Below are 57671 nucleotides of genomic sequence, written 5' to 3' on the forward strand. Positions count from 1 at the left end.
AACATCGGATCCAGCGAGGTGCCGAGTAGGATGTTCAGGCCGTTCCAGATCAATATCATGATGGTCAGCGATGCGCCGATCAGCGAGAATCTGCGGTGCCGGTGGTGGGGATGTTGGCGTTGGCCGCGATGACGGCGTCGCTGCCGCCGCGGGGATCGGATACATTCATGATGTTCTCGTCAGTCATGGTTCCATCTTCCCGTGAGCGGCGCGAAAACGCCAGCATTGCAGGCTATTGCGCCTTGTGAGAAACCTCACCGGCCGGCGCACCGGTTGCGGACAGACCTTGCGCGTTGTGGACGAAGATGCGGTTCCAGTAGGCGAGCATGTCCTCGCGGCTCATGGCCAGGTAGATGCCCATGGCCAGCACGGCCACGTCCTCCTTGAGCAGGTCCTTGAGCTCGATGGTGTCGCTGAGTTCCGGCCAGCGCTGGAGCACGGCGAGCATGCCGCCCACGGTGAACTCCACCATGAGATCGGTTTTGAGGCTGATGTGCTCGGGGTTGAGCTGAAGCATGCTGAGCATTTGCAGACGGGCGAAATCACGCAGGGATTCGGTCAGATCCAGCGTGCTGTGCGGGCCGGCGAGCAGGGCCAGACGGTCGAGGCGCTGGCGTTGAGCGGGGTCGGCGAGCAGCGCGGTGATGCGTTCGCGCCACTGCTCCTCGGGATTGCCGTTCGGATCCGGGGCCTGGGGAAGCGGGATGGCCTCCACCTGATGCAGGATGGCGGAATCGGCCAGTTCGGGCAGGCCGGAGAAGTGGTAGTAGAAAGAATTGCGGTTCACGCCGGCCTCGCGCACCACGTCCGTGACGGTGATCTTGCGGTAGTCGCGGTCGGCCAGCAGCTCCCAGAAGGCGTTTTCAAGGCGTTCCTTGGCCGGGAGCACTTCGGAATCATGGCGTGGGCGTGGCATCGCTCCTCCTTTTTCGCTGGTTGCGTTGGGCATGCCGGACATGCTGTCTAGATAATTTATTGTACAGTATACCCAATTACGGGGCGTGTGCTGGCGCGGATTACGGAGAGCGCGCTGACGCGGACGCGAAAGGCCCTACTTGGTCGGAAGACTGCGGTCGTCGTTGCCGTCGGGCGCGTCACCGTCGGTCGTCGCCGCAGGTTCGGAATCGGCCGAACCGGGCTCTTCGGCCTTCTGCGCCGCGGGTCCAGCCGTCGTCGCGCGCTTGCGTTTGGCGGTGGACGCCTTGAACAGAATCGCCAACGCCTCGGTCAGATGCCGGCGGTCCTCGGGCGTAAGTCCCACGTACGCGCCCAGCATGGAGGGGATCGCGGCGGGAAGGTTGCCCATCAGATCGCTCAGACTGGTGGCGCCGTTCGCGTGCAGCACACGGAACAGCGCGTCCACGGCGCGTTCGCGCTGCTCCGGGGTCAGCGCCGCGATCCAATGGTTGAGCTGCTCGTTGAACAGTTGCGAGCTGGAGCTCAGATCCGGCTCGGTCACGAACCGGTCGCCGTCCACCAGCCAGGTGTACGCCGAATGCTGCATGATGCCGTCGGAATCGGACGAGACCACGCGGCAAGGCTCAGGCGTCTCGAAAATCATGCCCACGATCGACGAATCCGGTACGATCTTCGTCACCTTCGGCTGCACGGCCTGATACGCCGGACTGGTCACGATCTCCGGTGGGAAGCCGGGGCCGTCCAGCGAGTAGATGTGCTCGATGCGCCGCTGCACCTTGGGTTCGGCGTTCATGGCCGAGTAGATCGCCAGATTGCCGCCCTTGGAATGGCCCACCAGAATGATCGGCCCCTGCCACAGGCGCGCCACCGTATCCAGATAGGCGCTCGCCGCGCGCTGGGCCGGCACCGGGTATTGGAAGGACATGTTGAAGTCCTCCTTCCAGCCGATCAGCGAATCATCGGTGCCGCGGAAGGAGATGACGAGCGTGCCTTTATGCGTGGGATTGCGGCGATTGCGGCCGTCCGGCAACTGGAAGGTGGCCGCCGCGAACTGCGTCTGCTCGCCCCGGTTGACATGCTCGACCACCGCGCCAAGCCGTACGTCCGCGAATCGAGGGGAGACCGCGCACGCCTCGAACAGGCGGTGGGTCAGGCTTGGATCGATGACCGAAACGACTTGTGGTTCGTGTGGTTTGTCGTCCGCGTCGGTGGTGAGCGAGCGGTGCAGTTCCTGGTTCGCGTCAGCGAGACTCACCGACTCCAGCGCCGGATGCCACAGCGCCCTGAACCAGATGAGCGGGTGACGGGGCTCGAACGCGCGGATACGGGCCGCGAAGGAGCCTCCGGCGGATTGCGGCTGCGACTCGTCCAGCATCAGCGTGGGGCAGATCGCGGCCACGTCCTCGTAGATGAGCGTGCCGAAGATCAGCGCGTCCACCTCGTTGAGCGGCAGCTCGGCGAACGTTCGCGTCTCGGTACGCGCGTATTCGGTGATGTCGCCCATCCCGCTGCCCTCCTTTGGTGTGTTTCGGCTCGTTTCGACGCCCCTGCCGGTCCTGCGCCGGTTGCATATGTAAGAAAAATTCTACGATTCCGCCGCTCGCGGCTTCCCGACGATGCTCCCACGGCGAACATCCCCGCCCGTTTTCCCGCCACAATTCGTGCCGATGTGGGGTATGGACGAGATGGCGCTCGCTGAGCTAGATCGGGCATTTGCGGCGCTATAGGTCGAAGCGGGAGAGGTCCACGCCTTCCAGGTTGAGGAGAGTGGCCTTGATGTCGAGCCGGCCGCCGTAACCGCCGAAGGAACGGCCGGAGCCGACCACGCGGTGGCAGGGGACGATGATGGTGATGGGGTTGCGCTTCACCGCGCCACCCACGGCCTGCGCCGCCATGCGGCCGCCGCCGCGTCGTTCCGCCAGTTCGGTGGCGATGTCGCCGTAGCTGACCGTCTGGCCGTACGGGATTTCGGCGATGAGGTCCCACACCTCATGCTGGAACGGCGTGCCCTGTGCGTGGAGCGGGGGAGCGGAGCCGAAATCGGGGCGCTCGCCGGTGAAGTAGGCTTTGAGCCAGGCGCTGGTCTGACGGAAGATTTCGCGGGCACCGTCGGGTGCACGTCGTTCTGTTGCGGTGATGGCAACGGTATCCTGCGCATCGTCCGTGATAGTCGCGCCATCGGGATTGCTGGCGACCGTAGCGTCGACGATCGCGGCTTCATAATCGTCGTCGTTCCGGCTTCTCGCCCACCACCAGTCCTCCAGACACAGTTCGGTCAGCGCCGTGCCGTCGGACGCCATGCGCATACGGCCGATCGGTGTGACGACCGTGGCGGAATACGAGGGCTGCGCCGGCCGTGCGGATTGGGGCATGACACCATTATGCGTCGGCATAACCGTCGAGCGACGGCAACGCGGACGATTGATTCGGCTTGCCGTAGACCTTAGAGCAAAATCCTGTGCCGCAAACGCAGGATTCACGGCGGCAATCCAGGACGGCTACAGTGGAGTCATGGGCAATCTGCTTGAATACGTGCGCACCGAGTTCCGCACCTTCGCGGACAAGCCGTTCTCCGCAGTGGACTCGCTGGTCCTGTCCGATTTCTCCTACGTCCATCCGCCCATGGCCGTCGTGCCGGCATTCGACGCGGCCAAAACCGTGGCTACCGTGCCCCTGGGCGCGATGCTGCGCGCCGAGGACTACTCTGACATGTTCTGCGCCGGCTCGGAATCGGTGAACCGCGAACGGCTTGACCTGCTCCGTGCGCTCGCCGAATCGCCGCGATGGCGCGGCCTGGCCATCGGCGAATCCGCCGAGCACACCGATCCGGCCAGCGAAACGCAATTCGCCGCCATGACTTTCGACCTGACCGACTGTGCCGGCTACGGGTCGCGCAACCCCACCCTATACGTGGCGTTCCGCGGCACCGAAGGCACACTTGTCGGCTGGAAGGAGGACTTCAATATGGCCGTCACCTTCCCCGTGCCCGCGCAACGGTTGGCCGCCGACTATCTCCGATCGATCGCCGCGCGCAGTGCCGGGCCATTCGGCGGCAATCCCGCGCAACTCATGGTGGGCGGTCACTCCAAAGGCGGCAACCTCGCCACCTACGCCACGATGATGCTGGAACAGCACGGCGAAACCGGCCGCGTCTCGCGCATCTTTTCGCATGACGGGCCGGGATTCCCGGCTGCGGTCGTGCAGTCGGACGACTACCGGGGCGTCGAGGGGCGAATCGACAAGACCGTGCCGGAATCGTCGATCATCGGCATGCTGCTGGACTCCGGCGCCCAGCGGACCGTCGTACGATCGGATGCAGTGAGCATCCTGCAACATATGTGCGGCACCTGGCAGATCGCGGATGGCGAGTTCGAGACCGTGCCCGAGCTTACGCGCGGCGCGCAGCTCATCGACCGGACCATCAGCGGATGGCTGGACCGCATTCCCGAGGAACGCAGGCGCATCGTGGTGGACGAGGTGTATGGCATCTTCGCTGCGGCCGGGTACGGCCAATTCGCGGACCTGGCGCAGCACTGGGCCGAGGCGTTGCCGAAGATCGTGGCGGCGGCCCGCGAGACCGATCCCGAGGCCCGTGCGGTCATCGCGAGCGTGCTCAAGGCGATTCCGCAGTCAGCCGCCAGGTCGCTGAAGGACGAGCGCTGAAAGTGAGCGGTCGTCCCTGCTTCGGCGGCCTCTGCCTTGGCGGGGCTCATGGTCAGGCAAATACGACGAAACGGACCGGCGGCGCTGAAGTGCGCTACCGACCCGTTTCTGTGAAAGCTTATGCGAGGCTATGTATGCCTATATGTATCGCTCGGTCGCTTGGTCGCTGAGGTAAGGATCAGGCCTCGACGAACTTGAGGAAGGCGTCGGCCTCGGCGGCGAGCTTGGCCTTGTCCTCGTCGGAGAGGGCCAGCTTGCCGGTGCCCCAGGCCTCCGGAGCCAGGGCCACGCCCACCTGCTCGGACTCGGGCAGCAGCTCGGCCTTGTTGAAGCCCAGCACCTCGTTCAGCTTGGCGCGGGTGCCGGCACCGGCGGACTGGCCGGCCACGGCGGAGATGGCGATCTTCTTGCCGGCCAGCACGGAGGCGGACTCGGCCGGGAACGGCTCCAGCGGGCGGGACAGCCAGTCGAGCAGGTTCTTCAGCACGCCCGGGTAGCTGTAGTTGTACTCCGGGGAGAAGATCCACACGCCATCGGCCTCGGCGACGGCCTTGCGGGCCTCGGCGACGGCGACCGGCGGGGTCGGGAACTCCTCGTCCTGGCTGAAGAACGGCACGTCGGAGTAATCCAGGAAGCTCACCTCGGCACGGTCGCCGATGAGGGCCTTGGCCTCGTCGGCCAGCTGGTCGTTGAAGCCGTACTTGTGCAGGCTGCCCACGATGAACAGAAGCTTGGTCATGATGTTTCCCTTCGTTTCATTGACTGCCGGATGCCGTCCGGCGACGCGGTCGACGTGCTGCGCCCGAGGCGGCATTCGTATCACCTTCAGTATTGTGCGATTGTGCCGCGGACACGCTTCACCTTGGGTGAAGAATGGCGGAATTCTGCGGTATCGAATGGGTGGTACTGTGTCGTTTGGTTGATACAGGTTCTGGCTGATACAGGGTGATGCCGGGCGGTGGACCCGTGCGCCGGCTGCGGTACTGCGGCGTTTCGGAATGCCGACCCTGTCGGAAAGGATGCGATGATGGCTTCCGTCGATGGTAGCGCGACCGGTTCGATCGTGCTTGCTGGTGCTGATGCAGGTGCCGAGATGGGTACTGATTCGGGTGTGGATTGCAGGGCATGCGCCAGAACGGATGTCAGCGGTTCCGACGGCATCGTGGCGCGGTTCACCGGGCTGATCCGTTCCGGCGAATTGCCGTCGGGCGCCGAAATGCCGTCGATCCGCGGTCTTGCCGCCGAGCTTGGCGTGGCTCCGGGGACCGTGCGGCGGGCGTACGGCGAGTTGGAATCGCAAGGGTTGATCGTCACGAGTGCTGGTCGTCCGTCCCGTGTGGCGGAACAGGAGGAGGCGCCGTGCGAGGTGCTGGCCGCCGTGCAGGTGCTCGTGGCCGCGGCGCATCGGCAGGGCGTGAGTCGGCGTGAGGTACAGGACGTGATCGGCGCGATGTGGGATATGCCGGCGCCCGAATTGTGAGATTATGGAACGCGGATTGGAATGGATTGGGGCGAGTTGGAGGCCGTCGGACGGGTGTCCGTGGTGCGGTATGTTGCTCGCGACACTCCGATGTGCGGGTTGATTTGCGATTGAAATGTGACTCGATTCAGGTGGCTTGAGGTGATTTGCGTCTGATGGCGAAAATCCAAAAACCGCGGAATTTCAACGAGACACGCCGTAAGATGCATTTTTTCGCAAAAGCGCGTATCTTATTCACCTGTTGCTTCTCGCAAGCGACATGCGGACATAGCTTAGTTGGTAAAGCGCAACCTTGCCAAGGTTGAGACCGCGGGTTCGAGTCCCGTTGTCCGCTCTCAGAAGGCCGGCCACTCGGCCGGATGACCTAGACCCGGGCGGTTGGCGCAGAGGTAGCGCACTTCCCTGACACGGAAGGGGTCACAAGTTCGAATCTTGTATCGCCCACTCACATGCGGCCGGCAGGCGACTGCCGGTTTTGTTATGTGCCCTTGGGCGATTGGCGCAGCGGCTAGCGCACTTCGTTCACACCGAAGGGGTCGTAGGTTCGATTCCTACATCGCCCACCCTTCATCTCCCGCCTGATATGGCGGGATTTTTTGTTATCGGACGAAACGGGGGAGTGCCCGCGTCGATTTCTGGGCATATCCCTACCAATTGTTCTGTGCATACACGTACCACAAACGGATTTCTGGGCATATACGTATCACGAAAACCAGGGAAACGGGGCCTTCGTGGTACGTGCATGCACAGAATCGGGAATGGCGGTCGATTCATGGTAGGTATATGCCCAGAAACGGCAGTGGTACAGACGGAATCCCTGTGATTTCTCACAATCCCCGGCGTTTGAGAGCGGCGACGATCTGCACGTAGAACTCGCGTACATCGAATCCGGGGATGTTCTCGCGATTGAGGTCGATCATGTCCGCATGCGAGATGCCGCGCGTGCCGTTCGGCTCCAGCCAGGTGAACCGTTCGCCCCAGGGGAACGACGGTTGGGCCACGAGCCCGTCGTTCGGTCCGTCGAACCACTTGACCAGCGGGTACGTGAAGTTCAGCGGGAACTTGCCGGTGGTGGCGTGCGCCAGTTTCGATCCGACGCTTTGGCAGACGATGCCGGCGAAGGGATCGGAATCCGCCGGCCCGGCAGCTGGTCCGTACGCTGGTACGGGGAATTGCGGGCGCGGCGATTGCGGCGTCCGAATCCCGGCGTCGCGTGGCACGGCATCACCGCCGGCGTTGCTTCCGCGCGTGCCGTTCAATTCCGCCCGGTCGCCGATTTCGGCATTCAGCCGCGTGCAGCCGGCCTGAGTCAGGTCATGCACCGCGGCCATGAAGTCGGGCTTGGCGTCGCCCAATCGTGCCGCCGCGGCGTTGTACGTGGCCGCGACCTTGTGCTGGACAGGCAACGGGATGTTGGTCAGCAGATAATCGGCGAACCCGCAGCCGCGATGCGGTGTGTTGATGGTGGTAAGCGAGGCCACGAACGGAGTCGCCCCGCAGCGGGCGATGGCGTAACGCATGTCAAGCCCGCCCTTGGAGTGCGCGATGACGTTCACCTTGCCGCATCCGGTCGTCTCCACGATATGCCGGATGCGCGCGGTCAGCTCGCGGGCGGAATCCGGCACGGACGCAGCCGACTGATGTTCGCCGTAATAGATCGTGGCGCCGTTGCGCTGGAGTTCCGCCGGGATACGGCCCCAGTAGTTGAGCAGTGCGGTATCGCGGAAGAACACGCCATGCACCAGCAGGACCGGGTATCGCGTGGCGCAGATGCGCTCGGACGCCCGCGCGCGGTCCAGCTGTTCCTTGGCGGTCTCGAACCGCACCTCCTCGCCGACCGTGTGGATGATGAGTCGCAGCGCGATGAGGTTTGCGATGGGTATCCAGCCGCACAGTATGCCGATCACGCGGATTTTGAGGCCGAGCTGTACCGACGTGACGTATACGGTGATGATGCCGATCCAGAAGATGATGAATTCGATGACGATTACGGCCATGAGTCCCGCACTCCAGACTGGCCACGCCGCACCCCACGAAGCCGGCCACGATACGGCGAGCATGGTGATGAGCGTCGTCACGAGCCCGAGGGTGGCTAGGAGCGTGGTCCACCAGAACAATCTCAGCATGCCGACGCCGAACCTGCATGCGGCGATACGACTGGTTACACGTCCCACTGTTCCCCCTACGTTGACAGCCCTGTCAATCCCAGTCTATTCACCGTGACGTTGCGGTGGTGCGGTACGTAGGTGAACTTTGCGGGAATACCGGTGTGCGGGTCGGCTAGGGTGATGGGTATGGCTGCGTTTACCGATGTGATCTTCGATTTCTGCGATGTGCTGGTCGATTGGAAACCCCGCGTACCGCTGGAGGGACAGGTTCCGGCCGAGGTCATCGACCGGCTGTTCGACCGCGCTGATCCGTACGGTTTCTGGCATTACGACGAGCTGTCCGATCTGGGCTGGAGTGAGAAGCGGATTCTGGCCGATTATGCCGTGCATCATGGGCTTGACGACTTCGGCAATGGCGAGGGTGACAGCGGTGATGGTACGGCGGCGGATGTCGCCGCCTTGCGGGCGTTCCGTCGCTACTTTGAACGGCAACGTTTGGCCCTGTTCGGCATGCTGCCCGGCATGCCCGAACTCCTGCGTGACTTGGACGCGGCCGGGGTGCGTTGTTGGGGTCTGACCAACTTCACCGTCAAATACGTGGATGCCGCGCGCGAGATGTTCCCCGCGTTGCGACTGCTCAAGGATGTGGTGGTCTCCAGCGCCGAACGCATTCATAAGCCGGATCCGGAGATTTTCCGCCGCGCCATTGCCCGATTCGGCGTGGAGCCCGCGCATACGGCCTTCGTGGACGACAAGCTGTGGAACGCTGAAGCCGGGACCGCGGCGGGCCTGACCGGCATCCGTTTCACCGACGCCGCGTCGTTGCGGGCGCGGCTGTTGGACTGAGCGCGGCTTTTCGTCGCCGGAGCATTGCCGCGGTGGCTGGGACATGAAAAAGCCCATACCGGGCTGCAGGCAAAGCGGTAAACCTGGCACAGGCTTAATGAAAGGCTCTGTTAAACCAAGATTGACATGGCTCTTATTCTTGGCTCCCCTTGTCAGGGGAGCTGGCGGCGAAGCCGACTGAGGGGTAGTCAGGCATGGATTCATGCCGCTCTTGGTTTAACAGAGCCTAATGAAAGGGCGATCAATCGCAGGCGACTGCCGCCTCACGGCAGCTGCAGCGGCTTGTCCTCCTCGCGCGGATGGGACTTGCGCCACCAGCGCTGTACGAAATACGCGGCGTAGCACACCACGATGAACACGAGCTCGGCCCCCAGCGCGAACCGCTGTTCCTTGTCGAAGAAGACCAGCAGGAACGAGGCGGTGCACAGGATGAACGCCGCCCACGAGGTCCACGGGTAGCCCGGCGTCTTGTACTTGAGCTCGTCCGCGGAATGTCCGGACGCGATCCAGCGCTTGCGGAACACGATCTGGCAGTACGCGATCGCAATCCACACCACCACCGCGGACAAGCCGGAAAGCGCCACCAGCACCAGGTACACGGTCGAGGCGGCGATCACCGAACTCAGCAACGCCAGCAGACCGCCGGCCATCGCGGCGCACAGGGCCAGCATCGGCACGCCATGACGGTTCGTCTTGGCGAACCAGCGCGGGATCATGCCCTCGTTGCCCATCGACCACACCATGCGCGTGGAGGCGTACAGGCCGGAATTCGAGGCGGACAGCACGGCCGTGAGCACCACGAAGTTCATGATGTCCGCCGCGTACGGGATGCCGATGGAGCTGAACACGAGCACGAACGGGCTTTCGCCCACGCCCGCCTGACGCCACGGAATCAGGGCGCTCATCACCACGATGGAGCCGATGAAGAACAGCACCAGACGCCACAGCGTGGTGTGGATGGCCTTCGGCACGGCGGTCTCGGGGTCGCGCGTCTCGCCGGCGGTCACGCCGATGAGCTCGGTGCCGGAGAACGCGAAGTTGACGGTCAGGATCGTGGCGAACACCGGCATGAAGCCGTTCGGGAAGATGCCGTCCTTGGTGAGGTTGCCGAACAGCGGGGCATGGTCGTAGCCCTTCATCGGCAGTACGCCGAAGATCGCCAGCAGACCGATGCCGATGAACGCGCAGATGGCGAACACCTTGATGGAGGCGAACCAGAACTCTGCCTCCGCGAAGAACCGCACGGACAGCGCGTTGAGCGTGAAGATCAGTATGATGCAGGCCGCGCTCCATATCCAGGTGGGCGTATGCGGGAACCACCGTTGCATGAGCAGACCGGCCGCCGTGAATTCGGAGCCAAGCGCCACCGTCCAGGTGAGCCAGTACTGGATGGCAATCACGAATCCGGTGCCGGGGCCGATGAACTTCTCGGCGTAGACGTGGAACGAGCCGGTCACCGGCATGGCCACGGACAGTTCGCCGAGCGTCAGCATCACGAGGTACACGATGACCGCGCCGATGCCGTACGCCAGGATCGTGCCGATCGGGCCCGCCTGCTGGATGGTGTAGCCGGAGCTCAGAAACAGGCCGGTGCCGATCACGCCGCCCAGCGAGATCATCTGCAGGTGGCGCGACTCCATGCCGCGCTTGAGGTTCGTGTGCAGCGCATGCTTGGTGTGGTCTTTGCCATCGGTTTCGCGGTTGGTTCCGGTAACGGTCGCGGGTTCGCCGGTGCTCGACGCGGCGGGAATCGATGACGATGCCGCTGCGGGCTGTGACGGCGACTGCGCCGCCATATCAAGGTCGGGTTGGCTCATGCTGCTCTCTCTGACATGCGTGTTCCATGGCGGCCGCTTCAAGACGGCCCGGAACAGTATACCGGCACGGGGCTACGCGGCCAGACGGCTCCGTACGGCTTCGGTGATGGTCACGCCGCCCAGAATCGCCATGATGCCGGCGGATACCAGGCTCAGGATTCGGCGCGAACGGCCGGACTTGAGTCTGCCGGCGAAGAACGCGGCCATGCATGCCAGCGTGATGAGCACGGCCATGCTTTCGACGAAGTGAATAAGGCCCAGCGAGACGCCCATCTGCAGATGATCCACGCCGGGCACCAGGAACTGCGGGATCACGGCGATGTAGAAGACGCCGATCTTCGGATTGAACAGGTCGGTGAGGAATCCGCGCACGAACGAGGAAACGATGGGGAAGCGGGATCCGGCGGCTTCGGTTGGTGCGAGTTGCGGTTGCTGCGTTTGTGATTGCTCGGCTTTGTGTTCGTCCTTCGGCTTGCGGACCAGGCTGACCGCAAGGTACAGCAGATACAGTCCACCGAGTAGTCGGATGGCGTCGTAGGCGACGGGCAGAGCGTTGATGATGGCGGCAAGGCCCACCGCGGCGGCCACCGCCCACGCCAGCACGCCGAACGAGATGCCGCACGCCGCCGCGATGCCGCGCCTGCGTGTGGTGTTGATGGTCTCGTTGACCACCATCATCATGTCAAGTCCCGGCAGCAACGCCATCGACCCCGCCACCAACGTGAACCCCAGCAATGCCTGCACATACGTCATGATGCGATGCCTCCTTCACTTCCGCGACTGCTTTTCCGCCCCATTGAACCCGCCTTTCATTGGCGACATGTTACGGATGGTGATGCAGTTAAGTCATGTTGACGTCATTTTGATTTCGTTTATATTCGGAATAGAATACAAATGACATACATATTTTGGAGGTGGGTCATGGTTACGTCAACGTACCGGGTGGATGCGGATTTGAAGAAGCAGGCGGCCGAGCTGTACGAATCGATGGGCATGAGCCTGAACACCGCTATCAACGTGTTCCTGCGACAGTCGGTCAAGGAGCAGCGCATGCCGTTCCAACCGAGCGCCGCGCCTGTAGCTCCGGCATTGCCCGAAGCGGGTACGGTTGCGGCGAATGGAGTAGTGTATCAGGGTCTGGACGATCGAGGGTATCCGATTGTTTCTATTCCCGGCAGAATGATTGCCGAGCCAAAACGTGACGCGGACGGTACGCCGGTGCTGCCGCAATCATGGAAAGACTGAATCATCATGTCTGACCGTCCTGTTCTGAAACCCGTGCCAGAGATTTTGCGCACGTTCGATGTGTACCGCATGCCAGTCAGGTTCGAGGAGGACAAGACCCGTTCGCGCAACCACTATGTCACGTGCATCGTCATCGACGTGGATGGTGATGGTGGCGTAGCGGTGAAGCTGACCAGCAATCCGAAGTGGGAAGGTGCCGGTGACGTTCAACTGCTTGATTGGGAGCAAGCTGGTTTGACGCACGTTACCACCGCTCGCTGTGCGCAGCTGGTTCGTTTCAAACGCAAGGATTTGCAAGGATATACGGGAACGCTGAGCAGGGAAGACGCCATCAGGCTGGTGGGCGCGCTGAGCAGCGTGCCTCCTGATGGATCTATCTGGCTGTGATTCGGTCCGTTGAGGGCTGGCTTTGAAAGAAGCCGGGGACGATCTGAATCTGCATCCTGTTTAGTGTCGGACAAACCTGAAGAAAGCTTGGGAACTTTCATTGGGTTTTATGAAATTGGCCGATACTCCATGGTCTGCGCGTTAGGGTTACGCGCTTGGAATCCGTGGGGGAGGATGGCATGCAGAACTCCGTATGGATGAAGACGGTGATGGAGTGGTCGTTGGTCCGTGGCGCTGGGTGCGTAGCCACCGTCTCTGCGTTACCGTCACCGCCGGATTGGTGGCGCTGAACCTCGTGGTCTGGCTCGTGGCCGCCATGGCCGGCTTCGCGTTCCCGCTGCGCCTGAACACCAGCATGGCCGAATTCAGCTTCGGCAAACTCGTCGCCACCCTGTTCCTGGCCCGTGGCGTGCTGCAGCTCGTCATCGACGCGGTGCTATGGATCGTCATGCTGTCCATCGCCGAAACGCGATTGGGGCGTCGCCTCACCATCATCACCGCGTTCGTCTGTGCCGTCATCGGCATCTTCGTCGGACTCGCCCTGTGCTCGGCGATCGGCTGGATATTCCAGGATTCCAGCTTCGTTGCGCGGATGGGATTCACGCTGAGCCCGTTGGCACTGCCGGTCGGCGCGATGATGGCGGCCAGCGCACGGTGCAGCCATCTGTGGCGTCACCGCACGGACAGCCCTAACGGCATCATGGAGTTTCTCATCGCGCGCATGGCCGAACGTCTGCGCGACGACGGTCAGGCCGATCCGGAGCATGCCGTGGAGTTCATGAGTCTGTCCGCCGCGCCGCTGGCCGGCATGAATCCCGAGCGGGACAACCGGAGCGGCGATGGCGATGCCGGCGCGGGCGTTGGCGGTGCCGCGGATGCCGGAAACGCAGCTGCGCCGGACGAGGGCGTGCAGGTGCTTCAGCACGCGCTGCAGATCGTGGCTGACTGGATGGAGCCGGCCTACGGATTCCACTCGCTGTTCAACTTCAAGCGCAAGTTCCAGCCCGCCGAGGTGCCCGTGTACGTGTGCTATCCCGATCCGGCCGCGCTGCCGACCATCGGGCTGGCGGTGGTGCGTGCCTACGTGCCGTCCGTCACGCCCGCCGAAGTGACCGGCATGCTCAAGACGTTGCGCGCGTAGCCTCGCCCGTGATAACGACTGTCCCCCAAGACGATGGGAGAGTATCGCCTTGGGGGGACAGTCATTATCACATCACTGAGTCGGTCAATCAGGCCTTGGTCGGATCCTTCTGAAGGAAGAGGAAGACGAGGGCCACGACCAGCAGAATCGCGATGGACAGCACGCCGAGCGATGCGTTGCCGGTCAGGGACGTGGTGGTGGCCACGAGGAACGTGCCGAGGATGGAAGCCGTCTTGCCGAAGATATCGTAGAAGCCGTAGTACTCGTTGGCGTGCTCCTTGGGGATGATCTTGCCGTAGTACGAGCGGGAAAGCGCCTGGATGCCGCCCTGGAACATGCCCACCAGAATCGCGAGGATCCAGAACTCGAGCGCGGACTTCAGGAAGAACGTGGCGAAGAACACGATGCCCATGTACGCCGCGACGGCCACCGTGATCATCGGCTTGCAGCCGAACCGGCCGGCCAGCCGACCGTACAGGATCGCGCACGGGAACGCCACGAACTGCGTGACCAGCAGGGCCACCACGAGCTGCGTGGAGTCGATGCCAAGCTGCGTGCCGTAGGACGTGCTCATCGAGATCACCGTGTTCACCGCGTCGATGTAGAAGAAGAACGCCACCATGAACATCCACAGCGGCTTGTTCTTCACGATCTTGCCGAATGTGGAGCCCAGCTCACGGAATGTGCCGCGGATCGCCTCGCGCGCGTGGTCGCGGGTGGCGCGGTAGTGCACCTGACGGTAGCTGGTGATGAGCGGAATGGTGAACGCCACCCACCACACGGCGGTGATGACGAACGAGGCGCGCGTGCAGGCCACCGTGGACCAGCCGAACAGCGCCGGGCCGCCGAAGATCAGTGCGATGCAGACGATGAACGGCACGGTGGAACCCACGTAGCCCCAGCCGTAGCCGTGCGAGGAGACCTTGTCCATGCGCTCGTTGGTGGTGGTGTCGATGAGCATCGAATCGTAGAACGTGAGCGAGCCGTTGAGACCGATGGTGGCCAGCACGTAGACGATGAGGAACGGCAGCCAGGTCAGCGGCAGCGCCATCGCGCAGCACATCACCACGCCCGTGCCGAAGAAGCCCAGGAAGAACTTGATCTTCATGCCCTGCACGTCGGCGATGGAGCCGAGCAACGGCATCAGCAGGGCGATGACGAGCGAGGCGATGGTCTGCGCGTACCCCCATGCGGACACGATGTTGCCGTCCGCGGGCATCAGCGACTTCGCGTAGATCGGGATGACCGCGGTGGACAGCAATACGAACGCGGAATTGCCCACGTCGTAGACGATCCACTTTTTCTCGTGTGCGGACAGTTTGCCGTTTGCGCCGTTCTGCGGCGGCGTTGCGATGCTGGCAGCGCTCATAATGCTCCTCGGATTCGTTGACTGCATTCCATCGTAAAAGCCGAGGATATGGGCGAAGTGCCGTTTAAGTTGAACGGAGCGTGAACAATATTGGGGCCGAGCCGTGAAGCGGGAAGCCCAGTGGGCTTCCCGTAAGCGAGGTAAACGACGCCCCTGTGGAGAAGACTCCCCTCAGTCACCTACGGTGACAGCTCCCCTCAAAGAGGGGAGCCGAGGTGATAATCGCTACTGCAGCAGGGCGGCGGCCTCGTCGTAGTCGGGGCATTGGGGCACGCCGTTGACGCTGTGCGCGATCGCCACGGACGTCGCGGCATTGGCCACCTTCACCGATTCCGCCAGATCACGCCCCTCGGCCAGCATGGCGCACATCGCGCCGGTGTGGCAGCCACCGGCCGAACGGGTGTGTACGGCCTTGGTGGGGAATCCCTCGATATGCGTGGTCTCGCCGCCTGGTTCGCGCACCCATGCGCCGCGAGAGCCCACACGCACCACCAGCGGGGCACGCAGCGTGGAGCCCAAACCGTCGCACAGCTGGTGCATGAAGTCGTCCAGTCCGCCGCCGATGGTCACCTTGCTGTCGTCGATCGGTGCGCCGAGGCGTTCGGCCAACGTCATGGCCTCCTGGCGGTTGCAGGACCAGATCGGGCGTGCGAGCACCAGATCCTCGAGCATGTGGTCGTTGACCAGCCGCAGTGTGTTGGTGGGGTTGATGACCAGCGTGTAGTCGCGCTTGGCCGGGTCGGTGCCGGCCTTGAGCAGGAAGCCGTCCACGCCGGTGGCCGTGTGGTCCATCAGCGTGTTGCCGCTGATGTGCACCACGTCGTTGGCCTGCGGCTCCAGCATCGCGAAGGTGTCCGCATCGCCGTGCGCCTCGGCGCCGTAGGAGGCGATGAAGGTCTTCTTGTGCGAATCGGTGGGCTCCTCGGCGCTCAGCACCACGCGGAAGCCGGAGTCCTCGTCCAGACGGTCCTGACCGATGTGCGTGATGCCGTTGTCCTGGAAGGACTGGCGGATGAAGTGCGCCCACAGGCCGTTGCCCAGGATGCCGGCATGCTCGGCCGGAACGCCCATGCGGCTGGCGGCCTCAAGCACGCGGTAGCTGCCGCCGATGGAGGGCTTGGGATGGTCGGCCACGGCGAATCCGCCTTGCGGTGGCACCTCGTCCACGTTCATCATGATGTCCACCCAGACCTGTCCCAAGGAAATCACGCTGGGCTGGTGGGTACCGATTCCACGCCGCAGATTCAACATCGCAGCCTCCTTCGTTGGAAAATCGAACGTCCTGGGCCCCTTCGTCCCTGACGTCTCTTATATGCAGATTATATGGGAGCGATGCGTGCGTGGAATGGACAAATCGCCGCGCATTATTGGATAAGCTGTATGGTTTACCGGTGTTTCAGGGGGATTTCAGGGAGGCTGTGGCTGGTGTGAATCGGCTCACAGCGGCCTCGTCGTGTTTGCGGCATGCATGTTTGCGCCGCGCTTGCGGTGTGACGCGCTCACAGCATGACGAGTGCGAAGTCCACCAGCAGCTTGACGCCGTACAGGGTGATGACGCCGCCGCACACGCGGTTGAGCACGTCGATGATCTTCGGGCTGAACTTGTGCGCGAAGGCGTTGACGATAAGCGTGACGCCGAGGAACCACAGCACGGAGGCCGTCTCGACGCCGGTGATGAACGGGGTGGTCTGGCCCGCGCTGAGGGTGGCGGCGAACGCGCCGAGCATCAGCGTGCCGTCGATGATGGCCTGCGGGTTGAACCAGGTGACGGCGCAGGCGGTGCCGATGGTGCTCAGCAGGCCGTGCATGCCGAGATGCTGAGCGGGTGCGGCGGTGGGCGCGACCGCGGCGGAGGCGTCCGCGCGGGCCGCGATTGCCGGCTGGGTGGACGCGGTGGTGCCGCTGACGGCTTCGGCACGTCCATTGCCGTCCGCTTCCTTGCCGGAACCGTGGCGCTTCGGCAACACCAGGCCCATGCCGATACGTACCACCACAAGTCCGCCCAGGCCCAGCACGATGGTCTCCAGCCAGGGGTGCGCCTGCATGAGCGCGCCGATGCCGAAGAAGCAGGAGAGCGAAAGGGCCATGTCGAAGCAGATGACGATGAGCGCGGTGATCAGGGCGTTGCGGCGCGTGCGTGTCAACGCCGAATTGATGACGAACAGGTTCTGCATGCCGATCGGCGCGATGTACGCCAGTCCCATCGTCAGTCCCTGAATGTACAGACCCATGATTCCGTTCCCTCTACCCTCTGTTTGGTTGGGTCATATTCACCCAACCAAAACCAGCCAAACCTTGTCCGGCTGGTTATTCGTTCTTGGATTACCTATGCCGGAAATCCCTTATGTTTCAATACTGTTGCTCTATGGTATGCAGTAGATTACACTTGGCAACCAGCCAAGTGATGCTTGTTGTACCCAACCAAATCTTCGGTAATGGTCGGGTGTTCATAGAGGGAGAGGAGCCGACCATGGCCCGTAGCGCACCGCTGGATATCGACTGGCGGCCGGACCGCGAGAGCGGCAAGCCGGTCACCGAGCAGATCGTCGACTACCTGTGCGGTCGCATCGCCTCCGGCGAGTGGCCCATCGGCTCCCGACTGCCCAGCCAACGCGCCATGGCAGAAAGATTCGGCGTGAACCGGTCCACCATCATCGCCGCCATCGAGGAACTGACCGATTACGGCATCGTGGAAGGGCGTCACGGCGCCGGCACGCGCATCGCCAGCAACACCTGGTCGCTGATGCTGTCCGGCGCGCCGGACTGGGCGGACTACGTCTCCTCCGGATTCTTCAAGGCGAACAACGACACCATCCAGGCCATCAATAGGTTGGAATTCGACCCCGCCAAAGTGAGGCTCGGCACCGGCGAGCTCGACCCGAGGCTGTTCCCGCGCGATATGTGGCGGCGCGTGGCCCGCGAGGCGGCCGACGAAATCGACTCGCTCGGCTACCCGCCGCCCGAAGGCCTGGACGTGCTGCGCGAAGCCATCGCCGTTCACATGAAGCAGTGGGGCATCGACTGCCGGCCTGAACAGGTGCTTATCTCCTCCGGTGCTCTTCAGGGGTTGCAGATGATCTCGATGAGCCTGCTGTCCGCCGGTTCGACCGTCTATGCCGAAGCGCCCAGCTACATCAAGTCGCTGCAGGTGTTCCAGTCGGCCGGCATGAAGCTCGCCGGCGTGCCGATGGATGCCCGCGGACTGAATGTGGACGCGCTGCGCGGCGTATTGCCGGCCCCGGACGTCGTACCGGGTGCCCCTGCACGAGGCGGTGCCGTGCTGTACACCATTCCGACGAACCACAACCCGACCGGCGTCACGATGCCCGCGGACCGCCGCCGCGCGCTGATCGATGCGTGCGTGGAGCGTCGCCTGCCCATCATCGAGGACTGCGCGTACCAGGATCTGGTGTTCGAGGGCGAGACCCCGCAGTCCCTGAAGACCTACGACAGCACCGGCATGGTCATCACTCTTGGCAGTGCCTCGAAATCGTTGGCGCCGGGCCTGCGCATCGGCTGGATCGTGGCCGACGAACGCATCGTGCACCGGCTGGCGGACGTCAAGATGCAGATGGACTACGGCGCGAGCACGCTCAGCCAATGGGTGTTCGCGAGATTCCTGACTTCCGGTCTGTACTCCGAATATCTGGACACGCTGCGTGCCGAGCTGCGCCGGCGCCGTGATGCGGCGTTGGGGACCCTGGACGGATTGTTCTCCGGCAGGGCGCATTGGAACGTGCCCCACGGCGGCTTCTACATCTGGCTCACCTTCGATGAGCCGGTAAAGATGGGCCGGCTGTTCCAACGGGCCAGCGAGCGCGGCGTGCTGCTCAATCCCGGGGACATCTATGACTTCGAAAGCGACAATGCGCTGCGTCTGAGCTACGCCTACGTCACGCCCGAGGAGTTCGCGCGGGCCGCTGCCGTGCTCGCCGAACTGGTGTGATCGGGGTTCGGCATTTCGTCCGAGGCGTTGCCTTCCGGCGGTGCGTCGGACGCGCCGCGCGCGGCATGATACACGCAAGAGTTGCGGTTGTCAGTATTGAGCTGTATATTTGTGAAGTTGTGTGTTCGGCATGTCGGGTAACACCGCCGGTTGGACACGGAAAAGACTTGACACAACAAGGTTTAAGGGAGTCCATCATGGCAGCTCGTTGCGCAGTGTGCGGTAAGGGTCCGCAGACCGGTTACACCGTTTCCCATTCGCACCGTCGTACCAAGCGTAGCTTCCGCCCGAACCTGCAGTCTGTGCGCACCACGATCGACGGCGAGAACACTCGCCTGCGCGTGTGCGTCAATTGCCTCAAGGCCGGCAAGGTTCAGCGCGTGGCCGCGTGAATCGCGTACTAACGTACTACGTCTCAAAACCCGCTTGAGCTTCGGCTCGGCGGGTTTTGTTGTTTCCGCAGGTTTTCCGCGGTGTGGTGATCCACGCACGGTGTGGTGGCGCAAACGGCGGTATTCCGCCAATGTGCGATTTCGTGAAAACACACAGTGCGGATTTGACCACACGGTGTGGTGGGTGAGGCCCCGGAAGAGGCGTGGACATCAAACTTCAATAGAATAGGCAGCTATGAGCATTACGTTGAGCACCGCACTGGGGTCGTTGATGACCAACAAGCGACGTGTGTCCGCGCTCAAATCATTGGGCGTCACCACGGTGGGCGACGCTCTGACCTACTATCCGTTCCGCGTCACCGATCCCGTAAGCCTGCGCACCATCCGCGAGGCGCAGATCGGCCAGCAGATGGCATTCGTGGCCACCGTGCGCGATGTGCGCGTGGTGCCCGGCCGTATGCTGCGCGTCATCGCCACGGTCGACGACGCCGATTTCGCCCGAACCCGCAATATGCCCGGAGGCACGGCGCAACTCACGTTCTTCGGTGGACGCAAGAACTACATCGATTGGGTGAGCATGCGGCTCAAATCAAGCCCGATGCTGGTGGTCTCCGGCACGCCCAGCGAATACATGGGCCAGCTGCAGTTCACGCACCCCGATTTCCTGACCGTGGCCCCGCCCGCGCCCGCATCCGCTGCGGCAGTCGGCGCCAAGCTCAAGTACGACGCCGATTCCCTGGAGGATGCGATACTGCGCGTCACCCGCCCGCGCCCGGTGTACCATGCCAGTTCACGCATCTCCTCGGCGCATATTCACGATACGATCCTGGGGCTGCTGTGGATGATGGGCGCGCGCACGTCGTCCACGCCCGAAGGACTGCCCGTCGCTGCCGGCGACGGCACGCTGCCGACGAGGAATGCGGGTGCCATCGCGCCGAGCATGGCGGAGACCGGAATGGCTGGGACATCCGGAGTGCCCGGCACGACCGGAACGTCCGCGTCCGCACTCGTGGCGTCATCCACCAACGACATCGCCGTCCAATCCGGCGAATCCACCGCCGAATCCGGGACCGACGCACTCGAACGCGCCATCCCGGACATCCTGCCCGAATCCATCCGCGCCGCCAAAGGCCTGATGCATCGTGCAGAGGCGTTCCTGGCCATCCACGACCCCGATTCCCGCATCCGGTTCAACCAGGCCATCGAAACGCTGCGCTATGAGGAGGCATTCGTCTCCCAGACCTCGCTGGTCAAGGCCCGGCAGCACGCGCACAAGTCGTCCGCGCATGCCTGTCCGCTGACCGGTGCTGCGGCCGGTGAGGACAACAGCATCGGTGCCGCAGCCATCGTCACCGATGCCAGCTTCAGCGGCGACCATACCGGCAGCCAGACCGGAAGCCACCCCGGCAACCTGCGCGACCGGTTCATCGCATCACTGCCTTTCACTTTGACCAGCGGCCAACGGCAGGTCATCGACGACATCGCCGCCGACCTCTCCCGCGACTGGCCCATGCAACGACTCCTGCAGGGCGAGGTGGGCTCCGGCAAAACCGTGGTGGCGCTCGCCGCCATGCTGCAGGCCGTGGGCGCCGGCTACCAGTCCGTGCTCGTGGCCCCCACGCAGGTGCTCGCCGAACAGCATTACGAGACGATCTCCCGCATGGTGGCGGGACTCGGCGAATCCGGCGGGGACATCCCCGTCACGTTGCTGACCGGTGGCATGAAACTCGCCGCCCGTCGCAAGGCGCTTGGGGTGGCGGCCAGCGGCGCGCCCGGCATCATCGTGGCCACGCATGCGGCGTTCTCCAAGACCTTCCAGGCGCCGCGTCTGGCGCTGGTGGTGATCGACGAGCAGCATCGCTTCGGCGTGGAGCAGCGCGAAAGCCTCAACGCCAAGGCGGACGACGGCACCACGCCGCACCTGCTGGTGATGACCGCCACACCCATTCCGCGCACCGCCGCCATGACCTGGTTCGGCGACCTCGACATCTCCTGGCTCACCGAGCTGCCCGGCGGCCGCAAGCCCATCCGCACCGTGGTGGTCAACGAGGCGGACGCGAACACGATGGGCCGCATGTTCGCGCACATCCGCGCGCGCATCGACGCGGGGGAGCGGGCGTACATCGTCTGCCCGCGCATCGGCATGGACGAGGAGACTGGCGCATCCGGTACGTCCGGTGCGGGTTCGTCGTCCGCCGGCTCCCGGTCCTCGCGCGCATCCCGCGCCGGCAATGACATCGGCATCGACGACCCGTACGAAACCTACGACGACAACGGCGAGACCGTGGCCCGCCCGCCGCTGCATTCGGTGGAGGAGATCGCCGTGCGACTCCAGAAACTCCCGCAATTCCAAGGCATCCCGTTCGCCACGCTCACCGGCCGGGACAAGGACGACGTGAAGACCGAGGTCATGGCCGGCTTCGACTCCGGTGCGACTCCGGTGCTGGTCTCCACCACGGTCATCGAGGTGGGCGTGGACGTCAAGCAGGCCAGCTGCATCGTGATCTTCGACGCCGACCGGTACGGCCTGTCCCAGCTGCACCAGCTGCGTGGCCGCGTGGGGCGTGGCGGCACCAATTCGTGGGCGTTCCTCATCTCGCGTGCCGAACCCGGCTCGGTGGCCGAACAGCGGTTGGAAGTGATCCATCACTCGCTGGACGGCGCCGAAATCGCCCAGGCCGACCTGGAGTTCCGCGGCGCCGGCGACGTGCTGGGCGACGCCCAATCCGGCGGCAAATCGAGCCTGAAGCTGCTGCGCGTGGTCAAGGACGCCGACCTGATCGCCGACGCCCGCGCCCGCGCCGAACAACTGCTGGCCGCGGACCCCGACCTGTCCGGCGCAGTGCAGTTGGCCGGAGCCGTGCTCGACTTCACCCGCGGCAACGAGACGTTCCTGACCTCCAGCTGAAGCCGTGACGTGCGGTTAAGCTAGTGCCCATGCGCGTAATTTCCGGACGATTCAAGGGCGTGGCGCTCGCCACCCCGAAAACAGGCACCCGTCCCACCACGGACCGTACCAAGGAGGCCATCTTCTCCCATCTCGACTCATGGGGCGTGCTGGACGACGCCCGCGTGCTGGACCTGTTCGCCGGCACGGGTGCGCTCGGCATCGAGGCGTTGAGCCGTGGCGCACGGGAGCTCGTGGCGGTGGAAAGCTCTCGCCCGGCGGCCGCGCTCATCACCAAGACGCTGGCCCAGCTGCAGCGCAACCGCTCGTGGACCCCGGAGCTCAAGGCCCGCGTGCTCGTCAAGAAGGCCGAGGCGGTGGCTGGCGGCTTCGGCGAACCGTTCGACGTGATCTTCATCGACCCGCCCTACGCCTTCGAGACCGCCGCCTGCAACCAGCTGCTGGCCGATCTGGCCGCCGGAACCGCCACCAATGACCGCACGGTGATCATGCTGGAGCGTTCGGTGCGCTCCGACACCCCCGCTGCCCCGGAAGGGTGGGAGATCACCGAAAGCCGCAACTACGGCGAGACCGCCGTGTTCTACATCGAGCCGATTGCCGACGACCAAGCCGAGTGACGGCTCCCGCGTGATGCAGCCGTACATGATGTAGGGAATTTCACATGATGTAGGGATGTGAAATCGAGGATTGGCGGAAAATGGCCGTTTTCCGTCCCTACACCATGGGGGATTCCCTACATCATGGGCAAATCCCTACATCATGGGCGCCCTGAACGTTCTTGTGCCCGTGCGGTAGGGCGAGCCGTTTATTCGCCCAGCTTGCGTGGATGGGCGGCGGAGACCTCCCAGCCCAGCGCCATCAGCGTCTTGCGGTCTGCCTTGTCCAACGCCTTGCAGTCCAGCTTGGCGATGAGGTCCGGGCGAATCTCGTTGGTGCGGGCCAACGCCTCGTCGCGGCGGAAGCGGTCCACCTTGCCGTGGTCGCCGGAGAGCAGCACGTCCGGCACCGCAAGCCCGCGCCACGTGGCCGGCTTGGTGTACTGACGGTGCTCCAGCAGCGCACCTTTGCCGGTGTACGACTCCTCCACGATCGAATCAGGATTGCCCATGAACCCCGGCATCAGGCGGGTGATGGCCTCCAGCATCACGGACACGGCCACCTCGCCGCCGTTGAGTACGTAGTCGCCGATGGAGTATTCGCGTACATCGATGCCCTGCGCGCGGTAGTAGTCGGGAATGCGCGAATCGTAGCCCTCGTACCGGCCGCAGCCGAACAGCAGGTGGCCGGCATGGCTGAGTTCGGTGGCGTCGCGCTGGGTGAACAGCGGGGCGGACGGGTTCGGGAAGATGAGCACCGGGGCGTCGTGGGTTTCGGCGGCATTTTCCGCGGTGATATCGGCAGACGTGCCGTCCGACTCATCGGACGCGATGGCGTCGCTGGATTCGGTGGCTTCGTTGGACACGGTAGCGTCAGTAGGATCGGCGATCGTCGCGGAATCGTCGGCGTCCAACGTACGCTCCGTTTCGCCGACGGTCGCGGGCCGCAATCCCAGCAGATCGTCCAGACACTCCGCCCACACCTCGGGCTTCATCACCATGCCGGCTCCGCCGCCCACCGGGGTATCGTCCACCGAATGATGCACGTCATGGGTCCAGTCGCGCAGGTTGTGCGCGGTGATCTGCAGCAGACCCTTGGCCTGCGCCTTGCCCATGAGACTCAGGCCAAGCACGTCGAAGTATTCGGGGAACACGCTCACGATATCGATCTTCATGCGCTCCAGCCTACCGTCCGCCCCGCCCGCGCCGCGGCCCGACGGCGCCCGCTCCGCAGTCCGGCGCATTACACGGCCACCACTACACTATTGCGGTGATGAATACGACGATGAACCTCCCCACACGAAAGAAGCCCGAAGTCCTGGCGCCCGCCGGCAACCTGAGGGGCCTCAAAACCGCCGTGGACTACGGCGCCGACGCGGTCTACTGCGGCGGCAAGGCCTTCGGCATGCGCTCAGCGCCCAAGAACCTGAGCCTCGAGGACTTCGAGGAGGGCTCCCGCTACGCCCACGAGCACGGCGCCCGCGTGTACGTGACCTGCAACGTGCTGCCGCGCAACAACGAGGTCGAGGCCCTGCGCGAGTACGTGGGCCAGCTCAAGGACACCGGCGTGGACGCGCTGATCGTCTCGGACATCGGCGTGATGCTCATGGCCCGTCAGGTGGCCCCGAACCTGGAGCTGCACGTCTCCACCCAGGCCGGCGTGACCAACTACCAGGCCGCCAACGCCTTCTACGAGCTCGGCGCCCGCCGTGTGGTGCTGGCCCGCGAGATGGACCTGCAGGCCGTGCGCGACATCCGCGCCAACATCCCGGACGACCTCGACATCGAATGCTTCGTCCACGGTGCCATGTGCATGGCCTTCTCCGGCCGTTGCCTGTTCTCCAACTACCTGACCGGCCGTGACGGCAACCACGGCGAATGCGCCCAGCCCTGCCGCTGGAAGTACTCGATCGTGGAGGAGAAGCGCCCCGGCCAGTACTTCCCGATTGAGCAGACCAAGGACGGCGCCTACCTGTTCAACTCGCAGGACATGAACATGCTGGAGCACTTGGACGACCTCATCGACTCCGGCGCCACGAGCCTCAAGATCGAGGGCCGCGCCAAGAGCGCGTACTACATCGCCGCCATGACCAACGCCTACAAGACCGCGGTCAACGAATACATGATCCAGCGCGGCTTCGAAACCGCCGACGGCACCGTCCTGAAGCCCTTCCGCGACCGCGTGATCCGTCCGTCCGACCCCGACTTCGGCGAGGCGAGCGCCGCGGCCGGCGAGGACCAGGTGATGCGCAACGCCGACGCCGCCTTCTCCGGTGTGGACGATGAGGGTTACGAGCAGCTTGGTGCGGCGGAGGCGAACGCCGCAAACGACGGTGTCGCCGAGCATCAACCGGTTACGGTTGCGTCCGAGCCGGACAAGTCGCAGGACGCTGCCGCCGACGTCTCCGCCGCCTCCGCAACTTCCGCGCCCGCGAAGTCCGGCCCGCTGAACGAGCCCGACAACCTGAGCTACCACGCCCGCTCCACGCGCCGCAAGTCCAACACCGCGGCTGAGGAGATCACGACCGACTGGAAGCACGCGGCCGTCCGCCCCGCCCCGCACGTCACGCTGCCCGCATGGCTGATCGACGAGCCGGACAAGGTGGCCCACCGCGACTACTCCACCGGCTTCTACTACCCGGAGCACAAGGTGACGCAGAACACCGACCGCTCCGCCTACTTCCGCTCCTGGATGGTGGTGGGCGAAGTCCTGAGCTGGAGCTCCGACGAAGGTGGCCGCGTCACGCTGATGAGCCGCAACAAGATCGAGCCCGGCCAGCAGGTCGAGTTCCTCCTGCCCGGTTCGCAGCCGTTGGCCTACACCGTGCCCGCGAGCGGCCTCAAGGACGCGGACGGCGTGCCGGTCCCCGCCATCAACAACCCGGCGCACGTGTTCTCGATGCCCTGCCCGCATCAGGTGCCGATCAACGCCGCCATCCGCTCGCGCACCAAGCGCCCCACCCTCAAAGCCGAATAGTCCTTCCTGGCTCTCTTCCGGAAAGAACACTGAATCGATAGCTCTTTCTGGCTCCCCTCGCCGAGGGGGAGCTGCCCGCACCCGCGGGCTGAGGGGAGCCCGTCTCACCCATAAGGAATCCTCCCCAGAAAGCCGCATACCATGCCCGAATACAGCGACGAAATCATCGACTCCAACGCCATCAGCTCCACCGACAAGGCGGGCCGCCCGATCCCGGTGACCATCCCGATCGCCCTGGCCCCCGGCATCACCGTGGTCTACACCACTCGTCTCGGCGGCCTGAGCACGGGCGACTGGGGCAACCTCAACCTCGGCGGCAAATCCGGCGACGACCCGGAAGCCGTGCTCTCCAACCGTCTGGCCCTCGCCGAGGCGGTCGGAGCCCCGCTCTCCCTGGTCTCGCAGGTCCACTCCGGCGTGGCCGTGGATGTGGATGACGTGTACGAGTCCAACGCCCCGTTCGGCTTCGACGCCTCCGGCACCAAGGGCGTCGACCCGAACGCCGTGACCATGCTGGAAGCGGACGGCCAGGTCACCTCCCAAGCCGGCATCGCCCTGGGCATGTTCGCCGCCGACTGCCTGCCGGTGCTCATGGCCGACCCCGTCACCGGCATCATCGGCGCCGCGCACTGCGGTCGTCGCGGCCTGGAGAAGGGCATCATCGGCGCCACCGTGGAACTCATGAAGCTCAAGGGAGCGGCCCCCGAGAACATCATCGCCACGCTCGGCCCGCGCATCTGCGGCGACTGCTACGAGGTGGGCGACGAGATCGCCGACACCTTCATCAAACGCTTCCCGTTGACCAAGACCGCCACCCGCTTCGGCGGCGCCGGCATCGACATCGCCGAAGCCGCGATGATCGACCTGGCATTCGCCGGCGTGCATCAGGTGGTCGACTCCATGCCGCGCGTTCACGCCGCCACCGAATACTTGGAGGAGGACGCCGAGCTCGCCGAACTGTGCCGCACCGACGGCGAAGGCCCCGCCTCGCTCGCCGAACGCATCGGCTCCATCAACCGCAGCATGTGCACGCTCGAAAACCCGCTGTGGTACTCCCATCGCCGCGCCGCGCTCGCCAGCAAGCCCCACGAAGGCCGCCTGCTGGCCCTCATCGTGCGTCAGTAGCGTCCGATTGTGGTACGTCCGATGGGGGCGTGGTCCGCGAGCACATTCCGTGGAGAACATGTGACGCGGGTCACGCTCGGGCAGCCCTCACCCTACGGTGGTGCCTATGACTGAGAGAGCATCCGATATTCCCGTTGACGCCACGACCGGCATCGCCGCCGGTTCCGAACCCGCAGCCGAGCAGTCCGCTCCGGCCGTACGTCCGGCGCAGCACGTGCCGGTGGTGGCCGTGGTGCTGGCCGCGGGCTTCGGCACCCGATTCGATCCGGACAACCCCAAGCAGCTGGTCTCCGTGGGCGGCAAGCCCATCGTGTGCTGGAGCATCGAGGCCTTCGAACGTTGCGAGCGCGTGAGCGACATCGTGGTGGTGGTCAACGCCAAGGTGCGCGGCACGGTCGAATCGCTGATCGACGAGCAGGGGTACGGCAAGGTCCGCATCGTGATCGACGGTGGCGCCGAGCGTGTGGACAGCACCGCCGCCGCGCTGGATACGCTCGCGGCCGCCGGCATTCCGGGCGACGCCAAGATCCTCATCCACGACGCCGTCCGCCCGTTCGTGGAGCAGTCCGCCATCGATGGCTCCATCGACGCGCTCGACCAGTTCAAGGCTGCCACCGTGGCCTTCGCGTCCACCGACACCATCCTGCTCACGCAGGATCTGGGCGATCTCAAGGTGATTCGTTCGGTGCCGGACCGCACGGATTCCTATCGCGCGCAGACCCCGCAGTCGTTCCGCTTCGCCACCATCCGTCACGCCTACGAGCTGGCCGCCGCCGACCCGGACTTCCACCCCACGGACGATACGCGCGTGGTGGTCGACTACCTGCCGGACGAACCTGTGGCCATCGTGGCCGGTTCGGAGACGAACCTCAAGGTCACCACGCTGGCGGACATCCCCACGGCCGAACGCATCGCCGAGGAGATCCTGGGCCGCGACCCCAAGGAGGAGGCCCGCGCCCGCATGCACGCGCTCCTCGCGCAGGCCGCCGGACAGCTGCGGTAATCCCTTCGATTCCGGGCGCCCCGATGCGTGATGGGCCTGCCGGAGCGCGAGTCCCCGCCGGCCGGGCTTCCTCCGCCCCAGCGTGGCGGACGCTAGACTTGAGCGTATGCGTGAACTCAATGTGGTGATCTCCGGTTTCGACCAGTACGAGGGCGTGGACGTCAATCCCGCCGTCGAAGTGCCCAAGGCCCTTGCCGAGCAGGGGCTGGGCGCCGCCGGCGGCCCGGACGACCCGTTCGACCAGGTCACGGTGAACATCCACGCCGTCAGCCTGCCGGTGAGCTTCGCCAAGGCATGGCCCACCCTGCTGGAGAGCATCGAGGCCGTGCACCCCAACATCGTCATCGCCACAGGCCTCAAGCACGCGGCCCGCAGCGTGATGCTGGAGCGCTGCGCCACCAACCTCATGGACGCGGCCAAGCCGGACGCGGACAACGTCATTCCCCGCCGCGAGCCCATCGACCCGGACGGTCCGGCCGCCTACTGGACGCGCCTGCCGCTCAGGTCGATCCTCAAGGATTTCGCCGCCGACTCGATTCCCGCCTCCCTGAGTTCGGACGCCGGCACCTTCGTGTGCAATTCGCTGTTCTACAACCTGCTCAACTGGATGTCCGCGCAGGACCGCGTGCTTGGCGGGTTCGTGAGCTTCCCGCTGATCGGGCCGGCCCACTCCAGCCAGCACGGCCTGCCGCTGGACCAGCAGATCGCCGCCGGCCGCGACGTGGTGCGCGAGGCCGTGCGCTACTACCTCAAGCCCTCCAGCTCCGACATCCTCATCGCGTGACAGGTGAGTTTTTCGCCGTTGCGCGCCCCGGAATAGAACAGGGTTCGCACGCATTGTAACGATTGCAGAACGCTTGGCGCGTGCCGCCGTGACTATGCGCTACAGTGCATGGAGTACGCGCCAAGGGGCGCATGCGTTGGGCGAAAGGAAAATACAGCCATGGTGGATCGTTTCCCGGTGGTGCTGCGTGGATATGACAAGGACAAGGTAGATGCGGCCTTCGATGCCGCCCAGGAAAGCATGAACCGGGCCCAGCAGACGCTGGCCAGCATGCGCGAGCAGATCGCGGCGGACGACGACCGCATCCTGCAGCTCCAGGCCCAGCTGCAGGAGGAGAAGAACAAGAAGCCGGAAGGCAACACGTTCGCCTCCCTCGGCGCAAACGCCCAGCAGATGCTCGCCTCCGCCGAACAGACCAGCGCCGAACTGCTCGAACGCGCCAAGCAGGACGCCTCCGCCACCCGCACCAGCGCCCAGGCGCAGGCCGAAACCCTCATCAACAACGCCAAGCTGGACGCCAAGCACATCGTGGACGACGCCAACGCCAAGGCCACTTCCATCCTGACGAACGCCAACAACCAGGCCCAGTCCGTCACCACCTCGGCCAACGAGGACGCCGCCCAGCTGCGCGCCCGCACCGCCAAGGACGTGGCCGAGCAGCGCCAGACCGTGGAGCTGGAGCTCAGCAACGCCCGCGAGGAGCACAACAAGAAGCTCGCCTCCGAACGCTCTACCCAGGAGCGTGAGATCGCCGACATGAAGGCGGAGGCCACGCGCAAGGTGGCCGAACTGCGCAAGAGCGCCAATGAGGAGATCGCCAAGCTCAAGTCCGATTCCAACGACCAGATCGAGGCGGCGCTCGCCGAGGCCAACAAGAAGCTGGCCGACGTGCGCGAGCAGGTCTCCAAGATGATGACCGAGGCCCAGCGCAAGGCCGGCGAGATCACCGACACCGCCAAGGCCAAGGCCCAGGAGATCACCGACGAGGCCGAGGTGAACCGCACCACCACCATGAGCAAGGTCAACGCCGAGGTGGAGCAGATTCGCAAGGACATCGCCGCCCAGCAGGACGAGGCCACCAAGAAGGTCAACGAGCTGCTGGCCCACCTTGAGGAGAGCCGAGCCGCCGCCAAGAAGGAGGCGGACGAGCTCATCAGCCAGGCCAAGGCCACGCGCGAGGACGCGGATGTGTACGCCGCCGCCAAGCGTCAGGAGGCGGATGACCAGGCCGCCGCCATCGTGCACAAGGCCGGTGAGGATGCGGACGCCCAGATCGAGGAGCGTCGCACCGCGGCCCAGAGCGAGCTGGACGGCCTGACCAAGCACATCAACGAGCTGCAGCAGCGCGAGTCCGCCATCACCCAGCGCGTCTCCGAATTGCGCGCCATGTTCTCCCAGGCGTTCGCCGGATTCGCGTTCGCCGATCCCGCCGCGGCCGCCGGCAAGCAGGGCGCTGCGCCGGCCGCCACCGTGCCGCTGCCGGTGGTCAACCCGGTTCCCGGCGAGGCCGAGGACGATGGTCAGTCCGCCGACTCCCCGGACAAGGGCGAGGACGGGCCTCAAGGTGATGCCGCCGCACAGGACGGCGGCGAGGAATCCACCCAGGCCATCCCCCAGAACACCCAGAACTGATTCCGGCCCATGGCTTCCCTGTAGCGGCCCATCCACAATGACAAGCCATCGATTAGACTACTAACGGCAAGAATTGCGGCATCTGTGCTCCGGCTAGATGCCGCATTTATATGCTTGCGAACGGTGAATTGAGTATGCGCCACAAGCGCACCAATCCAAAAAGGAGCAGACATGAGTGAATTGACGCCGCTGACCGGCGACGCACTGAACGCCCTGCGCGGCGAGTTCGATGCCGACGGCACCAATCGTATGGCCATGAACGCGGTGACCGCGGCCGGCATCGACAAGGTGGCCCGCAACTACGACCGCGCCCGCCTGATGCAGCGCCGCTTCTCCACCATCGTGGACAACGGCGAGGCCACCCACCAGGATCGCTCCGGCCGCTGCTGGCTGTTCAGCTCGCTGAACGTGGCCCGCTTCATCGCCAAGAAGAACATGAACCTCAAGGAGTTCGAGTTCTCTCAGAACTATGCGATGTACTTCGACAAGCTCGAGCGCGTCAACTACTTCCTCAAGGACGTGGCCGCGCTGGTGGCCGCTGGTGAGCCCGCCGACTCCCGCCTGATGCAGCACCTGCTCGCCGACGTGATGGGCGACGGCGGCCAGTGGACCATGGCCATGAACGTGTACAAGAAGTACGGCGCGGTGCCGAAGGACCTGTTCCCGGAGACCGAGTCCTCCAAGAACACCGGCGAGATGAACACCCAGCTGCGTCACATGCTGCACACCGCCGTGGCCCACCTGTACGCCGCCAAGGACGATGCCGCCAAGACCGAGGAGATCATCGCCGAGGCCACCGCCGCCGGCCATCGCATCCTGACCATCCACCTGGGCGAGCCGCCGGTCTCCTTCGACTGGGAGTGGACCGACAAGGACGGCGAGTTCCACCGCGACGGCGAGATCACGCCGGTCGAGTTCTGGAACAAGTACGTGGGCCCGGCCGGCCTCGAGAACTACGTGTGCCTCGTGGACGACCCGCGCGCCGAGCACGCCAAGGGCAAGAAGATCGGCATCGAGCACCTGGGTAACGTCGCCGGCGGCGACCCCACCGAGTACCTCAACGTGCCGAACCAGTTCATGAAGGACTGCGTGCGTAAGATCCTGGTCGAGCAGGGCATCCCGGTGTGGTTCGGCGCCGACTGCCACCCGTTCATGGACCGTGAGAACGGTGCCTGGGCCACCGACCTGTTCGAGTACGGCCGCGTCTACGACGTCGACTTCGACCTCGACAAGGAAGCCCGTGTGCGCTTCGCCGATTCCGCGATGAACCACGCCATGGCCTTCGCCGGCGTGGACGTGGCCGACGACGGCACCACCACCCGCCGCTGGCGCGTGGAGAACTCCTGGGGCACCAAGATCGCCGACAAGGGCTACTTCACCATGTCCGACGATTGGTTCACCGAGTACGTCTACGAGGTCGCCGTCCCGAAGGCCATGCTCCCCGAGGAGTACCAGAAGGCCCTCGAAGAGCCCGCCACCATGCTCCCGGCATGGGATCCGATGGGAGCTCTCGCCTGATTCCATCAGGCGAGAGCTCTTGAGCCGATGCTCCTTAACTGCTCGGTTCTCCGGCTCCCCTCTCTGAGGACATTGCCGTGAAGCAAACAGCAGAGCTGTTTGTAGGCAATGTGCGAGACGACAGTCGAGCTAGCGAGACGCGAACGAAGTTCGTTCCTAATTGCGGATGAGCTGTCAGCGAAGCTGACTGAGGGGAGCATCTCCAGCCTCATCAACGCCCACAACGGCCGTCCGTTTCACGAAACGGGCGGCCGTTTCCATATCCCCGCGTCCACAGGTACACTTACGCCTTTGTATGCCTATCGATACGTCAACACAAGAGAGGAGAGTCGGCATGGCAGCACTTCGTGGTCCGGATAGTTCCGAGGACGAACGTCGTTTGGGGGAGCAGGCCGTCTTTCCGGAGACGGTCGATGTCAACATCCGTCAGCTCGACCCGATTCCCGCGCCGCGCGCCTTCCTCAAGGAGCAGCCGCTCACGGACGAGATGAGCGATCTGGTGCTCCACTCGCGCCAGGAGATCCGCGACGTCCTCAACGGCCGCGACGACCGATTGCTCGTCATCGTGGGCCCCTGCTCGATCCACGATCCCAAGGCCGCGCACGAGTACGCCGAAAAGCTCGCCGCCGTCAAGCGCGAGCTTGAGGACCGTCTCGTCATCGTCATGCGCGTGTACTTCGAGAAGCCGCGCACCACCATCGGCTGGAAGGGCCTGATCAACGACCCCGACCTGGACGGTCGTTTCAACATCCGCAAGGGCATGTGGCTGGCCCGCAAGGTGCTCACCGACGTACTGAGCCTCGGCCTGCCCGCCGCCACCGAATGGCTCGACCCCATCACTCCGCAGTACATCTGCGACGCCATCAGCTGGGGCGCCATCGGCGCGCGCAACACCGAAAGCCAGGTCCATCGCGAGCTCGCCTCCGGCCTGTCCATGCCGGTGGGCTTCAAGAACTCCACCGACGGCTCCATCAAGGCCGCCGCCGATTCCTGCTTCACCGCGGGCTTCGAGCACCATTTCCTGTCCATCAACCTGGACGGCCGTGTGATCTCCGCCGAGACCAAGGGCAACCCGGATTGTCATCTGGTGCTGCGCGGCTCCAGCTCCGGTCCGAACTACGACGCCGAATCCGTCCGTGAGGCGCTTGAGGCCCTGCGCGCCTCCAAGGCGTCCGGCCCCAGCGAACACGGCCTGGTCATCGACGCCGCGCACGGCAACTGCGGCAAGGACGAGAACCGCGAGGCCGAGGTGATCGAGGAGATCGCCGAACGTCTGGCCGCCGGCGAACAGGGCATCACCGGCGTGATGATGGAAAGCTTCCTCAAGGGCGGCCACCAGAAGCCCGCCCCGCTCGACCAGCTGGTCTACGGTCAGTCCGTGACCGACGCCTGCGTGCCGTGGGATCGCACCAACGAGCTCCTGCACACGCTCGCCGACGCCGTCGCCGCCCGCCGCGCCGCCGCGAGGTAACGGAACTTTTTCAATGCGATTGGTGGCAACCACCCCGTTGCCACCACCATTGGGTATCCTTGGGAAGCAGAATTTTCCAAGGAGTACCCGTTATGCAACAACAGGACGATCGCATCCGTCCGCTGAACCGTCCGGAGGATCTGAAGGCCATCCGCCAAGCCATGGACGAGGGCAAGAACCCGCTGGTGGTCACCGATGTGCCGCGCTGGGAGGATCAGGTGGGCATCAGCCGCATCGTGAACCGTCGTGTCCTCGAATTCGAGGTGCTGCCCACCCCGGCCCAGGTCCTGGCCGACCAGCCGCTGACCCCCGAGGCCCAGGAAATCGTGGCTTATTCCCGCGACGAGATCCGCGCATGCCTGTACGGCCAGGACGACCGCCTGCTGGTGATCGTCGGTCCCTGCTCGGTCCACGACCCCAAGGCCGCACTCGATTACGCCCGCCGACTGTCCAAACTCAAGGACGAGCTCGGCGAGCAGCTGCTCATCGTGATGCGCGTGTACTTCGAGAAGCCGCGTACCACGGTCGGCTGGAAGGGCCTCATCAACGACCCGGACATCGACGGCTCCTGCAACATCAAGAAGGGCCTGTTGCTCGCGCGCAAGACCCTGCTTGACGTGCTCGGCACGGGTCTGGCCGCCGCCACCGAGTTCCTGGAGCCCACCAGCCCGCAGTTCATCGCCGACGCCGTGAGCTGGGGTGCCATCGGCGCGCGCAACACCGAAAGCCAGGTCCACCGCCAGCTCGCCAGCGGCCTGTCCATGCCGATCGGTTTCAAGAACGCCACCGACGGTTCGGTCAAGGCCGCATCCGACTCCTGCTTCGCCGCCGCGCAGCAGCACACGTTCTTCGGCATCGACCACATGGGCCGTGCCGCCGTGGTCAAGACGCTCGGCAACCCCGACTGTCACGTGGTGCTGCGTGGCTCCAGCTCCGGCCCGAACTACGGCAAGGAGGACATCGCCGCCGCCCTGGAGACGATCCGCAAGCGCATGCCGGCCGATTCCGCCGCCGCGCACGGCCTCATCGTCGACTGCTCGCACGGCAACTCCGGCAAGGACGAGCACCGCCAGGCCGAGGTGGTGAGGGAGATCGCCCAGCGCATCGCCGCGGGTGAGCGCGGCATCACCGGCGTGATGATGGAAAGCTTCATCGAGGGCGGCAACCAGCCGGCCGCCCCGCTCAGCCAGCTCGTCTACGGCAAGTCCATCACGGACAAGTGCATCTCCTGGCCGGACACCGAGGCGCTGCTGCGCGAGCTCGCCGAGGCCGTGGCCACCCGTCGCTGGAACTGAACCTCCAGAACCCCGGCAATAAACGGCAGCAACAGGCCGCCGCCCACAGCCCACAGCCGCCGCCAATCCGCAACCGCTCCGGGCCGCGGGGTCGGCCACCCCCACCGCCACAGCCAACTACTCCACGAAAGGAAATCAACATGGGCATGAAGACCGTCGCCATCATCGGCGCTCTGGACGAGGAAGTGGCGCTCATCGCCAAGTCCCTCACCCACGTCACCCACACCGCCAAGGGCAGCCTTGACATCGTGTCCGGCACCGTGGACTCCTTCGGCTCGCACGTCATCAAGGTGGTCGCCACCGTGGGCGGCATGGGCCTGGTCAACGCGGCCGCCACCACGCAGCTGCTTATCAGCGAGTTCGCCCCGGACGCCGTGATCTTCTCCGGCATCGCCGGCAACCTCAACACTCACCTGCACATCAATGACGTGGTCCTCGGCGGCACGTTGCGCTACCTCGACACGGACATGCGTCTGGTGGGCCAGTGGAAGCCCGGCACCGCCGAGACGCCCGTCACCGAATTCCATTCCGACGACCATCTCATCGAAGTGGCCGATCAGGCGCTCGCCGCCGCCGGCATCACGCACATCACCGGCATCATCGCCTCCGGCAACTACTTCGTGGATACCCCCGCGAAGGTCGAGGAGGTCATCCGTCTGACCGGCGCGGACGCCGTGGAGATGGAAGGCGCCGCCGTGGCCCAGGTGGCCGCCCGCAACGAGGTGCCCGCGCTCGTGATCCGCGCCCTTTCCGACAATGCCGACACCGATTACGAGGTGTTCAAGGAGTTCGACATCTCCGAATATGCCGACACCGCCGCCCGTCTGGCTGTGGACATCGTCAAGCGTCTGTAAGGCTCCGGCCGGGGGCTCGGGGCGGGCTCAGGGCAAGCCCCCGGTCCCTTCCCGCCGGTCCACCGCCCCTCACGACCACCTGTTCACTATGTGAGCGTTCCCGCCACCCCCGCCGCCGCTTGAGCCATACTCATGCGTCAGGCACAGCGATGTGTGGGGGTAACGTCGCTGGGGCCACAAGCCATACCAACCCTTCCTCCGCATGCCGGTCGCTGTGCTTCATTTCGTGAAGACAGATATCCGCGGATAGGTAATACGCGGAATCCATGCAGCATGAGGGGAAGAGGAAACATGTCTGCAAGTGCATCCGCAGCGATGACGAAACCGGTGAAGAAGGATTCGGTTCCCGAGATCATCGCCGCATCCATGGTCGGTACGGCCATCGAGTTCTACGACAACTACTGCTATTCCATCGCAGCCGCCAGCTACTTCGGTATGGTGTTCTTCACCGAAGTCGCCAAGTCCAACCAGGCGCTCGCCACGCTGATGGCGTTCGTCACGTTCGCCGTCTCCTTCCTGGCCCGTCCGTTCGGCTCCATGCTGTTCGGCCACTTCGGCGACAAGATGGGCCGCAAGAAGACCTTGGTGATCGCCCTGATGACCATGGGCATCGCCACCTTCCTGGTCGGCTGCCTGCCCGGCTATGACCAGATCGGCGCATGGTCCGTGGTGATCCTGTGTATCTGCCGCGCCTGCCAGGGCGTGGGCCTCGCCGGCGAATGGTCCGGCGCCGCGCTGGTGGCCACCGAGAACGCCCCGGCCGACAAGCGCGCCCTGTACGGTTCCTTCCCGAACCTCGGCGCCCCGATCGGCTTCTTCTGCGCCTACGGCCTGAACCTGCTGCTCGAGTCCAACCTGAGCCAGGAGCAGATGGTGGCCTTCGGCTGGCGTATCCCGTTCCTGTGCTCCGCCGTGCTGGTGGCCATCGGCCTGTACGTGCGTGCCCGCATGTCCGAGACTCCGGTGTTCCAGAAGGCCTCCGATGAGAAGCGCACCTCCAAGCACCCGCTGACCGACCTGCTGCCGTACTGGAAGGAAGTCCTTCTCGGCACCGTGGCCATGGGCATCACCTACACGCTGTTCTACATCCTCGGCACCTGGTCCCTGGCCTACGGCGTCAAGGGCCTGAAGTTCACGCAAGGCGAGTACCTGCTCATGCAGATGACCTCCGTGGTCTTCTTCGCCATCTTCATCATCATCTCCTGCGTGTACGCCGATAAGATCGGCCGCAAGAAGGTGCTCATCGCGGCGACCTTCTGCACGCTGGTGTTCAGCTTCTTCACCCCGCTGCTCCTCGTGCACTCCGCGGCGCACATCATGATCTTCCTGTGCGTGGGCTTCGTGTTCATGGGCAGCCTCTTCGGACCGTGCGGCGCCTACCTGCCCGAACTGTTCCCGGTGCACGTGCGCTACTCCGGCGCCGGCCTGAGCTACAACCTCGCCGCCATCTTCGGTGGCGCGTTCGCCCCGACCATCGCCCAGGCCCTGGTCACCTCCAAGTTCGGCGTGGCCGGTGTGGGCTGGTACATGGCCATCATGGCCGCCGTCGCCCTGCTCGCCCTGTTCCTCATCAAGGAAAGCAAGGACAAGGACTACGATCTGTGAGTCCTGACAGACAAGCCTGATCAAGCCTGACACAGACAAAACGCCGTCTTCCGTTTTCGCGGGAGTCGGCGTTTTTTGTTGTCGTCGCACGCAAAACTAGATGAACAGTAGGCGAACTTACGTAGTTTGGCCGTGGCGCTACATCCCGGGCGTTTTAGGCTAGAAGCCATGGGAATCTGGAAATTCGTCGTACTTGTGGTGCTCGCCGCGTTGGTTCTGGCGTGGGCCGTCGTCATCGCGTACAACAAGGGCCGCGTCGCCGGGCGCAAAGCCGCCGAGGAGGCCGCCGCCACGGACGAGGACGCATGGTCGCTCTTCGGCCGTGACGTGCCGGTGCGTCCCACCGAACGACGTCTCGTCGAAGTCCTGCCCGAAGCCCTGATCGTGACCGACCGCAACGGCACCGTCCACTACGCCAGCCCCGGTTCGGTGCCGTTCGGCCTGGTGTCCAGTGGTCGCCTCAACTCGTGCGAGGTCGAGGACATCCTCACCCAGGCCGCGTCCGACGGCGGTGTGCGCGAACGCGAGGTTCAGCTGCCTGTCCACCGCAACCAGTTCCCGACCCTGAACGGCAAGGGCATCGAGGCCGGCCAGTCGCTGCCGTCCAACACGCTGTACCTGCGCGTGCGCATCGGCGATATCGACGACGACCTCTACGCCATCCTCATCAACGACGTGTCCGAACAGCGCCGCTTCGAAGCCGTGCGCCGCGACTTCGTGACCAACGTCTCGCATGAGCTCAAAACCCCGGCCGGCGCGATTTCTCTGCTCGCCGAGACCATCACCGACGCCGCCGACGACCCGGACGCAGTCCGCTACTTCTCCGGCCGCATCACCAAGGAATCCGCGCGACTGACCGAGCTCGTCCGCCATCTCATCGACCTGCAGAAGGCCCAGACCTCGCAGGGCGTGATGAACCCGGAACGCATTTCGGCGCTGGACGTGGCCCGCGCCGGCATCGCCGCCAACCGCGTGCAGGCGGATGCGCGGCATGTGGACATCCGTCTGAGCGTCAACGGCAAGCCCGTGCCGCTGGACGAGGGAGAGGACGAGGATCCGGCCGAAGCTCCGAAGGCACCGGCCATCGTCGCCGACAAGGAGGCGATGAACACCGCCGTCAAGAACCTGGTGGAGAACGCCATCCACTATTCGCCCGAGCACACCACCGTGGCCGTGGGCGTGAGCGAACAGGCCGGCCGCGTGATCATCCGCGTGGTCGATCAGGGCATCGGCATCCCCGAACAGTCGCTGGACCGCATTTTCGAGCGGTTCTACCGGGTCGATCCCGCCCGCTCCCGCCAGACCGGCGGCTCGGGGCTGGGGCTGGCCATCACCAAGCACTGCGTGCAGGAGAACGGCGGCAAGATCGCCGTATGGTCGCGCGAGGGTGAGGGATCCACGTTTACCATCACCATGCCCGAGGCTCCGGAAGAGCATGGCGGCGACGGCACGGGCGGGCGTACGCGGCAGTGACGCACGGGCGGCCGCGTCCGTAGGCAACCGTGTCCTCGGATACGTGGGACACATGTGATACGGCAGGCCTCGCCAAGCGCCGTGTGACCTGCGCCACGCGCTGCAGGGCGGGGATGCCATGCGCGGCATCCGGCGTAGACATACCGCAGAATTACGTACTTCAGTCAAACAGCAGGCAAACAGAGAGCGAATGGTTACGATGGAATCTGGAAATTTTGTGCCGATGCGCACGGGAACCTACCCGAGAAAGGCTACTATGACGCGCATTCTTATCGTCGAAGACGAGGAATCCTATCGTGAGCCGCTGGTTTACCAGCTCACGCGCGAAGGCTACGACGTGTCCGCCGCCGCCACCGGCGAGGAGGGGCTGGAACTGTTCACCAAGGGCGGCATCGATCTGGTGCTGCTCGACCTCATGCTGCCCGGCATCGACGGCACCGCGCTGTGCCGCCGCATCCGCGAGCAGAGCCGTGTGCCGATCATCATGCTCACCGCCAAAAGCGCCGAGATCGACAAGGTCGTGGGCCTGGAGATCGGCGCGGACGATTACGTGACCAAGCCGTACTCGTTCCGTGAACTGCTGGCCCGCATCCGCGCCGTCATGCGCCGCAACCAGGCCACCATGCAGGGCTCCGGCTCCGTGGACGACGACATCCCGCTGGTCTGCGGCGACATCGCCATGCAGGTGGGCCAGCACCAGGTCACCGTGCGCGGCGAAACCGTGTTCTTCCCGCTCAAGGAATTCGAGCTGCTGGAATACCTCATGCAGAACAAGGGTCGCGTGATGACCCGTCACCAGCTCATCGACCGCATCTGGGGCTCCGACTACGTGGGGGACACCAAGACCCTCGACGTGCACGTCAAGCGCGTGCGTTCCAAGATCGAGGAGGATCCGGCACACCCCAAGTACCTGACCACCGTGCGCGGCCTCGGCTACAAGATCGATACGCCCGCCGAATAAAATCTCTATCCTTGGCTCCCCTTGTCAGGGGAGCTGTCGGCGAAGCCGACTGAGGGGTAGTCCAACCAGATTCATATCAGCTGTTGGTCTAATACCAATCAGATTCTGACACATATCATGCTCCCGACACCGGGAGCATTTTTATTCCGGTCGCGCACCCGCAAACTACGTAGCGCAAACGTAGTCGCATTCATCAGCAAGTGTTCATCTTCCGTTTACTGATTTCGTGCTCCCCGCCCTCCAACCGCCCATAGGCTTGTAGTTGTCATGAATCGAACGGGCCGTTCGGACCCGCGAACATTGATAGAGGGAATTCAAGAAATCATGCAGAAGAACATTCTCGTTCGCTCCCTTGCCGCCCTTTCCGGCATTGTGATGCTTGCTTCCGTGGCTGCTTGCGGCGACAACACCGCTTCCACCAACACCAACTCTTCTTCCACCGACTCCTCCTCCAAGTCCACCCCGATTTCCGGTGACTTCCAGGGCGCCGGCGCCACCTCCCAGCAGGCCGCCGTCGAGGCTTGGATCGCTGGCTTCCAGGGCACCAACCCGGATGCCAAGATCGCCTACAACCCCACCGGCTCCGGCGCCGGCGTGACCACCTTCCTGACCGGCGCCACCGCCTGGGCCGGCTCCGACAAGGCCCTGTCCGACGACGACATCGCCAAGTCCAAGTCCGTCTGCGCCTCCGGCCAGGCCTTCGACGTGCCGGTCTACATCTCCCCGATCGCCATCGTCTTCAACCTGAAGGGCGTTTCCGACGCCGGCAAGCACGTCAACCTCGACGCCGCCACCGCCGCCAAGATCTTCGACGGCAAGATCACCACCTGGAACGATCCGGCCATTCAGGACCAGAACAAGGATCTGAAGCTGCCGGCCACCCCGATCACCGTGGTTCACCGTTCCGATAAGTCCGGCACCACCCAGAACTTCGTCTCCTACTTCAAGGATCAGGCTCCTGACGCTTGGACCTACGACCTGTCCGAGAACTGGCCGAACGAGGTCGGCCAGGGTGCCAAGGGTACTTCCGGCGTGATCTCCACCGTCAAGCAGGCCGACGGCACCATCGGCTACGCCGACTTCTCCCAGGTCGGTGACCTCGGCACCGCCGCCATCAAGGTCGGCGACAAGTACAACGAGATCTCCGCCGAGGCCGGCTCCAAGGTCATCGAGGACTCCAAGCTCGACGACACCGCCAAGGGCGAGAACCGCGTGGTCGTCAAGATCAACCACGCCACCGAGGCCGATGGCGCCTACCCGATCGTCCTGGTCTCCTACGACATCGTCTGCCCGGCCTACAAGGACGCCAAGCAGGGCGAGTTCGCCAAGGCTTGGCTGACCTACGTCACCTCCGCCGAGGGCCAGAAGGCCGCTCAGGACGCCGCCGGCTCCGCTCCGTTGCCGTCCAGCCTGACCTCTCAGATCACCAAGTCCATCGAAGCCATCAAGACCAAGTGATCGCACGGGCCTCACATACGGCACGGGCACGGATCCTGATCCGATAACCGAATAGCAGACTGCACTGCAGTCGGAACTTTGAGCCGCAGTCGTAGCACCTCTACGGCTGCGGCTCAAAGCCGGTTAAGGCATATGTCCGAAAACGGCGCCGAACGGCCCGATCATCTGGCTGAAACCCCATCCTCAAGAAAATCCTTCGTTAAGGAGAATCCGTGAGTTCGCAAGACAAAACGGCTCTGCAACCCTCCGGCGGCAAAACCGCCGACAAGGTGTTCCGCGGCGTGGCCTACGCCTGCGGCATCCTGATCCTGGTCGTGCTCGCAGCCGTGTTCCTCTTCCTCTTCTTCCGCGCGTGGCCGCTCATCGGCGGCGACCAGAAGGCCAACAGCGAGACCATCTCCAGCTTCACCGGCGGCAAGGTCTCCAGCTTCTGGGGTTACGTGCTGCCGTTGCTGTTCGGTACGGTGCTCATCTCCATCCTGGCCCTGATCATCGCGTTCTTCGTGTCCATCGGCATCGCCCTGTTCATCTCGCACTACGCGCCGAAGAGCGTCGCCACCGGCCTGAGCTACGTCATCGACCTGCTCGCCGCAATCCCCTCCGTTATCTACGGTCTGTGGGGCGGCCTGATCCTGGTGCCCGCCATCTACCCGTTCTGGAACTGGGTGGCCAACCATTTGGGCTGGTTCCCGCTGTTCGCCGGCCCCGCCGCCAACCCGCAGCGTACGGTGGCCACCGTGGCCGTGGTGCTCGCCGTGATGGTCCTGCCGATCATCACCTCCATGTCGCGCGATATCTTCCTGCAGACCCCGACCCTCCAGCAGGAGGCCGCCTACGGTCTGGGCGCCACCAAGTGGGAGATGATCAAGCTGGCCGTGATTCCGTTCGGCCGCTCCGGCATCGTCTCCGCATCCATGCTGGCCCTCGGTCGTGCACTTGGTGAGACGATGGCCGTGTTGATGATCCTCTCCCCGAGCGTCACCGGCTACTCCATCAAGATCCTGCAGGCCTCCCAGAGCAACGCGATCGCATCCAACATTGCCGCCCAGTACCCCGAAGCCAACGATCTTGGTGTTTCCGTGCTGATCGGAACCGGTCTGATCCTGTTCCTCATCACCTTCATCGTCAACTTCGCGGCTCGCAAGATCACTGAGAAGGCAGGTGCCTGATGGCTGAAGAAACCAAGAAGAAGAACCTTGACGGCGCGCCCGTCATCGACTTCGACAAGTTCCGCCCCACCCGCTCCTCCGAGCAGTACCGCAAGGGCAAGGACATGTTCATGTCCGGCCTGATCGCGCTGGCCTTCGTGATTGCCTGCATCCCGCTGATCTCCGTGCTGTACACCACCATCGTCAACGGCTTCAAGCGTTTGAACCTCAACTTCCTGAGCTACAACATGACCGGCGTGGTCGGCGGCAACCCGACCCCCTCCGGCGGCTACGGCGGCGTGCTCCACGCCATCATCGGCACCCTGGAGATCACCGGCGGCGCCATGCTGATCTCCATCCCGATCGGCATCATGTGCGCCGTGTACCTCGTCGAGTACGCGCACGGCGGCAAGCTCGCCATGACCATCTCCCTGTTGGTCGACGTGATGAGCGGTATTCCTTCCATCGTCGCCGGTCTGTTCGCCTTCTCGATGTTCACCATCGTGTTCGGCCCCGGCACCATCAACGGTTTCGAAGGCTCCGTGGCACTCTCCCTGCTGATGCTGCCCACCGTGGTCAAGTCCTGCGAGGAGATGCTCAAGATCGTGCCGAACGATCTGCGTGAGGCCTCCCTGGCCCTCGGCGTCACCAAGCAGCGCACCATCACCAAGATCGTGCTGCGTACGGCCCTGCCGGGCATCGTCTCCGGCTGCATCCTCGCCATCGCCCGTGTGATTGGCGAGACCGCACCGCTGCTCATGACCGCAGGCTACATCGCCAGCACGAACGTCAACCTGTTCGCCGGCCAGATGACCACGCTGCCTGTGTACGTCTACCAGGAGTACTCCAAGCTCTCCGCCAACTGCCCGGCCAACGCCACCGCGGACTGCGTGACCACCATCCCGATGGAACGCGCTTGGGCCGCCGCTCTGGTGCTGATCATCGTGGTGCTGGTGCTCAACCTCATCGGCCGCTTGGTGGCGAAGGTCTTCGCCGTCAAGACCGAGCGCTAAAGACACCTCTCTCGGCTCCCCTTGCCAGGATATTGCCGTGAAGCAAACAGCGGAGCTGTTTGTAGGCGATGTGCGAGACGACAGTCGAGTCAACAGGCCTCGAACGGAGTTCGTCCTTAATTGCAGGACGAGCTGGCGGCGAAGCCGACTGAGGGGTAGTCCATAATCGTCAGAAGACATAAAAACAATAAGGAAACATCATGGGACAACGTATTGACGTCAACCACGAGAACATCTACTACGGCGACTTCCTGGCCGTGGAGGATGTGAACATCAACATCGAGGCGAACAAGGTCACCGCCTTCATCGGCCCGTCCGGCTGCGGCAAGTCCACCGTGCTGCGCACACTCGACCGCATGCACGAGCTCATCCCCGGCGCGCACGTCGAGGGCGAGGTCCTGCTCGAGGGCAAGAACCTGTACGACAAGGACGTGGACCCCGTCTCCGTCCGTCGTGACGTGGGCATGGTCTTCCAGCGCCCGAACCCGTTCCCGACCATGTCCATCCGCGAGAACGTGCTCGCCGGTGTGCGTCTGAACAACAAGCACATCAGCAAGTCCGACGCGGACGATCTGGTCGAGTGGGCCCTGCGTGGCGCCAACCTGTGGAACGAGGTCAAGGATCGTCTTGACAACCCTGGCATCGGCCTGTCCGGCGGCCAGCAGCAGCGTCTGTGCATCGCCCGCGCCGTGGCCGTCCACCCGCAGGTGGTGCTCATGGACGAGCCCTGCTCCGCCCTCGACCCGATCTCCACCCTGGCCGTTGAGGATCTGATCAACGAGCTCAAGGACGACTACACCATCGTGATCGTGACTCACAACATGCAGCAGGCCGCCCGTATCGCCGACTACACCGCCTTCTTCAACCTGAAGGCTGTGGGCCAGCCGGGCCACCTGGAGTACTTCGCGGACACCACCACGATGTTCAACAACCCCCAGAACGCCGAGGCCGAGCGCTACATCTCCGGTCGTTTCGGCTGATCGTTTGACGGAAGGGCCCCGCTTCGGTCGGGGCTTTTCCATCAAACGATCAGCGACGGAGCTGCTGAGCCGTCAAGCAAACAGTCCGGTGGACTGTTTGTAGGCGAAGACTCGGCGATAGCCGAGCAGCAACCAGTGCGTAGCTCCGTTGTCCGCGACGGAAGTCGCCGTCCCTCTATCAACAACGGAAGCCCCGCATGGCATATATATCTGCCGTGCGGGGCTTCCCGCGTTTTGGAGAGGGAACGGCCGGTCTGGCCGGTCTGGCCGGTCTGGCCGGTCTGGCGGGCGAGGTGAGGCGGTGGGCTGTGGGACTGACTATGGGCGTGTAAGCGTCCGTTTCGTGCTAGAAACGCATCACTCCTAGCGCGAAATGGACGCTTATGGGCCGATTTGCGGTCGTTTCATGCTAGTACCAGGGGAGTCCTGGCATGAAACGACCGCTGAGCGGATGCATACGTGCCGGAAAACAAAAAGCCCGCACCGAACGAATCGATGCGGGCCAATGTGCGTCAGCTACAGCGCTCGTACTACAGCAGCGCCATGCACACGAAGTCCAGGATGAACAGCGCGGAGACGATCCACAGCAGCGGGTGGACCTCCTTGGCCTTGCCCTTGCAGGTCTTCACGATGCAGTACATGATGAAGCCGCCGGCGATGCCGTAGGAGATGGAGTAGGAGAAGGCCATGAACACGGCCGCGAAGAACGCCGGGATGGCGTCGTCGATGTTGGCCCAGTCGATTTCCTTCAGCGAGGCGGCCATCAGGCAGCCCACGATCACTAGCACGCCTGCGGTGGCCGCGGACGGCACGGCGGAGATCACCGGGGCCAGGAACGCAGACAGCGCGAAGCAGATGGCCACCACCACGGAGGTCAGGCCGGTGCGGCCGCCCGCGGCGATGCCGGCGGAGGACTCCACGTAGGTCGTGGTGTTGGAGGTGCCGCAGATGGCGCCGATGGACGTGGCGATGGAGTCGGCGAACAGGGCCTTGTCCATCTTGGAGGAGAAGCCGTGGCCGTTCTCCAGGGCCTCCTCATCGGCGGCGGAGAAGATGCCGGTGCGGCGGCCAGTGCCGATGAACGTGCCCAGCGTGTCGAAGGTGTCGGACATGGAGAAGGCGAAGATCGTCACGATCACGAGCGGAAGCTTGGTCGGATCGGAGAACAGCGCCGGGAAGCCGTCGGCGGAGAAGATCGCGCCGAAGGTCTGCGGCAGCTGGAAGAAGGTCTCGGAGATGGACACGGAGGAGCCGAAGTTGGTCACGCCGAACGGGATGCCGGCCACGGTGGTGATGGCGATGGCCAGCAGCAGGCCGCCCTTGACCTTCATGACCGTGAAGACGATGGCCAGCACGAGACCGATGAGGAAGACCCACAGCACCTTGTCGTTGAACTCGGCCAGACCCGGGGTGGCGGCCACGGCACCGCCCTTGGCGGCCTCCTTGGCGTCGCCGGGGGTGAACTTGATGAGGCCCACGTTCAGCATGCCCACGTACGCCACGAACAGGCCGATGCCGCCGCCGATGGCCTGCTGCAGCACCTCGGGGATGGCCATGATGATCATCTTGCGGATCTTGGTGACGGTGATGACGATGTTGATCAGGCCGCACAGGAACACCATGCACAGGGTCTGCTGCCAGGTGAAGCCCAGGCCGAAGCACACCGTGTAGGTGAAGAATGCGTTGAGGCCCATGCCAGCCGCCTGCGCGTACGGCACGTTGGCGAACAGGCCCATGACCAGGGTGCCGATGATGGCCGCGATGATGGTGGCCAGGAACACGCCGCCCCACGGCATACCCGTCTTGGACAGGATCTGCGGGTTGACGACGATGATGTACGCCATCGCGAAGAACGTGGTCAGACCGGCCAGGATCTCGGTCGAGGCCGTCGTGTTGTTCTCCTTCAGATGGAAGAACTTCTCCATACTCTCTACTTCCTTGGGTTGTGCGGGGCTCTTTTGTCGCGGCTGAAATATGCTCGGCAGCGGCGGCCCCGGCGAGAATTGCGACTCGCCCTGACCGGCCCGGCAGACACACGTCCGGTGCCGCTCGCCCGATCAGAACCGTGGCCGATTATAAACCACGCCTATAACGCGCTTGTTTTGGCGGCGATGCCGATCCCATCGCCTTCAAGTGAGGGCCGAGGTCGGGCTGCGGCCATTCCGGCCTAGAAAGCGGTGGCTTCTGGACTGGAAAGACCGCTGGGAGGGGAATTTGCGGTCTTTTGGGCATAGGAAGGAGGCGCTTCTGTACTGAAAGGACCGCTAGAACGGTGTTTCGCGGTCTTTTCAGACTAGAAAGTGGACTCTCTTGTACTGAAAGAACCGCTAGAAGACGGATCTGTGGCGTATCGCCGGGATTCGGCCGGCTGCCATGGCATGAGCCGATGGGGGATAGGGCGGCCATTTGCGCTGATTGCTTAGCTGTCCGGGAGGTCCTTGGCGCTTGGCGGGACTAATGTGGACAGCGGGCATCGCCGGACGCCAACGGGTGTCACCGTATATATGGTCTGCCGGTGCCGAAGAATGAATGACGGGCAAAAAGGTGTAGAGGCGCGTCCAATCGCGCGATGGGGGAAGAAGATGAAGCCATCGGTCGAAGTGAGCATCACGTCGTGGAGGAAGAACGTCGTCAAACCGGGCCAGGAGCACGGCCGCGTGCTGCTCATGCCGGGCACCGGCTACAACTGCGACCGTCCGCTGCTCTACTGGGCCGCGCAGGCCCTGGCCGAGGCCGGCTGGCGTATCGATCGCATGAACGTGCGCAACGCCTCGGACGACCTGTCCACCGTGATTCCCGTGCTCAACGAGGCCATCGACGGATGGGTCAGGTCCGTGCGCGGCGACAAGGCTGCCAAGGATGCGCAGGGTGATGCCGCCCAGAGCGCGAGTACGGCCCTTGCTTCCGGTGATTCCAGCGCAACGTCCGGCAGTGGGTCTGCCGGCGATTCCGGCATGGTGACGGGAGCGCCGTCCTCCGACGGTTCCACATCGTCCGCCAAGCCCCAGCGCCTCCTGCTCATCGGCAAGTCCCTGACCACCATGACCTACCCGCATGTGGCCTCGCACTACGGCCTGCCGTTCGTACTGCTCACGCCGGTGCTACACCACGCCGACTTCGATCCGTCCGCGCGTGTGATTCCGGTGCCCGCCGTGGGCGACGACATCGTGGGCGAGCCCGAGGCCCCGTCCGTCGAGGTCGCGGCCGAGGTGATCCGTTCCGAGCATTCCGGCAGCTCGCACGCGGCCGGTTCTCGCTACCCGGGTCCGGCACCGCTGGTGTGCGCCGGCACCGCTGACCCGTTCTACGACCGCATCCGCGCCAACGCCCTGACCCCGCACGTGCACGAGTACCCGGACGCCAACCACTCCATCGAGGTACCCGGCCACTGGCGCCGCTCGCTCGACTACCTCAAGGAAGTCACCGCATCGGTGTCCCAGTACGCTGCCACGCTGTGATGGTGCCTTTCTGGGACAGGATCCCCTCAGTCGCCGTCGGTGACAGCTCCTCTCAAGGAGAGGAGCGGGAAATAAGACGCAGGCTCCCCTCCCCGAGGGGAGCTGTCAGCGAAGCTGACTGAGGGGAGTGCCATCCGAGCCGCCTAACGCCCAATCCGCCCGCGACACGCCCGAATTCCGCGTTGTCGCCGCCATATCATAATCTATCCACTCGTAAACCACAGACCGTTGGTTGAAGTGCGCGTGAGCGTATTTCCGAAGTTTGGTTCGCCAGGCCAGCGCAGGTTGAGAGATATAAGCCCGTCAAGGGCCAGCAAGTTAGCGCTTGCGAGATTATGTTGCTCTGCCTGTGCGCAGGGCTTTTTTATTGCCCTGCCAGACGTTTCCGGACAAAAGTCAACGGCCGACTAAGGAAGGAACGCCATGAAGAGGCCCGAAAAGGAAGTGGTGGTCGCCCAGCTTACGGAGCAGTTCCGTAACGCTGACGCTGTCTACCTGACCGAGTACCGCGGGCTTACCGTTCCGCAGATCTCCGATCTGCGCGAAAAGCTAGGCCGCGATACTTCCTACACTGTGGCTAAGAACACGCTGGCTCGCATCGCCGCCAAGGAAGCGGGTATCGAGGGTCTCGATGAGATTCTCGCTGGCCCGACCGCCATCACCTTCGTGAAGGGCGACTTCATTGAGGCTGCGAAGGTCATCCGTGACTTCGCCAAGGACAACAAGGCTCTCGTCATCAAGGGTGCTGCCGCTGACGGCACCGTCTACGATGCCGAGGGTGCCAAGAAGCTGGCGGACCTCAAGTCCCGCCCGCAGCTGCTCGCCGAGTTCGCCGGCGACGTCAAGGCTACGATGGCCAAGGCCGCGTACCTGTTCAACGCTCTGCCGACCAAGGCCGTGCGTACGATCGACGCCCTGCGCGAAAAGCAGGAGAAGGCTGCCTGATTTTCGCCTTCGCGGCTTGAATCAGATGCTTCGATAATTCAATAAACAAGGTTTATTTAGGCGGTGGATCTCCACTTCGTCCACTGCCAAGATTTGAAAGGAAGCCATAATGGCTAAGTACACCAACGATGAGCTGCTGGAAGCCTTCGGCGAGATGACCCTGGTCGAGCTCTCCGAGTTCGTGAAGGCCTTCGAGGAGAAGTTCGACGTCGAGGCTGCTGCCCCGGTCGCCGCTGTTGCCGCTGCCGCTCCGGCCGCTGCCGCCGCTGAGGAGGAGAAGGACGAGTTCGACGTCATCCTCTCCGCCGTTGGCGACAAGAAGATCCAGGTCATCAAGGCCGTCCGCGCCATCACCAACCTCGGCCTGGCCGAGGCCAAGGCTCTCGTCGACGGCGCTCCGAAGGCCGTCCTGGAGAAGGCCAAGAAGGAAGACGCCGAGAAGGCCAAGGCTCAGCTGGAAGAGGCTGGCGCTTCCGTCGAGCTCAAGTGATTTGCGCGGCATAAGCCGCAACTCACACAGCTTTTTGGGGAACCCCGCACCTGCATGCAGGCTGCGGGGTTTTCCGCATTCCGGAGTCGTGCGCCTCATCGCGGAAAGCGGCGGAACCGTCAGGCGTACGTCCTGTGCCAAAGCCACGGCAAATACGCCGAAAATCGTGAAGTAATGACACAATGGCACGTAGTATGGCCAGTAGTGTGTTGAGGGAGGCAGTCACGGTGAGTGAATGGACGGTGCGAATCAATGGTGCTGACCAGGCCAGCGTCAAACCAGGCGAAAGCGTGGAGATAGGCCGCAAGCCGCTGCGTCCCCTTGCCGATGACGGCAACACGCGCATCGACATCGTCGATCAGACCAAATCCATGTCCAAGCGCCACGCGCTGTTCGGCGTGCGCGAGAACGGCGCCGGCTATGTGCGCGACCTCGGCTCCACCAACGGCTCCTACGTGGTTCGGGACAACGGCGACCTGCTGCGCCTGCCCGCCAACGCCGACTTCCTGCTGCCCACCTCGCCGATGCGCATGCAGTTCGGCGATGTGCCGGCCGACTTCATCCGCATCGAGGAATCGGATGACACCGACGAGCACCCGCAAGTCCCTGACCTGTTCGGTTACGCCGTGGGGGAGGCCCCGCAGGAACCGGACGCCGCGGACATGTCCGTGGACGACATCCTCGACCTGCGCGCCGGCGAGCCCACCGCCATGTTCAGCGCGGACATGGTCAAGCGCAAGGTCCGCGAGGACGCGATGATCCTGGACAGCCTCAGCATCCCGCAGCTCGCCGCCAAGCCGGAGGAGCCCGCCAAGCCGCGCGACCTGTTCGCCGACGCGCTCTCCCAGCAGTCCGAACCGGAGCATGGCGACGACTTCGAAGTGCCTGGCGCCAGCGCATCCGACGCCGGTCAGTCCGGTCAATCCGATCGTGCCGGTGAGCCCGGCCAGTCTGGCCCGTCCGCGGGTACGCCCGTCGCCGGTGCGGTGGAGGCTTCCCGCGATGAGCAGACCCGCGTGGTGCCGCAGTCCGCGCGTCCGGTGATCCGCACGTCGGTGCCGGATGTGGTGCCGGTGGACGCCATCGCCCACGCCGTGACCCGCCCGTCCGTCGCGAACGTCGAGACGAACGCCGGCAACGCCGCGAACGCCGTGACCCAGCCGGAACAGGGCGGCCGGCAGTCCCAGTCACCGTCCGGAAGCCAGCAACCCGCCGCCGGCGACGCGCGAAACGATTCCGCCGAACCGATCGTCACGTCCGATCCCTCCGCGATGACGAACCCGGCGGATCAGCATCAGTCTTCCGGCACCGTGTCCGGCGCATCCGGCGAAGGCTCGCAGCAGCCGTCCGCCGATGCCGCTGCCTCGACGCAGCAAAACGCCGTCACCGGCATCGTCGGTAACGACGACCCGGACGCCACCGGTGTCTACTCGCCCGCCTTCGAGCCCGGTTCGGTGTTCGACCGTGTGGCCAAGGGCGAACTCAAGGCCCAGGAGGAAGTGATCGAGGTCGATGGACTGACCTCGGACGACGCCAAGCGCACGCAGGATTTCTCGATGCAGTTCGAGATCGCCCGCCACCCGGAACTGCTGGCGTTCCTGGCCATGAACCCGTATCTGTATGACGACATGTACGCATGGCTCGCCGCGCGAGGCGAGGCCGACATCGATGAGGCCCTGGCACACAACAAGGGCTATCAGGAATACCGCGAAGCGGTTGGAAAGTGAGCCCGAGGATGACTCAGAACCAGACGAACGAAAACCCGTCGATTGACGGCCAGAACGGCCAGGGCGAGGCGGCCGAGCAGAACACGGCCCAGTCGCCCGCGCAGCCGGTCCCGACCCTTCAGTCGCAGGCCCAGCAGCGTGCCATCGAGGCCGGGCTCAACCGTATCCGCCGCTGGCGCGACCAGTACCGCGGCATGCTGGCACCCTCCCCGCTGGAGGACGTGAGCCAGCTGACCGCCAAACTGGATATGACCCACGCCCATCCCTCCGGCGTGGCCCAGCTGTTCGCCTCCGGACATGTGATGCTGGACTCGCTGTTCCGCGACTCCGGCGTACTCAAGGCCGCCGAACGCCATGTGGCCCGCGTGCTGGACGACCAGTCCGCCAAGCGCCGCGTCTCCGGCGTGGCCGAACTGTCCCTGGTGGTGGGTGTGGCCACGTGGAAGGGCAACGCACTGCCCGTGCTGCTTTATCCGGTGGACGTCACCGTGCCCAAGGACGGCGTGCCCTCCATCCGCTTCTCCGGCCGCGTGGGCCTCAACAACGCATTCGTGAACGCGCTGCGTGAGCAGGGCGTGTTCCTGGACGAGGACGCCCTGTTCGACGGCTCCAACTACGACTCCGGCACCCCGGAGACCTCCGCCATGTTCTCCCGCATCGCCACCGAAGCGGACGAGCGCATTGCGGACTTCAGCATCGAACGCCAGATCCTGCTCGGCTGCCTGATGGACCCGTCCTCGCTGATGGTCAGCGAGGCCCGTCGCACCATCGACCAGCTCAAGGCCGGTCCCACCGGCAACACGCTGCTCGACGCATTGGCCGGCAGCGAAAGCGCGCAGGCCACGCTCAAGGCCGTGGATCTGCCGCAGTACAGCCCGTTCGACGCCGACCCGCACACCGAATACGAGGTGGGCGACGCCGACAACACCGTGCGATACGCCGCATCCCTGGCGGCCTCCGGCCATAGTGTGGTCGTGGACGGTGCCTTCTCCAAGGGCACCGCGGAAACCGCCGTGGCCATCGCATCCCGTTGTCTGATGAACGGCCGCTCCGTGCTGTACGTGCCGGGAGTCGCCGAACAGCGCCGCCGCTTCATGCAGGTGGCCGCCGCCAACGAGATGAAGGCCCAGCTACTGGACGTGGCGGACGAGCATGCGAACACGGCCATCGACCAGCAGCTCATCGCCGCCGTGGGCTTCCAGCCGGGCGTCGCCACGCAGCGCTTCGACCAGCTGGCCGACGAGCTCGTGGGCGTGCGCTCCCGTCTGACCCGTTATCTGGGCGACCTGCACGGCGTGAACGAGAAGTGGAAGGTCTCCGCCTACGAGACCATCCAGAACCTGGCCCGCATCTCGGTGCTGCCCACGCATCCGGCCACCCACGTGCGTTTGAAGGAACAGAGCGCCCTGACCGTGGGCGAGAACATGGAATCGTGGATCGGCAAGCTGGAGCGTGCCGGCGAGCTCGGCGAATTCTCCATCGGCCCCGAGGATACGGCCTGGTACCGTGCCTCCCTGACCACCGAGCAGGATGCCGTGACCGCCTACCAGCGCGTGGACGACCTGCTGCGCAAGTTCCTGCCCGCCACGCGCGACCAGGTGGCCCGCACCGTGCAGACCTGCGGCTTCCCCGTGCCTGTGAGCAGCTACGAGTGGGGCAAGCAGGTCACCGTGCTCAAGAACCTCAGGCGCGTGCTCGACGTGTTCCAGCCCGAGATCTTCGAGCGGGACATCGACGCCATGATCGAGGCCACCAAGCCCAAGGCCGTGCGCAAGGCCGAAGGTACGTCCATGGGCTTCTGGGAGCGTCGCCGCCACATCAAGGAGGCCAAGGGCCTGCTGCGCGTGGGCGCCCAGGTGGAGGACCTGCACGAGGCGCTCAAGGTGGTGGCCAAGCAGGGCGAGCAGTGGCATGAGTTCGTGCCCCACGGCGGCTGGCCGGTACTGCCCACCAAGCTGGATGAGATCATTTCCACCCAGGAGGCGCTGATGACCAACATGACGGCGCTCGACGCCGTCCTGGCCACCACGCCCTCCGGCGGCAACCTGGAGACCGACGACTTCACCAAGGTCGAGGCCCGCCTGAAGACCCTGCTCGACGACCGCAAGGCCCTCGACACCCTGCCTGAGCGCTGCTGCCTCGAACAGGACTTCGCCGCCGCCGGTCTGAACGAGCTGGTGGCCGACCTGACCGCCCGCCACGCCACCGTGGAGCAGATCCGCGGCGAGGTACAGCTGGCCTGGTGGACCACGGTGTTCGAGGACATCGTGCGTTCCTCCGCCATCATCTCCAACCAGGATGGCTCCGTGCTGCAAACCGCCTCCGACCGCTTCGCCCAGGTGGACGTGGAGCACGTGCGCTCCGTGGGCCCGATGGTGGCGCAGGAGTCCATGCGACGCCTGTGCGACATGCTCTTCTCCCGCACGCAGGAGGCCAACCAGCTGCACACCGCGCTCGCCGGGCGCGCCAACGTGCAGCTGAGCCGCATCCGCCGCAACCACCCGGAGATCCTGGCCGCCGCCAAGCCGATTCTGGTGGCCTCGCCGGGCACGCTGGCCGCGCTCACCGAGCCCGAAGGCCTTGCGGACGTGGCGATTCTGGATGCCTGCGCGCACATGCCGTCCATCGAACTGCTGTCCGTGCTGGCCCGCGTGCGCCAAGTGGTGATCATCGCGCACTGCGCCACCACCACATCCGAATCCGTGCGCCAGCTCATCGACATGCTGCCGCGCGTCGAGGTGGAGTCCGAACCCTCCCGCAGGCCGCCGCGTCTGGCCGCCTTCCTGGAATCCGAGGGCTATGGTTCCGTACGCTACGACGTGACCACCGAACCGGCCGCGGGCGAAGTGCATTTCCACCGCGTGGAGGCCAACGGCGTGCCCGTCATGTCCACCGGACTGGTGGAATCCAGCCAGCAGGAGATCGACGAGGTGGTGCGCATCATCACCGAACGAGCCGGCCGCTTCACCGTGGTGCCTGCCAGCTACCGTCTGGCCGTGGTGGTTCTGACCGACGCCTTCCGCACCCGTCTCGGCGCGGAGCTCAAGTCGCTGGCCTCCAAGTCCGAGGCGATGAACCGATTCCTGCGCCACGTGCGTCTGGTGAACCTGCGCGATGTGGCCGGCAGCCAGGCCACCGACGTGATCATCTCGCTGTGCTACGCCAAGACCGTGCATGGCCGCCTGCTGCAGCAGTTCGGCGTGCTCGAATCCGAAGGCGGCCGCGGCATGCTGCTCGACGCGCTGGCGCTGGCCGACCATGACCTGGACATCGTCTCCGCGTTCGGCCCCGAGGAGATGGAGGACGAGCGCCTACACCAGCCCGGCCCGAAGTTCCTCAAGACCATGCTCACCTGGGCGGGCCAACTCGACGGCCGTCCGGTGCTGCCGGTCAAGAACGCGGCCACCGAGAACATGCTCTTCGCGGACATCGCCGACCGACTGCGCGCCCGTGGCCTTGAGACCGCGCTCGAATACGGCTTCGACAAGGGCATCAAGATCCCGCTGGTCGTGGGCGTCAAGGACAAGCCGTTCGCCCTCGCCGTGCAGACCGACGATGCGAACTTCATGTCCGTGCAGTCCACGCGCCGCCGTCACCGCCTGTCCGCGCAGGATCTGATCTCCCTGGGCTGGAACGTGATGACCGTGTGGAGCGTGGCCGCGTTCGTCAACCCGGATAAGGAAGTGGACCGCATCGTGGCGCGCATCAGCGAGATCTACGGCGAGGTCAAGTAGCCATGGCTGAGTACTCGGCCACGCGCCGCACGCCGCGCAAGCACAAGCGCGTGGTGATGAAGGGCACGGAGAGCTTCGACGCCGACGGCGTCAAGCTCGAGCCCTCGGATATGCAGACCGCTCAGCAACGCCAGGCCGACGACGACCGTCGCATCCTCGGCGAGCTGCCGCCTCATTGGGCCGTATTCAACGAACGGCGTTGAACACCGCCCAATGAGGCGGCCTTCGCGACTGCTTATGAGGCAGTCGCTCACTTCGCCTAGGAAAGTCCACTGGACTTTCCTATAACGGCTCAGCTCATTGGGCGGTGTTCAACGAACGTCAGTAAGTCAGTAATTCCTTGGCCCCCTCTGGCGAGGGGGCTGTCAGCGAAGATGACTGGGGGAGAGCAGCGGAGCGGGCAAAGCCCGCGGGCTAAAACAGCATCGGTCGCAGGCCGATTCCGCTCACCTACCGCATCACCGCGATGACCGCACCGGCTTCCTGCAGCTCCATCACCTTGGCGGCGTCCTCCGGCTTCATCGCGCAGGACACCGTCTTCGCATCATCCCCATATACGGATGCAAGCGAACTCGAACCACCGCTGTCGTCACCGTCATCGCCGCCCGCACCGCGTCCCTTCACACCCATTACCAGCGCATTCTCCGCCAGCATGCAATCCGCCCCATCACACCCCACGGCGGACACCAGACTGACCTCATCGCCCGGCAGCAGCTCATCGGGACTGCTGGCCAGACGCACCGCGATCACCGTGGTTCCGGTCGGGGCCAACGGGGTGTTCCGGGCCATATGCACGGTGATCGCGTCCCCGGCCGCGATGTCGATCTGCGCGATGCCGCCTACCACGTCCGCCATCTCCTCGACCATGGACGGTCCCAGCGCGCCGGCCGGCATCGCCACAGCCCGCACGTCCTCGGCGCCAATCGTCGCTCCCCGTCGAATCGGATTGACGGCCACCACCACCGGCGAGGTCTCGATGGTGGCGAGCACGGCCTGCAAGCCGAACAGCACGGCCAGACCGGCGCACAGTGCCGCGGCCAGCCGCCGGGCATAGGACAACGCACGACGGCGCTTCAACGAGCCGCGTGCGGGTGCTTGAAATATGGAAAAGGTCACCATGAACACCATGGTGACCTTGGAATTTCACAAGCCGCAACCCGAACCGGGCTATGTGGATACAGCTTGGCAAGTTATCCACATCAGTCCCGTATCGGCCCCCTCTCGGAGGGGCCGTGAAGCGGTCCGAGGGAAGCTCCGGAAACGTCTCTCCCCAAGGGGCCGCTACCGAACGACTACTTCGAGGACTTGTCCGTGCGGTAGAAGCCGTGGCCCTTGAACTCGATCGGCACGGCGGAGTAGACCTTGCGCACCTGCTCCTGGGCGCACTTGGGGCACACGGTGATCGGGTCGTCGTTGAACGACTGCTGTTCGGTGAAATCGTAGCCGCAGTTCTTGCAGCGGTAATGATAGGTAGGCAACGGATTCCTCCAACAAAGTACAAACTGTTTCTGCTCTTCGTGCATGACGCGCAGCCATGCCAGGCAACCGTTCATATCCTAGTCATTGCCCTGACACTTCGCCCGCGGAATATCAGACCTCACGAAGAGCCCGGAATCCCGCCGAAGTAAGCACCGCATCGGCCGGCACGTCATGGGGTTCGGCAGGCAGATCGTCGTCCAGCACCTCCCATGGCCAGCACACGGCGACCAACGGGCATCCGGCGCGGCGGGCGGCGAGCGCCCGGTCGTACCAGCCGGCGCCACGGCCCAGGCGGTAGCCACGCGGATCCACGCCCATCGCCGGGGCGATCACCAGATCGCATTCGGCGAGCGCCTCGGGCGGCAGCACCTGTCCCTCCGGCTCGTCCGGGCGCAGATGACCCGGCTGGTTCACGGCCTCCAACGCATCCAGGCTGTCCAGCACGCTCCAGCCGATCTCGCGTCCGGAACCCAATCGCGGCACCAGCACCCGGCATCCCTCCGCGAGCAGCATGGCCAGCAGCGGCCGCGTCTCCATCTCGGAACCCATCGACACGTACGCGGCCACCGTCACACCCCGCGCCGCGTCGTTCCGCGCCTCGCCGTCCGCCCCGGCGACCGTCCGCAGCAGCTCGGCGGGGAACCGTCGGGCCAGATCCTCGCCCGCGGCCGACCGCTCCTCGGCCGTCGTCAGCTTGCGTCGGGCCAGCGCCCGATGCCTCAACTCATCCTTGGAAACATTGGAAGAACCGTTCATACCGCACAACCTAGCACCGCCGGCGGGGTGGAGGGCGGCGACCATATCGTGGGCCGGACCGGCGAACCCCGCGCGAATCGCTAGAATTAGGGGCCGTGTCAGTTTTCCAGTCGATCAAAGAGGCGTTCAAACCGGATCATCAGATCCGCATGCCGCGCCTGAGCCACCCCGGTTTCCCCATCGTGCTGCGTCCGCTGACCATGGACGACGAGGAACTGTGGGACGAGGTGCGCTGGCGCAACAACGACTGGCTGGCCCCCTGGGAGTCCGGGGATCCGATGCACGGCGCCGCCATCACCTTCAACCAGTGGATCCAACGCCAACGCCGCAACGAGCAGCACGGCACGGGCGCCCAGTTCGTCATCGAATACCAGATGCGGATCGTGGGCCAGATCTCGATCGGGGCCATCGCGTACGGTGCCATGCGCACCGGTGTGGTGGGCTACTGGGTCGATCAGGCGTACGCCGGCCGCGGGTTCGCGCCCATGGCCCTCGCCATGCTGGCCGACTGGGCGCTCGGCGACCCGTTCGGCCCGGCCCTGCACCGTCTGGAAATCGCGATTCTGCCGGAGAACGCGCGCTCGCTGGCCGTGGTGCGCAAGGTCGGCGCCCATCATGAGGGGCTGCGCGAACGGTACATGTACGTCAACGGCAAGTGGCGCGACCACGTCACCTTCTCGCTGCTGGCCGAGGACATCGGCTCGGGGTTCGCGGCCCGACTCGCCGCGAACGGACTGCATTAGCACGGCCGCGGCCCGTGATTACGCCATATCCCCCCGACACGCCCGAGACGGCAACACCAAGTTCGTCGGCGGGTCTCCTATTCTTGACTCTATGGGTTACGAGTCACTAAGCACTGTTGTCGTGCTGGTGATAGTGGCGATCATCATCGTCGTTTGGCTGCCCGTACGCACGGCCAACGGCATGAAACGCGCGACCGAACATCGGCAGGATCGTTACTCGCCCTCC

General features: G+C 64.5%; 50 protein-coding genes and 3 tRNA genes (1 of these 53 running past the window's edge). 38 read left to right on the plus strand and 15 right to left on the minus strand.

The window, feature by feature from the left end:
- Window positions 1–232: 232 nt before the first annotated feature.
- From KIH81_RS08980 to KIH81_RS08990, 3 genes are all read right to left on the minus strand, one after another.
- Complete coding sequence (locus tag KIH81_RS08980) at window positions 233–916, minus strand: TetR/AcrR family transcriptional regulator (protein WP_214305044.1); 684 nt, start codon at window positions 914–916, stop codon at window positions 233–235.
- A 135-nt stretch (window positions 917–1051) separates the two neighbouring features.
- Window positions 1052–2422 carry a DUF2974 domain-containing protein gene (locus KIH81_RS08985; protein WP_214305045.1) on the minus strand — a complete coding sequence of 457 codons (1371 nt, stop codon included), beginning with the start codon at window positions 2420–2422 and terminating at the stop codon, window positions 1052–1054.
- A gap of 217 nt (window positions 2423–2639) precedes the next feature.
- Complete coding sequence (locus tag KIH81_RS08990) at window positions 2640–3290, minus strand: methylated-DNA--[protein]-cysteine S-methyltransferase (protein ID WP_420829143.1); 651 nt, start codon at window positions 3288–3290, stop codon at window positions 2640–2642.
- A 139-nt stretch (window positions 3291–3429) separates the two neighbouring features.
- Here KIH81_RS08990 and KIH81_RS08995 point away from each other — a divergent pair, with 139 nt between their 5' ends.
- On the plus strand, window positions 3430–4581 hold the full coding sequence (locus tag KIH81_RS08995; RefSeq protein ID WP_214305046.1) for an Mbeg1-like protein: 1152 nt from the start codon (window positions 3430–3432) through the stop codon (window positions 4579–4581).
- A gap of 178 nt (window positions 4582–4759) precedes the next feature.
- On the opposite strand, the gene KIH81_RS09000 is transcribed toward KIH81_RS08995, so the two are convergent.
- Complete coding sequence (locus KIH81_RS09000; protein ID WP_109057914.1) at window positions 4760–5320, minus strand: NADPH-dependent FMN reductase; 561 nt, start codon at window positions 5318–5320, stop codon at window positions 4760–4762.
- Between the two features lie 285 nt (window positions 5321–5605).
- Between KIH81_RS09000 and KIH81_RS09005 the strand changes: the two genes are divergently transcribed.
- From KIH81_RS09005 to KIH81_RS09020, 4 genes are all read left to right on the plus strand, one after another.
- Entirely contained in the window at window positions 5606–6061 is a 456-nt protein-coding gene (locus KIH81_RS09005; protein WP_214305047.1) for a GntR family transcriptional regulator, read from the plus strand.
- Window positions 6062–6322: 261 nt separating this feature from the next.
- Window positions 6323–6395: transfer RNA gene (locus KIH81_RS09010), tRNA-Gly, on the plus strand.
- A 38-nt stretch (window positions 6396–6433) separates the two neighbouring features.
- Window positions 6434–6505 (plus strand) — tRNA-Val (locus KIH81_RS09015).
- Window positions 6506–6551: 46 nt separating this feature from the next.
- A tRNA-Val gene (locus KIH81_RS09020) sits at window positions 6552–6624 on the plus strand.
- 264 nt (window positions 6625–6888) lie between these two features.
- On the opposite strand, the gene KIH81_RS09025 is transcribed toward KIH81_RS09020, so the two are convergent.
- Window positions 6889–8187, minus strand: a complete 1299-nt coding sequence (locus tag KIH81_RS09025; RefSeq protein WP_214305048.1) for an esterase/lipase family protein — start codon at window positions 8185–8187, stop codon at window positions 6889–6891.
- 168 nt (window positions 8188–8355) lie between these two features.
- Here KIH81_RS09025 and KIH81_RS09030 point away from each other — a divergent pair, with 168 nt between their 5' ends.
- Window positions 8356–9015 carry an HAD-IA family hydrolase gene (locus KIH81_RS09030; RefSeq protein WP_214305049.1) on the plus strand — a complete coding sequence of 220 codons (660 nt, stop codon included), beginning with the start codon at window positions 8356–8358 and terminating at the stop codon, window positions 9013–9015.
- Between the two features lie 263 nt (window positions 9016–9278).
- On the opposite strand, the gene KIH81_RS09035 is transcribed toward KIH81_RS09030, so the two are convergent.
- Both KIH81_RS09035 and KIH81_RS09040 read right to left on the minus strand, forming a co-directional pair.
- On the minus strand, window positions 9279–10832 hold the full coding sequence (locus tag KIH81_RS09035) for an amino acid permease (RefSeq protein ID WP_214305050.1): 1554 nt from the start codon (window positions 10830–10832) through the stop codon (window positions 9279–9281).
- A gap of 72 nt (window positions 10833–10904) precedes the next feature.
- Window positions 10905–11585 (minus strand): LysE family translocator, encoded by a 681-nt coding sequence (locus tag KIH81_RS09040; protein ID WP_214305051.1) that lies wholly within the window; start codon window positions 11583–11585, stop codon window positions 10905–10907.
- A gap of 168 nt (window positions 11586–11753) precedes the next feature.
- On the opposite strand from KIH81_RS09040, the gene KIH81_RS09045 reads away from it, so the two are divergent.
- The 3 genes from KIH81_RS09045 to KIH81_RS12395 all read left to right on the plus strand — a co-directional run bounded on the left by KIH81_RS09045 (window position 11754) and on the right by KIH81_RS12395 (window position 13605).
- Window positions 11754–12077 carry a type II toxin-antitoxin system RelB/DinJ family antitoxin gene (locus tag KIH81_RS09045; RefSeq protein ID WP_109057918.1) on the plus strand — a complete coding sequence of 108 codons (324 nt, stop codon included), beginning with the start codon at window positions 11754–11756 and terminating at the stop codon, window positions 12075–12077.
- A 6-nt stretch (window positions 12078–12083) separates the two neighbouring features.
- Window positions 12084–12464 (plus strand): hypothetical protein, encoded by a 381-nt coding sequence (locus KIH81_RS09050; protein ID WP_214305052.1) that lies wholly within the window; start codon window positions 12084–12086, stop codon window positions 12462–12464.
- A 592-nt stretch (window positions 12465–13056) separates the two neighbouring features.
- On the plus strand, window positions 13057–13605 hold the full coding sequence (locus KIH81_RS12395; protein WP_420829145.1) for a phosphatidylglycerol lysyltransferase domain-containing protein: 549 nt from the start codon (window positions 13057–13059) through the stop codon (window positions 13603–13605).
- A gap of 88 nt (window positions 13606–13693) precedes the next feature.
- On the opposite strand, the gene KIH81_RS09060 is transcribed toward KIH81_RS12395, so the two are convergent.
- The 3 genes from KIH81_RS09060 to KIH81_RS09070 all read right to left on the minus strand — a co-directional run bounded on the left by KIH81_RS09060 (window position 13694) and on the right by KIH81_RS09070 (window position 17205).
- Window positions 13694–14974, minus strand: coding sequence for an MFS transporter (locus KIH81_RS09060; RefSeq protein ID WP_214305053.1), 1281 nt, complete (start codon window positions 14972–14974; stop codon window positions 13694–13696).
- A 225-nt stretch (window positions 14975–15199) separates the two neighbouring features.
- A complete protein-coding gene (locus tag KIH81_RS09065; RefSeq protein WP_109057922.1) occupies window positions 15200–16225 on the minus strand; it encodes a PfkB family carbohydrate kinase in 1026 nt (341 codons plus the stop codon).
- Between the two features lie 248 nt (window positions 16226–16473).
- Complete coding sequence (locus KIH81_RS09070; protein WP_109057923.1) at window positions 16474–17205, minus strand: LysE/ArgO family amino acid transporter; 732 nt, start codon at window positions 17203–17205, stop codon at window positions 16474–16476.
- Between the two features lie 239 nt (window positions 17206–17444).
- Here KIH81_RS09070 and KIH81_RS09075 point away from each other — a divergent pair, with 239 nt between their 5' ends.
- The 4 genes from KIH81_RS09075 (at window position 17445) to rsmD (ending at window position 22837) form a co-directional block, all read left to right on the plus strand.
- The gene (locus KIH81_RS09075; protein WP_214305054.1) at window positions 17445–18920 is read left to right on the plus strand and encodes an aminotransferase-like domain-containing protein; all 1476 of its coding nucleotides are present in this window, start codon (window positions 17445–17447) and stop codon (window positions 18918–18920) included.
- Between the two features lie 197 nt (window positions 18921–19117).
- Window positions 19118–19312, plus strand: coding sequence for a 50S ribosomal protein L28 (gene rpmB / locus KIH81_RS09080; RefSeq protein WP_109057925.1), 195 nt, complete (start codon window positions 19118–19120; stop codon window positions 19310–19312).
- A 235-nt stretch (window positions 19313–19547) separates the two neighbouring features.
- Window positions 19548–22220, plus strand: a complete 2673-nt coding sequence (locus tag KIH81_RS09085; RefSeq protein WP_214305055.1) for an ATP-dependent DNA helicase RecG — start codon at window positions 19548–19550, stop codon at window positions 22218–22220.
- 29 nt (window positions 22221–22249) lie between these two features.
- Complete coding sequence (rsmD, locus tag KIH81_RS09090; protein ID WP_214305056.1) at window positions 22250–22837, plus strand: 16S rRNA (guanine(966)-N(2))-methyltransferase RsmD; 588 nt, start codon at window positions 22250–22252, stop codon at window positions 22835–22837.
- A gap of 188 nt (window positions 22838–23025) precedes the next feature.
- Here rsmD and trmD read toward each other — a convergent pair whose 3' ends face one another.
- Window positions 23026–23991 carry a tRNA (guanosine(37)-N1)-methyltransferase TrmD gene (gene trmD / locus KIH81_RS09095; protein WP_214305057.1) on the minus strand — a complete coding sequence of 322 codons (966 nt, stop codon included), beginning with the start codon at window positions 23989–23991 and terminating at the stop codon, window positions 23026–23028.
- A gap of 110 nt (window positions 23992–24101) precedes the next feature.
- Here trmD and KIH81_RS09100 point away from each other — a divergent pair, with 110 nt between their 5' ends.
- From KIH81_RS09100 to KIH81_RS12215, 17 genes are all read left to right on the plus strand, one after another.
- Entirely contained in the window at window positions 24102–25793 is a 1692-nt protein-coding gene (locus KIH81_RS09100) for a peptidase U32 family protein (RefSeq protein ID WP_214305058.1), read from the plus strand.
- Between the two features lie 141 nt (window positions 25794–25934).
- Window positions 25935–26918, plus strand: coding sequence for a purine nucleoside phosphorylase YfiH/LACC1 family protein (locus tag KIH81_RS09105; RefSeq protein ID WP_214305059.1), 984 nt, complete (start codon window positions 25935–25937; stop codon window positions 26916–26918).
- A gap of 106 nt (window positions 26919–27024) precedes the next feature.
- Window positions 27025–27921 carry an IspD/TarI family cytidylyltransferase gene (locus KIH81_RS09110; protein WP_109057931.1) on the plus strand — a complete coding sequence of 299 codons (897 nt, stop codon included), beginning with the start codon at window positions 27025–27027 and terminating at the stop codon, window positions 27919–27921.
- 106 nt (window positions 27922–28027) lie between these two features.
- Window positions 28028–28705: a pyroglutamyl-peptidase I gene (locus KIH81_RS09115; RefSeq protein WP_214305060.1), complete on the plus strand. Its 678-nt coding sequence runs from the start codon at window positions 28028–28030 to the stop codon at window positions 28703–28705.
- 159 nt (window positions 28706–28864) lie between these two features.
- Complete coding sequence (locus KIH81_RS09120) at window positions 28865–30337, plus strand: DivIVA domain-containing protein (RefSeq protein ID WP_338024755.1); 1473 nt, start codon at window positions 28865–28867, stop codon at window positions 30335–30337.
- 171 nt (window positions 30338–30508) lie between these two features.
- A complete protein-coding gene (locus KIH81_RS09125) occupies window positions 30509–31855 on the plus strand; it encodes a C1 family peptidase (RefSeq protein ID WP_214305061.1) in 1347 nt (448 codons plus the stop codon).
- Window positions 31856–32189: 334 nt separating this feature from the next.
- The gene (locus KIH81_RS09130; RefSeq protein WP_236029472.1) at window positions 32190–33326 is read left to right on the plus strand and encodes a 3-deoxy-7-phosphoheptulonate synthase; all 1137 of its coding nucleotides are present in this window, start codon (window positions 32190–32192) and stop codon (window positions 33324–33326) included.
- Window positions 33327–33418: 92 nt separating this feature from the next.
- On the plus strand, window positions 33419–34621 hold the full coding sequence (locus tag KIH81_RS09135; protein WP_214305062.1) for a 3-deoxy-7-phosphoheptulonate synthase: 1203 nt from the start codon (window positions 33419–33421) through the stop codon (window positions 34619–34621).
- Between the two features lie 140 nt (window positions 34622–34761).
- Entirely contained in the window at window positions 34762–35475 is a 714-nt protein-coding gene (gene mtnN / locus KIH81_RS09140; protein WP_109057938.1) for a 5'-methylthioadenosine/S-adenosylhomocysteine nucleosidase, read from the plus strand.
- Between the two features lie 291 nt (window positions 35476–35766).
- Window positions 35767–37080: an MFS transporter gene (locus KIH81_RS09145; protein WP_214305063.1), complete on the plus strand. Its 1314-nt coding sequence runs from the start codon at window positions 35767–35769 to the stop codon at window positions 37078–37080.
- Window positions 37081–37248: 168 nt separating this feature from the next.
- On the plus strand, window positions 37249–38553 hold the full coding sequence (locus tag KIH81_RS09150; RefSeq protein ID WP_214305064.1) for a sensor histidine kinase: 1305 nt from the start codon (window positions 37249–37251) through the stop codon (window positions 38551–38553).
- Between the two features lie 256 nt (window positions 38554–38809).
- The gene (locus KIH81_RS09155; protein ID WP_214305065.1) at window positions 38810–39514 is read left to right on the plus strand and encodes a response regulator transcription factor; all 705 of its coding nucleotides are present in this window, start codon (window positions 38810–38812) and stop codon (window positions 39512–39514) included.
- Window positions 39515–39838: 324 nt separating this feature from the next.
- Complete coding sequence (pstS, locus tag KIH81_RS09160; protein WP_109057856.1) at window positions 39839–40972, plus strand: phosphate ABC transporter substrate-binding protein PstS; 1134 nt, start codon at window positions 39839–39841, stop codon at window positions 40970–40972.
- Between the two features lie 212 nt (window positions 40973–41184).
- Complete coding sequence (pstC, locus tag KIH81_RS09165) at window positions 41185–42141, plus strand: phosphate ABC transporter permease subunit PstC (RefSeq protein ID WP_214305066.1); 957 nt, start codon at window positions 41185–41187, stop codon at window positions 42139–42141.
- Complete coding sequence (pstA, locus tag KIH81_RS09170; protein WP_109057858.1) at window positions 42141–43133, plus strand: phosphate ABC transporter permease PstA; 993 nt, start codon at window positions 42141–42143, stop codon at window positions 43131–43133. Before pstC ends, pstA begins: the two co-directional genes overlap by 1 nt.
- 200 nt (window positions 43134–43333) lie before the next feature.
- A complete protein-coding gene (gene pstB / locus KIH81_RS09175) occupies window positions 43334–44113 on the plus strand; it encodes a phosphate ABC transporter ATP-binding protein PstB (RefSeq protein ID WP_033890559.1) in 780 nt (259 codons plus the stop codon).
- Between the two features lie 197 nt (window positions 44114–44310).
- On the plus strand, window positions 44311–44445 hold the full coding sequence (locus KIH81_RS12215) for a hypothetical protein (RefSeq protein ID WP_274608219.1): 135 nt from the start codon (window positions 44311–44313) through the stop codon (window positions 44443–44445).
- Window positions 44446–44643: 198 nt separating this feature from the next.
- On the opposite strand, the gene KIH81_RS09180 is transcribed toward KIH81_RS12215, so the two are convergent.
- The gene (locus KIH81_RS09180; protein ID WP_214305067.1) at window positions 44644–46038 is read right to left on the minus strand and encodes an NCS2 family permease; all 1395 of its coding nucleotides are present in this window, start codon (window positions 46036–46038) and stop codon (window positions 44644–44646) included.
- A gap of 657 nt (window positions 46039–46695) precedes the next feature.
- Here KIH81_RS09180 and KIH81_RS09185 point away from each other — a divergent pair.
- From KIH81_RS09185 to KIH81_RS09210, 6 genes are all read left to right on the plus strand, one after another.
- A complete protein-coding gene (locus KIH81_RS09185) occupies window positions 46696–47571 on the plus strand; it encodes a hypothetical protein (protein WP_214305068.1) in 876 nt (291 codons plus the stop codon).
- 423 nt (window positions 47572–47994) lie between these two features.
- Window positions 47995–48516: a 50S ribosomal protein L10 gene (gene rplJ, locus KIH81_RS09190; RefSeq protein WP_109057861.1), complete on the plus strand. Its 522-nt coding sequence runs from the start codon at window positions 47995–47997 to the stop codon at window positions 48514–48516.
- A gap of 109 nt (window positions 48517–48625) precedes the next feature.
- Window positions 48626–49006, plus strand: a complete 381-nt coding sequence (gene rplL / locus KIH81_RS09195) for a 50S ribosomal protein L7/L12 (RefSeq protein ID WP_109057862.1) — start codon at window positions 48626–48628, stop codon at window positions 49004–49006.
- Window positions 49007–49233: 227 nt separating this feature from the next.
- Window positions 49234–50733 (plus strand): FHA domain-containing protein, encoded by a 1500-nt coding sequence (locus tag KIH81_RS09200; protein ID WP_214305069.1) that lies wholly within the window; start codon window positions 49234–49236, stop codon window positions 50731–50733.
- An 8-nt stretch (window positions 50734–50741) separates the two neighbouring features.
- On the plus strand, window positions 50742–54467 hold the full coding sequence (locus KIH81_RS09205) for a helicase (RefSeq protein WP_214305070.1): 3726 nt from the start codon (window positions 50742–50744) through the stop codon (window positions 54465–54467).
- 2 nt (window positions 54468–54469) lie between these two features.
- The gene (locus tag KIH81_RS09210; protein WP_109057864.1) at window positions 54470–54670 is read left to right on the plus strand and encodes a hypothetical protein; all 201 of its coding nucleotides are present in this window, start codon (window positions 54470–54472) and stop codon (window positions 54668–54670) included.
- Window positions 54671–54917: 247 nt separating this feature from the next.
- Here the strand turns inward: KIH81_RS09210 and KIH81_RS09215 are convergent, their stop codons facing one another.
- The 3 genes from KIH81_RS09215 to KIH81_RS09225 all read right to left on the minus strand — a co-directional run bounded on the left by KIH81_RS09215 (window position 54918) and on the right by KIH81_RS09225 (window position 56702).
- A complete protein-coding gene (locus tag KIH81_RS09215; protein WP_214305071.1) occupies window positions 54918–55586 on the minus strand; it encodes an SAF domain-containing protein in 669 nt (222 codons plus the stop codon).
- Between the two features lie 173 nt (window positions 55587–55759).
- A complete protein-coding gene (locus KIH81_RS09220) occupies window positions 55760–55945 on the minus strand; it encodes an FmdB family zinc ribbon protein (RefSeq protein ID WP_109057865.1) in 186 nt (61 codons plus the stop codon).
- A 112-nt stretch (window positions 55946–56057) separates the two neighbouring features.
- Window positions 56058–56702 (minus strand): 5-formyltetrahydrofolate cyclo-ligase, encoded by a 645-nt coding sequence (locus KIH81_RS09225; RefSeq protein WP_236029475.1) that lies wholly within the window; start codon window positions 56700–56702, stop codon window positions 56058–56060.
- 95 nt (window positions 56703–56797) lie between these two features.
- On the opposite strand from KIH81_RS09225, the gene KIH81_RS09230 reads away from it, so the two are divergent.
- The gene (locus KIH81_RS09230; protein ID WP_420829144.1) at window positions 56798–57445 is read left to right on the plus strand and encodes a GNAT family N-acetyltransferase; all 648 of its coding nucleotides are present in this window, start codon (window positions 56798–56800) and stop codon (window positions 57443–57445) included.
- A gap of 91 nt (window positions 57446–57536) precedes the next feature.
- A protein-coding gene (locus KIH81_RS09235) for a magnesium transporter (protein ID WP_214305073.1) crosses the window boundary here: on the plus strand, window positions 57537–57671 show its 5' portion. 1197 nt of this gene lie beyond the right edge of the window; only the first 135 of its 1332 coding nucleotides appear in the window; the start codon lies at window positions 57537–57539; its stop codon lies beyond the right edge, outside the window.

This window comes from Bifidobacterium miconisargentati (assembly GCF_019331675.1).
In the GTDB taxonomy this organism is placed as follows: Bacteria; Actinomycetota; Actinomycetes; order Actinomycetales; family Bifidobacteriaceae; genus Bifidobacterium; species Bifidobacterium miconisargentati.

Bases quoted from the DNA above. Each gene is read 5' to 3' on its own strand.
- KIH81_RS12215 (WP_274608219.1), top strand. From the start codon at position 44,311: ATGGCATATATATCTGCCGTGCGGGGCTTCCCGCGTTTTGGAGAGGGA.
- KIH81_RS09000 (WP_109057914.1), bottom strand. From the start codon at position 5,320: ATGACCAAGCTTCTGTTCATCGTGGGCAGCCTGCACAAGTACGGCTTC.
- KIH81_RS09100 (WP_214305058.1), top strand. From the start codon at position 24,102: ATGAACCTCCCCACACGAAAGAAGCCCGAAGTCCTGGCGCCCGCCGGC.
- KIH81_RS09025 (WP_214305048.1), bottom strand. From the start codon at position 8,187: ATGCTGAGATTGTTCTGGTGGACCACGCTCCTAGCCACCCTCGGGCTC.
- KIH81_RS09060 (WP_214305053.1), bottom strand. From the start codon at position 14,974: ATGAGCGCTGCCAGCATCGCAACGCCGCCGCAGAACGGCGCAAACGGC.
- rpmB (WP_109057925.1), top strand. From the start codon at position 19,118: ATGGCAGCTCGTTGCGCAGTGTGCGGTAAGGGTCCGCAGACCGGTTAC.
- KIH81_RS09005 (WP_214305047.1), top strand. From the start codon at position 5,606: ATGATGGCTTCCGTCGATGGTAGCGCGACCGGTTCGATCGTGCTTGCT.
- KIH81_RS09150 (WP_214305064.1), top strand. From the start codon at position 37,249: ATGGGAATCTGGAAATTCGTCGTACTTGTGGTGCTCGCCGCGTTGGTT.
- KIH81_RS09035 (WP_214305050.1), bottom strand. From the start codon at position 10,832: ATGAGCCAACCCGACCTTGATATGGCGGCGCAGTCGCCGTCACAGCCC.
- KIH81_RS12395 (WP_420829145.1), top strand. From the start codon at position 13,057: ATGGGATTCACGCTGAGCCCGTTGGCACTGCCGGTCGGCGCGATGATG.
- rsmD (WP_214305056.1), top strand. From the start codon at position 22,250: ATGCGCGTAATTTCCGGACGATTCAAGGGCGTGGCGCTCGCCACCCCG.
- trmD (WP_214305057.1), bottom strand. From the start codon at position 23,991: ATGAAGATCGATATCGTGAGCGTGTTCCCCGAATACTTCGACGTGCTT.
- KIH81_RS09185 (WP_214305068.1), top strand. From the start codon at position 46,696: ATGAAGCCATCGGTCGAAGTGAGCATCACGTCGTGGAGGAAGAACGTC.
- KIH81_RS09125 (WP_214305061.1), top strand. From the start codon at position 30,509: ATGAGTGAATTGACGCCGCTGACCGGCGACGCACTGAACGCCCTGCGC.
- KIH81_RS09120 (WP_338024755.1), top strand. From the start codon at position 28,865: ATGGTGGATCGTTTCCCGGTGGTGCTGCGTGGATATGACAAGGACAAG.
- KIH81_RS09075 (WP_214305054.1), top strand. From the start codon at position 17,445: ATGGCCCGTAGCGCACCGCTGGATATCGACTGGCGGCCGGACCGCGAG.
- pstA (WP_109057858.1), top strand. From the start codon at position 42,141: ATGGCTGAAGAAACCAAGAAGAAGAACCTTGACGGCGCGCCCGTCATC.
- KIH81_RS08990 (WP_420829143.1), bottom strand. From the start codon at position 3,290: ATGCCCCAATCCGCACGGCCGGCGCAGCCCTCGTATTCCGCCACGGTC.
- KIH81_RS09135 (WP_214305062.1), top strand. From the start codon at position 33,419: ATGCAACAACAGGACGATCGCATCCGTCCGCTGAACCGTCCGGAGGAT.
- KIH81_RS09205 (WP_214305070.1), top strand. From the start codon at position 50,742: ATGACTCAGAACCAGACGAACGAAAACCCGTCGATTGACGGCCAGAAC.
- KIH81_RS09065 (WP_109057922.1), bottom strand. From the start codon at position 16,225: ATGTTGAATCTGCGGCGTGGAATCGGTACCCACCAGCCCAGCGTGATT.
- KIH81_RS08995 (WP_214305046.1), top strand. From the start codon at position 3,430: ATGGGCAATCTGCTTGAATACGTGCGCACCGAGTTCCGCACCTTCGCG.
- KIH81_RS09110 (WP_109057931.1), top strand. From the start codon at position 27,025: ATGACTGAGAGAGCATCCGATATTCCCGTTGACGCCACGACCGGCATC.
- KIH81_RS09085 (WP_214305055.1), top strand. From the start codon at position 19,548: ATGAGCATTACGTTGAGCACCGCACTGGGGTCGTTGATGACCAACAAG.
- KIH81_RS09050 (WP_214305052.1), top strand. From the start codon at position 12,084: ATGTCTGACCGTCCTGTTCTGAAACCCGTGCCAGAGATTTTGCGCACG.
- KIH81_RS09070 (WP_109057923.1), bottom strand. From the start codon at position 17,205: ATGGGTCTGTACATTCAGGGACTGACGATGGGACTGGCGTACATCGCG.
- KIH81_RS09105 (WP_214305059.1), top strand. From the start codon at position 25,935: ATGCCCGAATACAGCGACGAAATCATCGACTCCAACGCCATCAGCTCC.
- mtnN (WP_109057938.1), top strand. From the start codon at position 34,762: ATGGGCATGAAGACCGTCGCCATCATCGGCGCTCTGGACGAGGAAGTG.
- KIH81_RS09115 (WP_214305060.1), top strand. From the start codon at position 28,028: ATGCGTGAACTCAATGTGGTGATCTCCGGTTTCGACCAGTACGAGGGC.
- KIH81_RS08980 (WP_214305044.1), bottom strand. From the start codon at position 916: ATGCCACGCCCACGCCATGATTCCGAAGTGCTCCCGGCCAAGGAACGC.
- rplL (WP_109057862.1), top strand. From the start codon at position 48,626: ATGGCTAAGTACACCAACGATGAGCTGCTGGAAGCCTTCGGCGAGATG.
- KIH81_RS09210 (WP_109057864.1), top strand. From the start codon at position 54,470: ATGGCTGAGTACTCGGCCACGCGCCGCACGCCGCGCAAGCACAAGCGC.
- KIH81_RS09045 (WP_109057918.1), top strand. From the start codon at position 11,754: ATGGTTACGTCAACGTACCGGGTGGATGCGGATTTGAAGAAGCAGGCG.
- KIH81_RS09130 (WP_236029472.1), top strand. From the start codon at position 32,190: ATGGCAGCACTTCGTGGTCCGGATAGTTCCGAGGACGAACGTCGTTTG.
- KIH81_RS08985 (WP_214305045.1), bottom strand. From the start codon at position 2,422: ATGGGCGACATCACCGAATACGCGCGTACCGAGACGCGAACGTTCGCC.
- KIH81_RS09145 (WP_214305063.1), top strand. From the start codon at position 35,767: ATGTCTGCAAGTGCATCCGCAGCGATGACGAAACCGGTGAAGAAGGAT.
- KIH81_RS09180 (WP_214305067.1), bottom strand. From the start codon at position 46,038: ATGGAGAAGTTCTTCCATCTGAAGGAGAACAACACGACGGCCTCGACC.
- KIH81_RS09155 (WP_214305065.1), top strand. From the start codon at position 38,810: ATGACGCGCATTCTTATCGTCGAAGACGAGGAATCCTATCGTGAGCCG.
- rplJ (WP_109057861.1), top strand. From the start codon at position 47,995: ATGAAGAGGCCCGAAAAGGAAGTGGTGGTCGCCCAGCTTACGGAGCAG.
- KIH81_RS09030 (WP_214305049.1), top strand. From the start codon at position 8,356: ATGGCTGCGTTTACCGATGTGATCTTCGATTTCTGCGATGTGCTGGTC.
- pstS (WP_109057856.1), top strand. From the start codon at position 39,839: ATGCAGAAGAACATTCTCGTTCGCTCCCTTGCCGCCCTTTCCGGCATT.
- KIH81_RS09215 (WP_214305071.1), bottom strand. From the start codon at position 55,586: ATGGTGACCTTTTCCATATTTCAAGCACCCGCACGCGGCTCGTTGAAG.
- pstB (WP_033890559.1), top strand. From the start codon at position 43,334: ATGGGACAACGTATTGACGTCAACCACGAGAACATCTACTACGGCGAC.
- KIH81_RS09040 (WP_214305051.1), bottom strand. From the start codon at position 11,585: ATGACGTATGTGCAGGCATTGCTGGGGTTCACGTTGGTGGCGGGGTCG.
- KIH81_RS09225 (WP_236029475.1), bottom strand. From the start codon at position 56,702: ATGAACGGTTCTTCCAATGTTTCCAAGGATGAGTTGAGGCATCGGGCG.